Genomic DNA, 56402 nt, shown 5'->3' on the forward strand with positions numbered 1-56402 from the left:
GGGGATGAGTTCGGTGAACGGGTCGAACTCGCCGGTGTTCACTTCGCCCGCTTGGAGGATGAGGATCGTGCGGTCGTCGAGGGGCGGGAGCCGGCCGGGTTCGATGCGGCCGTGTTCGTCGACGGGCGCGGTGATGAGGTTGTCGAGTCCGAAGCCGAGGACGCGCAGGGCCTTCTTGACGGTGATGTGCGCCAGTTCCCCGAGCACGACTTTGATTTCGGGGGCTCCGGCGGGTCCGCGGCGGTCGATGTCCCAGCCGGCGCGGGCGAGGAGGGTACGGCGGGCGGTCGCGATGGCGACGACCGTGCCGACGCCGGCGCTGATGGTGAAGCCGACGGCGGATTCGCGCGGCAGGTCGAGGATGTCGGTCAGCCAGCGTCCTGCGACGTGTTCCAGGGCGGCGGCGGTCGGCGAGGTGTCGAAGGAGGCGGCCGACTGGTCCCAGGCGAGGGCGAGCCGGTCGGCGGCGGCCGCGACCGGCAGGGTCGATCCGGTGACGAAGCCGAAGTAGCGGGGGTCGTTGGACGCGGTCGTGGCAGGGGTCCCGACCGCGTCGAGCAGTTCGATGGTCTCGGCCTCGCCTCGTCCGTGTTCGGGCAGCGGTTCGTCGTACCGGGTGAGGGCTTCGATGGCCGCGGGGCCGGGGAAGACCGGCCGGGTGCCGATGCCGGCGATGAAGTCCTGGGCGCGCCGGTCGGCGTCGCGGATGAGGTCGAGTTCGTCGTTCACGGGTGCTCTCTGCTGGGTCGGGGGCGGGTCGGGCGGTCATGGGCCTCATCGGGCGCGCGTGGCCGCTATCCGACGACGGCTCCGGCTCCCAGGAGTGCTTTGAGGTCGGCTGAGAGTTCGACCGATGGGCGGACGCGCCATTGGTCGTCGAGGGCGAGCATGGTCATGCCGGAGCCGCCCGCGAGTTGGACCCGGACTTGGGCTTCGCCGCGGTGGGTCTTGAACGTGTCCGAGAGTTTCTCGATCAGGTCCGGGTTGACCGCGGCGGCCTTGAGCGCGACGGTGATCGGTGAGTTGTTCGCTTCGGGGCCGGTCGAGGTGTCGAGTACGGCCAGGTCCTGGGCGATGAGTTGGGCGGTGCCGTCGCGGCGGTCGAGTTTGCCCTTGACGCAGCAGACGAGGTCGTCGGCGAGCGAGTCGGAGACGAGTTCGTAGGTGTTGGGGAAGAACCGCACCTCGATGGAGCCGGCCAGGTCTTCCAGGGTGGCCGAGGCCCAGAGTTTGCCCTGCTTGGTGACGCGTTTGGCTACGTTCTGGAGGATCCCGGCGACTCTGACGTTCGAGCCGTCGGCGATCTCTTCGCCGTGGAGCGCGGCGACCGGGCGGTCGGCGTTGGACGACAGGAGCCGTTCGAAGCCGTTGAGGGGGTGGTCGGAGACGTACAGTCCCAGCATTTCGCGTTCGAAGGCGAGCTTGTCGCGCCGTTCCCATTCGTCGTCGGCGATGGTGAGGTCGACGCCGAGCGTGTCGGTGGCTTCGACCATGCCGCCGAACAGGTCGAACTGGCCGCGTGCCTCTTCCTTCTTGATCGACACCATCGCGTCGATGGCTTTCTCGTGCACTTCGGCGAGGCCGCGGCGGGCGTGTCCGAGCGAGTCGAACGCGCCGGCCTTGATTAGTGATTCGACGGTGCGCTTGTTGCACACCTGCGCCGGGACCTTCTTGAGGAAGTCCTTGAAGTCGTCGAAGTTGCCTTGGCCTTCGCGGGCCTCGATGATGCCGGAGACGACGTTCGCGCCGACGTTGCGGATCGCGCCCATGCCGTAGCGGATGTCCTCGCCGACGGGGTGGAAGACGTGCCGCGACTCGTTGACGTCGGGCGGCATGACGGTGATGCCCATCTTGCGGCATTCGGACAGGTAGACCGCGGCCTTGTCCTTGGAGTCGCCGACGCTGGTGAGCAGCCCGGCCATGTACTCGGCCGGGAAGTTGGCCTTGAGGTAGGCGGTCCAGTAGGAGACGAGGCCGTATCCGGCGGCGTGCGACTTGTTGAACGCGTACCCGGCGAACGGGAGCATGATGTCCCACAGGGTCTTGATCGACTCCTTGGAGAAGCCGTTGCCGACCATGCCCGCCTCGAACTCGGCGAACATCTTCTCCAGGACGTCGAGCTTCTTCTTGCCCATGGCTTTGCGGAGGACGTCGGCCTGGCCCATGGTGAAGCCCGCGAGCTTCTGGGCGATCTTCATGATCTGCTCTTGGTAGACGATGAGGCCGTAGGTCTCGGCGAGGATCTCTTCGAGCGCGTCGGCGAGTTCGGGGTGGATCGGGGTGAGTTCCTGGCGCCCGTTCTTGCGGTCGGCGTAGTTGTTGTGGGAGTTGGCCTCCATCGGGCCGGGCCGGTACAGGGCCAGGACGGCGACGATGTCGTTGAACTCGGTGGGCTTCATGCGCTTGAGCAGTTCGCGCATGGCGGTGCCGTCGAGCTGGAACACGCCGAGGGTGTCGCCGCGCGCGAGCAGTTCGTACGCTTTCGGGTCGTCGACCGGGAGCGTGTCGAGGTCGATGTCGATGCCCCGGTTGGCCTTGACCGCTTCGACGGCATCGCCGATGACGGTGAGGTTGCGCAGGCCCAGGAAGTCCATCTTCAGCAGGCCGATGTCTTCGCAGGACGGGTAGTCCCAGCCGGTGATGATCGACCCGTCCGGCCTGGCCCACATGGGGATGCAGTCGACCAGCGGCTGCGAGGAGAGGATGACCGCGCAGGCGTGGACGCCGGCGTTGCGGATCAGGCCCTCCAGGCCGAGCGCGGTGTCGAAGATCTGGCGGACCTCGCCGTCGTTCTCGATCAGGCCTCGGACCTCCCCGGCTTCTTTGTAGCGCGGGTGGTTCGGGTCGGTGATCCCTTCGAGCGGGATGTCCTTGGCGGCGACCGGCGGCGGCAGCGCCTTGGTGATGCGCTCGGCGATGGAGAAGCCGGGCTGGCCGTGGTGGACGCGCGCGGCGTCCTTGAGCGCGGCCTTGGTCTTAATGGTGCCGAAGGTGATGACCTGGGCGACGAATTCCTTGCCGTACTTCTCGGTGGCGTAGGTGATCATCTCGCCGCGGCGGCGGTCGTCGAAGTCGATGTCGATGTCGGGCATGGAGACGCGCTCGGGGTTGAGGAAGCGCTCGAACAGCAGCCCGTAGTGGATCGGGTCGATATTGGTGATCTTCATGGCGTAGGCGACCAGTGAGCCGGCCGCCGAGCCACGGCCGGGGCCGACGTAGATGCCGATGGAGCGGGCGTGGCTGATGAGGTCGGCCACGACCAGGAAGTAGGAGGGGTAGCCGGCCTTGATGATGACGTCGAGTTCGAGCTCGGCGCGCGCGGTGTACTCGGCCGGCACGTCGCCGCCGAAGCGTTCCTTCAGGCCCAATTCGACCAGTTCGCGCAGGTAGGTGCCCTGGTCGTGGCCTTCGGGGACGTCGATGGTCGGCATCCGGTCCTGGGGCGCGAAGATCTCGTCGTAGTCCTCGACCATCTCGGCGACCAGGAGCGTGTTCTGGCAGCCCTCCTGCCAGATCTGGTCGGAGCGGACCGCGTACATCTGGTCGGCCGAGCGCAGGAAGTAGCCCTCGCCGGAGAATTTGAACCGCTTCGGGTCGTCGAGGGTCGAACCGGACTGGACGCACAGCAGCGCCGCGTGGGTGTCCTTCTGCTCCTCGGTCACGAAGTGGGAGTCGTTGGTGACCAGCGGCGGCAGGCCCATCTTCCGGCCCAGCTCGTACAGCTCGGCCTTGACGCGCTGCTCGATGTCGTTGCCGTGGTCCATGATCTCGAGGAAGTAGTTGTCCGCGCCGAAGATGTCGCGGTAGTCGCTCGCCGCCTGGTAGGCCGCCTCGGTCTGGCCCAGGCGCAGGCGGGTCTGGACCTCGCCGGAGGGGCAGCCGGTGGTGGCGACGATGCCCTCGGAGTTCTGGGAGATCAGCTCCCGGTCCATGCGCGGCTTGTAGTAGTAGCCCTCGAAGGAGGCCTGGCTGGAGAGCCGGAACAGGTTGCGGGCGCCCTGGTTGTTCTTGGCGACCATCGTCATGTGCGTGTAGGAGCCGGCGCCGGAGAGGTCGTCGGAGCGCTGGCTGGGCTCGCCCCACCAGGTCGGCTTCTTGTGGAAGCGGTCGTGCGGCGCCAGGTAGGCCTCGATCCCGAGGATCGGCTTGACGCCTGAACCCTTGGCCTGCTGGTAGAACGCGTAACCGCCGTACATGTTGCCGTGGTCGGTCATCGCGATCGCGGGCTGGCCGAGCCGTTCGGCCTCGGCGAACAGGGGCTTGAGTTTCGCCGCCCCGTCGAGCATCGAGTATTCGGTGTGCACGTGAAGGTGGACGAACTGCTTCGACACGGTTGGCTCCCTGGCTGCGCGCCCTATTCAAACGGTGTCCTCGGCGCCTTCGGCGGCATCCGCCCGGCCCGATTCTGAATCCTCAAGCCTAGTCGCCGCCGATGGCCGGGCGCACCGAGTCGGGGCCTCGAATGCCGTCCGCCTCAGCACCGCGATGCCGCCTGGGGCCACCGCAATCCGCAGATACCACACCGCACCATTCGGCGACAAATATTCCACAAGTTATCCACAGGGTCGATTCGGTTATCCACAGGCCAAAAAATAATTTTGCCGCTGACTTGGCGGACACCGGACAGTTGACCCATGGACATGACACAGGCGAAAATCAGCCTCACCGGACCCGACGACCTCCTGACCACCATCCCGCTGCTCCTCGGATTCCATCCCGAACAGAGCCTCGTCGTCGTCGGCCTCGTCGACGGCGACCTCGAATGCACCTTCCGCGTCGACCTGCCCGGCTCGGCCGAGCACATCGAGCACCTGGTCGACCTCACCGGCCAGCTGAGCCTCAACAATTGCAACCAGTGCGTCCTGATCGCTTACGGCGACAAGGACGTCGCCGAGGCCGCCCTGGAACGGACGAAGTCCAGGTGCGACGCCGCCGGAATCAAACCGATCGAGCGCCTCCGGGTCTCCTCCGGCCGCTGGCACGGCCTCGACTGTCCGCCCGACCACTCCTGCCCGGTCGCCGGAAGCCTCATTCCCGAAACCTCGGCCGCCGCCTGCGAGGTCGCCGTGGCCGGCTGGTACGCCGCCCCCGACCGCGAAACGGTCGCCGCGCAACTGCAAGCGGCCGCCCCGGGACGCAGGGCCGCCGTGGCCAGCTCGGTCGAGGCGATCCTCGGCGGCGAGGTCGAACTCGACTGGGCCGAGCAGCGCGGCCGCGACCTCCACGCCGTCGACCACTGGCTGGAAGCCAAAGAACTGCCCGACACCGACGACATCGCCACGCTCGGCCTCGCCCTGGGCGACCTGGACATCCGCGACTACGCGCTGCGGCGGATCAACTCGGGCAGATTCGAGCGGGGACGGGTCGACCTGTGGATCTGGGTGGCCCGCCACCTGGAGGAGGACCTGGTCGCCCCGGCGGCCACGGTCGCCGGCTTCGCGGCCTACCGCTCCGGCAATGGAGTGCTGGCGCTGGAGGCGTTCGAACTGGCACTGCGGTCGAGCCCGCACTACCGGCTGGCGCAAATGCTGATGGCGGCCCTCCAGTCCGGTTTGCCGCCGAATGCGCTGGCCCGAATCGGCGGGGGCGACGCGGAGGAAATGCGAGGTGACTAATCTGGTTGCATGGGCGACACCCCGAGTGACTTCGCGGCAATCCTGCTTGTGGGCGGGAGGGCGAGGCGGTTCGCCGGCATCGCCAAGAGCGAACTGGAAGTGGCCGGACAGACGATCCTCGAGCGGATGCTCTCCGCCTGCGCGGCGGCGACAGAGCGCGTGGTGGTGGGCGCGCGGCCCGCCGACGCCGCGCCACTGCCGGCTGGTGTGCTGGCGGTCCAGGAGGACCCGCCGGGTTCGGGCCCGGCCCTGGCGGCGGCCGCCGGGCTGGTGCAGGTGGGGGCCGGACCCGAGCGCGTGGCGATCCTGCCGGGCGATCTACCGTTCCTGTGCCCCGCGGCAGTGGAGCTGCTGCGGATCCGCGCCGAGGCGGCCGGGCCCGATTCGGGGGCGGTCTTCTGCGACGACGCCGGGAGGCGCCAGTGGCTGTGCGGGGTATGGCCGACTGCGGCCATCCGCGCCAACGCCACGGACATTCGCCCAGGTGACCGGGCCAAGAACCTGTTCAGGGACATCGAGGTCGAAACCGTCCACTGGGACTACTCGGGTCCGCCCCCGTGGTTCGACTGCGACACTCCGGCCGACCTGGAACAGGCACGAGGCTGGGCCGCCGACCAGAAGTAACGGCACACCTGAGATCTGAACTCCCGACCTGAAGCACGGCAGGGCGGTGGGCGGGGCGAGGCTGGGTGGGGGCGGGGGGGGGGGGAGGGCCCCCCGGGGTAGACGGCCAACGGTTCGGAGTTCGAACGCATCGAACCCGCCAGGCCGAGCCCCCGGGTAGACGGCCTGCGGATTCGTTCCGGAGGACGCCGGAGCCACCCGCGCTCGCCCCGCCCGCCGCCGATTCCCGTGAAAACCGAAGCCGCCCATCGGCCACCGCGGCCGTGGGGCCGCGAGTGGTGCCGATGGGCGGCGGTAAAGCCGTCGGGCGGGCCGAGCTAGCCGACCTAAGCGACTCCGAATTGCGTCAAGAGAGTGTCCGTGCGCCACATGGTCAGGACGACCATCATCGCCAGGATCACCGCGAAGCCGACCCAGTGGAGCACCTTGCGCTGACTCGCCGGCGTGAAGGCGAGGACCGCGCCGCACAGCAGGCCGCCGACCAGGCCGCCCACGTGTCCGGCGAGGCTGAAGCCCATCACGACGGTCAACACCAGGTTGATCCCGAGCAGTACATAGATGCCGGAGCTTTCGCGGCCCAGGCGCCGGTTCACCAGGATCAGCACGCCGAAGAGGCCGTACACGGCGCCGGAGGCCCCGGCCGTCAGCGTGATCGGGTTCGTGAACACGTACACCGCCACGCTCCCGACCAGCCCCGAGACGAGGTACACCGCCAGGAACCGCAGCGAGCCCAGGTCCTTCTCCAGCACCCGGCCCAGAATCCACAGCACCACCATGTTGAACAGGAGGTGCACCGCGCCGAAGTGCAGGAACATCGCGGTCACCATCCGGTATTCGCCGCCGGTGGAAACCCCGGGAAGCGAGTACATGGTGCCGAACAGCTCCACGTTCGCGAACGTGTGGAACACGCCCTGGCCGTACTGGAACACGCTCGCCTCGGCCAGCGCGTAATGGAGCTGGGTGGAACTGGTGATCGCCGCCGTGCCGCCGACCGCGAGGGTCAGGATGAACATGGCGACGTTGAGTCCGATCAGGACTTTGGTGACCGTGCCCGCGGCGCCGGCGGAGGATCCGCCGAACGCCGTTGAGGCACGGCCGCCGAAGGCCGAGCGCGTCTTGCGCATCGACTTGCGCCCCTCGGCGACGCAGCCGGGGCATTGGAACCCGACGGGCGCGTCGATCCTGCAGTCGGCGCAGATCGGTTTGTCGCAGCGGACGCACCGCAGATAGGTCTCGCGGTTCCGGTGGCGATAGCAGACCGGGGCCGACTGCTCGTCGCTCATTCGCTCCCGCTACTTCTCGATGACGACGGAGTTGATGACGACGTCGTTGACGGGCTTGTCCATCGGGCCGGTCGGGGTCTTGGCGATCTGGTCGACGATGGCCTGGGAGTCCTTGTCCGCGACGATGCCGAAGATGGTGTGGCGGCCGTTCAGGTGGGGGGTCGGGCCCACGGTGATGAAGAACTGCGAGCCGTTGGTGCCGGGCCCGGCGTTGGCCATGGCCAGCAGGTAGGGCTGCCCGAAGTGAAGGTCGGGGTGGATCTCGTCGCCGAACTTGTAGCCGGGGCCGCCGCGGCCGGTGCCGGTCGGGTCGCCGCCCTGGAGCATGAAGCCGTCGATGACGCGGTGGAAGATGACACCGTCGTAGTACGGTCCCGAGCCGGGCTGGCCGGTTTCGGGGTCGGTGTATTCCTTGGTTCCTTCGGCCAGTTCGACGAAGTTCTTCACCGTCTTGGGTGCGTGGTTGTCGTACAGGTCGATTTTGATGTCACCGAAATTGGTCTTCAGAGTCGCCTTGGTCATGGCGTCAATGGTGCCAGATGCCCGAGGTTGGACCAACTTTCTCCCCCGTTTCCCTCGACGGGTGTCACAGGTCAGTGCAACATGAGACAGAAGAGCACCTAGAGGAGGCATTCACATGGGCTTCAGCCGCAATACCACGACTTCTGCCCAGGAGGTCAAGGACAATCTCAGTCAAGGGGCGACCTATCTGCGGAACGCGGGGGCCGCCGCAGCGCGCGGAACGCGCGACGCCGCGGCGCCGAGGGTCAACGTCGTGTTGGCGAAGGTCGGCCTGAGGAAGGCGCCGGCTCCTAAGTGGCCTTGGGTGGTCGGGGCGATCGGCGCCGGCATCGCGGTGGGCGGTGCGGTCGCGTACCTGTGGTACCGGCAGCGGACCGAGACCATCGGCGAGGCGCTCCTGGCTGACGAGATGCTCGACGACACCGATGGTCCGCACGTCACGGACGCGCAGATCACCGACGAGTTGGTCGACAGCGTCACGCGCTGACGGGTAGCAGGAGATCCGGGGCGAGAACGGCACTCCAATCGGTGTACGTGCCGGTTGGAGGTTTTCGCTTGCCCAACGCCGCAGGAGGGTCCGGTCCGGGGACGATCCCGGGTGCCTCCTGGGGTGAATGCCACGGTGGCGCCGGATTCCGGCGCTGCCGAGAAGTTGAACGCCGGACCGGTGTCTCGTCCCGGGGGGGAGTGGGCGAGCCACCGATCCGGCGCCAATGGGGGCGGGAAAAAGGCCTACGCCGCGGTTCGCACCGCGGCCACGAGACCGATTCTCGCCCCCCTTTCACGTTCTGTGAAGGGCTTGCCGATGGCGGTTATACGCCATGTCGCATAACCGCCATCCAATGTCGACAACGAGTGCCGACATCATCACTGCCGGTAGTGTTCTCAGGCGCGGGTGGCCTCGACGGCCTTGGCGAGGCGGCGCACGCCCTCGTCGATCCGGTCGGCGTGGACGGCCGAGTAGGCCAGCCTGAGGCAGGACTCTCCGCCTTCGATGACGAAGTCGGTGCCCTTGACGACCTGCACGCCCTCGTCGGCGGCGGCCGCCGCGACCTTGGCGCAGTCGACGCCCTCACCGAGGTCGACCCACAGGAAGTAGCCGCCGTCGGGCACGACGAACTCGGCGCCCGGCAGGTGCGCGCGGAGGCTGGCCGAGAGCTGGTCGACCCGCTCCTCGAGGGCGCCCTTGACGGTCGCGATCGACTTGTCCAGCGCCCCCGAGGCCGCGAACTGGTAGATCGTGGCCTGCGCGAACATGTTCGGCGCGATGTAGGTGTTGGTCGCGGCCGTCGCGATCTTCTTGATCAGGTCGGCCGGGCCCACCAGGTAGCCGGTGCGCAGGCCCGGGCAGACGGTCTTGGAGAACGAGCAGGCGTAGGCGACCCGGCCGCTCGCGCCTTTGGAAAGGTCAGTCTGGGAGAGCATCGTCGGGAGCTGCTCGCCGCGGAAGCGGATGTCGTAGTACGGGTCGTCCTCGAAGATCATGAAGTCGTACTCGTCGGCCAGCGCGAGCAGGCGGCGGCGCTTGTCACCGGAGAGGGTGACGCCGGCGGGGTTCTGGAAGTTCGGGATGATGTGCGCCAGCGTCGGGCGCACCCCGCCTTTGAGGATGCCTTCGAGCTCGTCGACGTTGAGGCCGTCGGCCTGGATGGTCACGGGGTGGAGTTCGCCGCGGCGGTTGCGCAGGCCCAGCAGGGTCCGGTCGTAGGTGGGGCGTTCGACGATGACGGGCGAGCCGGGTGCTACGAGCTCGTCGAACAGGAACGCGTCGGCCTGCATCGAGCCGTTGGTGACCAGCACGTTCTCGATCGCCACGTTGTGCTTGGCGGCGATCCATTCGCGCAGCAGCGGGTAGCCCACGGACGTGCCGTAGCCGGTGACGCGGGCCGGGTCTGCGTCGAGCGCTGCCACGGCGGCGGCCTTGAGGCCTTCGGTGTCGACGATGTCGAGGGACGGGGCGCCTCGGGAGAATGAGATGACGTCGGTGTTCGGCATGGCACCAGGGTATGCGGCCGGGCGGCGGGGCGTCGAGCGGCATTCCGGCGGGTCGGGCGCGGCACGGCGGCGCGCGCCACACCTTGGCTTATTCGCGATACGGTGCTGTATGGGGTCGTTTGCGGCCCTGAGGGTTCGATGTTGTACGCACGCGGCCCCGCCCGGTGGCGCTTCGGCGACCGTTGGGTGCGCTCGGGCCGCGCAGATGAGGAGGACAGCGATGTCGCTCGACCGTCCGCGGGCCCCGTGGCCCTATGACTTTCTTCCGCAGGTTCCGTCGTTCGAGGTGACCTCGACCGATGTCGCCGAGGGCGTGACGCTGGCGTCGGCCCAGGTGGCGGGCTCGGATGTGTCGCCGCAGTTGTCGTGGTCGGGGTTTCCGGCCCAGGCGGCCCAGTTCGCGGTGACGTGCTTCGACCCTGACGCGCCGACCGGTTCTGGCTGGTGGCATTGGATGATGCTGAGCCTGGACGCCTCGGTGACCGAGCTGGCGACCGGTGCCGACGCCGATCCGCCCGAGGGCGCGGTGCAGCTGCGCAATGACTCGGGCAAGGCCGGGTATTCGGGTGCGGCGCCGCCTCCGGGCGACCCCGAGCACCGCTACATCTTCGCGGTGCACGCGCTGGGGTCGCCGATCGAGGTGCCGGCGTCGGCGTCGATGGCGGTGGGCGCCTTCCACATCACGTTCAATGTCGTGGCCCGGGGTCTGGTGACCGGGGTGTACCGCAATGAGTGAGGCGGTGGTCCTGGCGTGCGCGCGCACGCCGGTGGGGCGGCGCGGCGGCGGTCTTTCGGGGGTGCACGCGGTCGATTTGGCGGCGCATGCGCTGAACGCGGCGCTGGAGCGGTCGGGTCTGGGCCCGGACGCGGTCGATGACGTCATGCTGGGCTGCGTCTCGCAGGTCGGGGAGCAGTCGTGGAATGTGGCGCGCAATGCGGTGCTGGCGGCCGGGTGGCCCGATCGGATCCCGGGGACGGTGATCGACCGGCAGTGCGGGTCGGGCCAGCAGGCGATCAGTCTGGCGGCGGCCTCGGTTCTGGCCGGGCATGCCGACGTGGTGGTGGCCGGTGGCGTGGAGTCGATGAGCCGGGTCCCGATGGGTTCGAGTGTCGGGTCCGGGGCGGGGGAGCCGTACGGGCCGGCGGTGCGCGAACGCTACGGCGACCGCGTCGACGCTTCGGTGCCGGTCATGTTCCAGCAGGGTCTGGCGTCGGAGCTGGTGGCCGAGCGGTACGGGATCAGCCGGGAGGCGATGGACGCGTTCTCGCTGGCCAGCCACGAGAAGGCGGCGGAGGCGACGGACAAGGGCGCTTTCGCGGCCGAGATCGCGCCGCTGGCGGGAATCTCAGCGGACGAGGGGATTCGGCGCGATACGAGCGCGGCGAAGCTGGCGGGTCTGAAACCGGTGTTCAAGGTCGACGGCTTGGTGACGGCGGGGTCGTCGTCGCAGATCTCGGATGGGGCGGCGGCGCTGGTGATCTGCACTGCGGAGCATGCGCGGCGGTTGGGGGTGCGGCCGCTGGCGCGGATCGCGGCCTCGACTGTGGTGGGTTCGGATCCGGTGATGATGCTGGACGGGCCGATGTCCGCGACGGCGCGGCTGCTCAAGCGGACGGGCCTGGACCTGGATGAGATCGACGTGTTCGAGGTCAATGAGGCGTTCGCGGCGGTCCCGCTGGCGTGGTTGGCGGAGACGGGCGCCGATGAGGAGCGCATGAATCCGCGCGGCGGCGCGATCGCGCTGGGGCATCCGCTGGGTGCTTCGGGTGCGCGGCTGGCGGTCACGATGCTGCATTACATGCGGGAGACGGGGGCGCGGCGCGGCATGCAGACGATGTGCGAGGGCGGGGGGATGGCCAACGCGACGGTCTTCGAGCTGCTGTGAGGGGCCGGGAGTGAAACCGGGAGCGAAACCCGGTTTATGGCCATATATCCGGCACAAAGGGACCCCTGGACGTAAGTGTATGCCGGGGGTCCGACGATTCGAGGGGGTCAGGGCCTCACCCGTTCGGGTAGATCCGGGCCCGTGTCATCGCCACTTGGAGAGGACCAGCAGGGCGGCGACCATGCAGGAGAAGCCCACGGCCAGGTTCCAGTAGCCCCACGCCGCGACCGGGTAGTTCATGCCCGACAGATAGAACAGCGTCAGCCAGCCGATCCCGATCACGATCAGGGAGACGGCGGTGACCGGCACCCACATCGGGCTGGGCTCGTAGCTCTCGCCCGATTCGGAGCTCTTGCCCGCCGGGTTCGAGTAGACCTTCTTCTTGCGCACGCGTGACTTCGGCATCGACGACTCTCCAACTGAGGGACATATCCGACGTCCAGGGTACCGCCCTCCCCGGGCTCCACTGCGGTGCGTTCCCAGAGGTGGATCGGCCCTGCTCGGCGGGCCCGCGGTGCGCTGGATCGGGCGCCGGGTCGCGGCCGGGCCGATGTCGATCCGGGCCGGCCGGGTCCCGCGCCGTGACGCCTCGTCCGCGCCGCTGGAAAGCGGGCCGGCCGCCTCGCGACGCGGCCGTGTCAGGACCGGGCCAGAACCAGGACGCGGCCGATCCGGGGCCGATCCGAGCCGCGGAGGTCGCCGGACAGCGAGCCCGGCGCCGCCTGCCCGTTCGGGCGATACCCTCATCGGCGGTGCCACTTTAGGATGGCCTGACGCGTTATTGTTGCGAAACCATCCCCCAACGACACGACTGCATCGACAACGGAGGCGGAGTTCCCAGGTGAGCGATCAGGACTGGTCACCGTTCGCGGATCAGCCCCCCTCCCCGCCGCGTCCCCCTCGGACCCCCGGCCGGGCGAGTGTGCCCCCGCCCGCGTCCTCCCCTGCCCCGCCGCCGGGCGGGCCCGGCCCCAACACACCGGGCCGAGCCGGCCCCACTCCCGGCCCGCCCCCCGGGCCCATGACGCCGCCCGGGTCGGGCGGACGGGCCCGTCCCGCTGCCGCGCCTGAGGGCGCCCCGCACAGCCCCACACCCAGTCCCACCCCGCCGAGTCCCACGCCTCCCAACGCCACCCCGCCCGGCCGGGCCAAGCCGCCTTCCCCCGGCACCTACGGCCAGCGCCCGCCCGCTCCCCGTCCCGGCCCCGGCCCCTCAGACCACGACCGGACCACGGCCCTCCGCCCGCCCTCCGCGGCCAAGCCCGAGCGCGCGCCCCTCGTCCCCGAACCGGACGGGACCGCGATCCTCCCCCAGATCATGGACGGCGCCGCCGCGCCTCCCGGCTCTGCCAACCCGGGCCGCAAGAAGCGCACCGTCAAACGCCACCGCGCGGAGGCCGCCGCCCGCGGCACGATCCGCGGCATCGGTGAGATCCTCATCAGCTTCGGCGCGATCGTCCTGCTCTACGCCGCCTATGAGGTCTTCGGCGTCACCACCCAGATCAATAACGAGCAGCAGACCCTCTCGACCGATCTCGACTCCAACTGGGACTCGGAGGCCGAGGGCGAGACGATCGACGGCGCGCCGGTCCCCGAGCTCGGCGACGTCTTCGCGCGCATGTGGGCGCCGGACATCCGGCCCGAGTCCTGGACGCTCGTCGAGGGCACCGAGCCGACCGACATCGAGTACGCGCCCGGCCGCTTCGAGGAGGGCGCCTACCCCGGCGAGCAGGGCAACTTCACCCTCGCCGGCCACAATGTGCCCGCGATCTTCACGAATATCCGCGACCTGAGGGCCGGCGACAAGGTCGTCATCGAGACGAAGGAGTACTTCTACGTCTACGAGGTCCGCGAGGACGAGGTCGTCAACGAGACCGAAGTGGACATCACCGCCCCGGTGCCCGGCGAGCCCGAAACGGAGCCGGGCGACGACGACTACTGGCTGACCCTGTTCACCTGCCACCCGCGGTGGGACAACTACGAGCGCTACGTCGTCTACTCGCAGCTCATCGAAACCTACGAACGCGATCCCGAAGGCGACCTGCCCGACGAAGCGGTCGACCCGGAGGCCTGACATGTACGGATGGATCTGGAGGAAGCTCCCGGGCGGCCTGCCCGGCAAGCTCATCGGCTCCTTCGCCCTGGCCGGCGCCGTCGTGGCGCTGCTGTGGTTCGCGCTGTTCCCGTCCGTGCGACCGCTCATGCCGTGGAGCAACCTGGAGCCGACCGGCGGGAACGTCGAGCAGCCGCAGGACGGCGGCGGCGAGGAGCAGGACGACGGTCCCACCTGCACGCCCGGAGTCGACTGCCAGCAAAGCGGTTTCGACCCCGAGGACTACCAGACCGAATCGTCCCCCGAGCCCGGGGAGGGCGAAGGCGACGATGGGTAGCGTCCTGGTCGTCGACTTCCGCGACTCGTTCGTCCACACCATCGTCAGCTACCTGCGGGCCCTGGGCGCCCGCGTCGAGGTCCGCCGCTCCGACGAGACCACCGTGGACGAGGCCGCCCGGCTCGACCCGGTCGGGATCCTTCTCTCGCCCGGTCCCGGCCGTCCAGACGAGGCCCGCCTCGGCCACGACCTGCTCGACCGCTTCGCCGAGTCCGTCCCGGTCCTCGGGGTGTGCCTGGGTCACCAGGTCATCGCCGAGCACTGGGGGGCGACCGTGGCGCGCGCCCCGCAGCTGCGCCACGGCGAGGCCTCCCCGATCCACCACGACGGCACCGGCGTCTTCGCGGGGCTGGCCAATCCGCTGACGGCCACCCGCTACCACTCCCTGGCGGTCGAACCGGACACCGTCGCCGATCCGCTCGCCATCACCGCGACCACCGCCGACGGCGTCGTCATGGGGATCCGCCACTCGGGTCTCGACATCGAAGGGGTGCAATTCCACCCCGAATCGATCCTCACCGAGGACGGCTGCGCCCTCCTCGGCAACTGGCTGGGTCGGCTGGGCGCCGAGGCGCGCACCGACACCCCGTTAAGCGGGACGCGCGCCGACACCCGGTTACCCGGGCCGCCTGGCGACACAGGACGGAGCCCAGTGTCGCTTAAGCTGTGACCGCACGGCAGAGTCGGACGGCACGGGGGTGCGCGTGACGCGAGAAGGTTGGGATCCGCCGGTTCCCGAACGCACAGCGGGCCCTGTCGCGTTCGCCGGAATCCTCCTGATCCTCGTGGGCGCCTGGCAGGTGTTCATCGGCTACGCCGTGGCCGGGGGCGAGACGTTCGTGTTCTCCGGTTCGGGCTACTGGTACCGCGCCGACAATGCCGGGTGGGGCTGGGTCAACCTCTTCATCGGACTCATCGCGGTCGCCTGCGGGATGGCCCTCGCCGGCTGGCCCCGCCGGTTCGGTCCGCTGCGCGCCAAGACCATGCTCGCGCTCGGGGTCGCCGTCGTCTCGGCGATGAACCAGTTCTTCCTCGCGCCGCAGTACCCGCTGTGGGCCACCCTGGTGATCGCCGTGGACGTGTTCATCATCTGGGCGGTCACCACCCAGACCGGCGCTGACGACGCCGGCACCGAAACGGACCGGATCTCCCGTTGAGGCCCGTCCCGGTCCCCGACCTGGGACCGTGGAGGCATGGGGGGCCGATCATTCATCCGGGCCGCGAAGCGCTATTCGTCCGCTAACCGTTCCGACGCCGCAGCGGCGCTGACCTACTTCTCCGTGCTCTCGATCTTCCCGGCCGTCCTGGTCGGCACCTCGATCATCGGCATGCTCGATGCGACCGCGACCGCGCGGCTCCTCGACGGGGTGCGGGGCGTCGTCCCCGCGGACAGCATGGACATCATCGAGACCGCCGTCGACGGACTCCAGCAGAACCCGTCCACGGCCGGGGTGCTGGCCCTGGTCGGCCTCGCCGGTGCACTGTGGGCGGCCTCGAACTGGGTCGCGGCGTTCTCCAGGGCGCTCAACGCCGTCGACGGGCGCACCGAGGCCCGCAAATGGTGGATGGTCATGATCGTGCGCGTGGTGCTGACCGTCATCGTCGGCGCCCTCGTCGCCGCATGCGCGCTCGTCGCCGCGACCGGCCAGAGCGTCGCGCGGGCGATCGGGGACGCGGTCGGGGGCAGCGGTACCGCCGTCACCGTGTGGGGCTGGGTGAAATGGCCGATCGTGCTGGTCCTGGTGATCGTCATCGTGGCGCTGCTGTACTGGCTGGCCCCGACCCTGCGGCGCGGCTTCAGGTTCCGGGCGCCGGGGGCGGCACTCGCGGTCGCGGCGTGGCTGGTCGCGTCGGTGCTGTTCGGGCTGTACGTGTCGAACTTCGGCAGCTACGACAAGACGTACGGGACGCTCGGCGGCGTCATCGTGTTCCTGGTGTGGCTGTGGATCACCAACTCGGTCCTGCTGTTCGGATCCGAGTACAACGCCAGCGCCGACGCGACGTCGGAGACCGGGTCGAAGGTCCAGCCGGAGGCCCAGTCGAAGGCGGCAGCGGAGACCGGGGCCGATGCCGGTCCAGTCCGGGACGAGACCGCCCGGGAGCGGTGAGTCTCCCGGCGCCGCCTCACGACCTGTCGGTTTCTAGCCGTTCTCCTTGGGTTGCACCAGGCCCGACTCGTACGCGAACACCACGAGCCCGGCCCGGTCCCGCACCTGGAGTTTCATCATGGCGCGGTGGACGTGGGTCTTGGCCGTCGCCGGGCTGATGAACAGCCGCTCGGCGATCTCGCCGTTCGACAGCCCGCGGGCGACCAACGCGACGATCTCGGTCTCGCGGCCGGTCAGCGCCTCGATCTTCCCGGCCAGGCGGGCCGGCGGGTGGGCCACGTACTCGGCTACGAGCTTCGAGGCGATCGCCGGGGACAGCAGCATCTCTCCGGCGGCCGCGGCGCGGACGCAGCGCAGCAGTTCCTCGGGTTCGGTGTCCTTGACCAGGTATCCGGCGGCTCCGGCGCGGAGGGCGTCGAAGACGTAGGAGTCGAAGGAGTAGTTGGTGAGCATGACGACCCGCAGCTCGGCCAGGTCCGGGTCGGCCGCGATCTGGCGGACCGCGGTGATGCCGTCGCCGCCGGGCATTTCTACGTCGAGCAGCGCGACATCCGGCCGGGTCTCGGCGGCGAGCGCGACCGCGGCGGGGCCGTCGGCGGCCTCGCCGACGACGGTCATGTCGTCCTCGGCCTCGATGAGGGCGCGGAATCCGCCCCGCATGAGCGGCTGGTCGTCGGCGAGCAGCACCCGGATCACAAGGCGTCTCCCTTCGGTTCGGCGGCCGCGGCGGTAAGTTCCGATGCGGCCGGGTCCGGGAACTGTGCGTGGACGGTGAAACCGTACGCGCCGCGTCCGACAGTGAGGGTGCCGCCGAGCGAGTCGACCCGCTCCCGCATGCCGGTGATGCCGCGGCCGGGCGTGAACTCGCCGGGGCCGCCATTGTCGGCGACGGTGATGTCGAGGACGCCTTCTGCTTGGGAGAGGCGCACTTCGACGCGGTCGCCGTCGCAGTGGCGGACGGCGTTGGTCAGCGCCTCCTGCACGATCCGGTAGGCGGCGTGGTCGACCTCGGGGTCGACGTCGATCGGTTCGTCTTCCCCGCAGTCGATGTCGATCTCCATCGCCGAACCCCGGTAGCGCTCGACGAGGGATTTGAGGCCCGCCAATCGGGGTCCCTCGTCATCGCGGAGCATCGTGAGGGTTTCGCGCAGTTCGCGGGTGGCGTCCTTCGCGGCCTCCTCGACGGCCACCAGAGCCGAGGCGGGCGCCTCGCCCCGCTTGCGCGCCAAGTGGAGTGCGACGCCGGCCTGGACGCGGATGACGGAGATCGAGTGGGTGAGGGAGTCGTGCAGCTCGCGGGCGATCCGCACCCGCTCGTCGGCGGCCTTGCGCTTGACCGCCTCCTCCTTGGTGTGCTCGGCCTCGGCGATGTAGGCGTCCCGCTGGCGCCTCGACTCACCGGAGATCATCGCGACGTGCAGCCAGCCCACCACCAGCAGGGAGTTCCTGACGACGTCGCCGGTGAGTTGGAAACCGGCGGACTGCCAGAAACCGAAGGCCGCCACAAAGGAGACGCCGAAGACCATGCTGATGGTCCAGGCGCGGTAGCCGGTGTACATGGCGGTGGCGATGGCGACCAGCGCGGGCAGTACCGGTAGCGCCCCCAGCTGGAGGTGCGCCAGCATGAGCATGCAGACGATGGCGATACCGACCACGGTCCGCGGGTAGGCGCGCCGGAACACCAGCGCCACCGGACCGATGCCCAACGCGACCCACGCCCACGGCGGCAGGGAATTCACCTCTTGGGTGAGGACCGCCACCGCCTCGGACAGCACCAGCAGTGCGATCCCGAGGACCAGGTCGATCCGCCTGATCGGCACTCGCTTCGACATCCCGCCATCCTATTGCGAGACGGTCTCTGGCGCGTCGGCCGCGGGGGTGAGCGGCGGCGTACGACGCCGGGTGTAGGCGCATGGCGGCCGTGCCGCGCTCGCAGGAGGCTCGAATGCCCGCTCAGGGACGACGACATTGCTTCGTCCGCACGGGAGTCTGGATACCAGCGGGGGCCAGTAGCGCCTCCGCTGCACACCCCCGAGGAGGAAGCTCATGGCTTCGAACAGCACCGCCGCCGTCAAGACCACCGCTGTCAAGACCACTGCGGCGACCGCCGCCATCCGCCACGTCGCCGCCGTCGAACCGGCCGCCGCCGAGGGCCTGACGGCCGAGCTCTACCAGCAGGCGAAATTCGAACTGGGCGTCATCGGCTCGCCGATCACGATGCTCTCGCCCGCACCGGAACTGCACGCGCCCCTGTGGTCGCTGCTGCGGGAGTCGCTGCTGGTCGGCGGCCCGGCGGAGCGCACCGCGAAGGAAGTCGTCGCGACCACCATCGCCGTGAAGAACCGGTGCACCTTCTGCACCGACGCGCACTCGATGATGCTCCACGCCGCCGGCGAACACGACCTGGCCGAGGGGCTGCGCATCGGCGAGCCCCCGCCCGAATGGGCCGAGCTGGCGGCCTGGGCGGTCGACCCGCGAGCGGACGGCCCGTTCCCGGCCGAGGCCGCGCCCCGATTCATCGGGACGGCGCTGGTCTTCGAGATCGTCACCCGACTGGTGAAGGTGTTGGCCGCCAATGCCTCTCCGCACCCGGTGACGGCCACGAAGCTGGGGCGGACGGTCGCGTCGCGGCGGGTCCGCGACGCCGTCGCCGCCGAACTGGACCCCGGCCTGAGCCTGCCTCTGCTCGCGGGCCGCCCCGAATGGCTCGAAGAGCTCTGGCCGACGCTCGACCCGACGATCCCGGCCTGGGCCGGCGATTCACCGGTCGGCCTGGCGTGGGCGCAGCTGCGGGCGGTCGCGGCCTGCGGACGCGGCGCCCTGTCCGACCAGGCCGCGAACGCGGTCGAGGACGCGATCGAAGCGTCCCTGCGGCGGTCGGGAACCAGGCCGGGCCCGGTCTCTTTGGCCGGAATCGACGCCCTGCCCGAGCGGGAAGCACTCGGTGCCCGCCTGGCCGCGGCCGCGGCACTCGACCCCGCCTCGGTGACCGACGCGGACGTGTCCGCTTGGCGCAGCGGCGAAGTCGACGACCACGACACCGTCTTCATGTTCACCTATGCCGTCGCCCACCTGGCCGACGGCATCCAAAACCAACTGCACAGTCAACTGCACAAGGAAGGCACCACCCATGCTTAAGTTCCTGCGGATCTGGATGGGCGTGCTGCTCGCCCTGATCGTCGTCCAGTTCTTCCTCGCCGGATACGGGGCGGTCGGAACCGGCGCGCTCGCGGACAATTACGCCATGCACCGCATGACCGGGACCCTCATCAGCGTGTTCGCGTTGCTGGGCCTCGTGTTCGCGGCGCTGGCGCGCTCGGGCGGGAAGCTGGTGGGCATGGCGGCGATCATCCTCGGACTGGTGCTGCTGCAACCGGTGATCGCGATGATCTCGATCGAGGGGACCATGGCCGGCCAGATCATCTTCGGCTTCCACGTCGTCAACGCCGTCGCCATTCCGCACGTGGTCGTGGGCGTCATGACCGCGGCCGGGAAGGCCAAGGCCGCCAAGGACTCAGGCGACTCCAAGGGTGGGGTCACCGACACTCCCGAGCCGGTCCCGGCCGGGTAAAGACCCCTGTGCCACCGGCGCTCGGTCCCAATCGGACCCGAACGCCGGACCCGGCCGGGAGAAAACTCCCGCACCGCCGACGCAGCCCGGTATTCCCAGTACCACCGAAACCGCCAGGACCGGGCCGTGTTGACCAGGCACGACCTGGGTGCGGGAGCGTGCGGGCGGGCAGGCCGCGAGTCCCGCCCGCCCGCGCCCCTTGCGGGGGCGGCCCCACGGCACCGGGGCCGTCTCCGCAATGCATTGCGAGACAACCGTTGCGACTCAACCATTGTGAACCGGCCGCTTCGCGCTGGTTGTGTTGGTCGCGCCGGTTCCCTGGTACCGCTAGCCCTACCGAAAATCCGCCGGTGAGCGTCATTTCGACTGCGCCGCTTGCTTCATAGGTTTGGAGTGTCACTGCCTCCCAAGGAAACGGACAGTCCCGATCTCCATGAAATCGAGCTTTCGAACGCGCCTGGCCACCGCGATCGCCGCGACGGCGGCGCTGGCCGCCGCGGCAACCGCCGCCGCCGTCATGATCGCGCCGCCCGCCTTCGCCCAGGATCCCGCCGACATCGAGGACTTCGACGGCATCGACGATGTCCTCGCGGATCTCTTGGCCGAGAACGACATACCCGGCGCGGCGGTCACGGTCGCGACCTCGGACACCGTCGAAACGTACGTCGCCGGAGTCGCCGATGTCGCCTCCCAGACCCCGGTCGACGCCGAGGACACGGTCTTCCCGATCGACTCGGTCGCCAAAACGGTCACCGCGTCCATCGTCATGGACCTTGTGGACGAAGGCGTGCTCGACCTGGACGCGGACGTCAATGACTACCTGAACGAAGTCGAGATCGAGGACACCTACCCCGGCGAGCCGGTCACGTTGCGCCACTTGCTCACCCACACTGCCGGCTTCGAGGAGCAGGTCATCGGCATCCTCGCCGACGACTCCGGCACCATCGCCGAACTCGAAGCCCTGCTGGCCGAGGACATGCCCCGCCGGGTCCGGCCCCCGGGCGAGGTGGCGGCCTATTCCAACCACGGACTCGCCCTCGCCGGGCTCGTGGCCGCCGACGCCGCCGGCGTCGGCGTCGGCGTCGGCGTCGAGTTGGACGAGCTGATCACCGAGCGGCTGTTCGAACCGCTCGGCATGGATTCCTCGCACGCCGCTGCACTCACACCGAAAGCACTCCAGGAGCGGTCCGCGACCACGTACGGCCCCAACGGAATCGAGCCGGTCGAGCGCTTCGGCGACCCGCTCTACCCCGCGGGCGGGGCGGTCGCCACCGCCGCCGACATGGGTCGCTACCTGCAATTCCAGCTCGGCGATGGTGCACCAGTCTTCTCCGAGGCGACCATGGACGAGTTCCACTCCACCCAGTTCCGGCACGATCCCCGCCTGCCCGGCATGGCTCTGGCGTTCGCCGAGCGGTACCGGGGCGAGACCAGAATGCTCTCCCACGGTGGCGACGGCCCCGGCTCCCACAGTCTCCTGACGCTCGTGCCCGAGTCCGATCTCGGCGTGTACATCGTGGTCAACGGCGACGGCTGGAGAGGCGAGGGCGGCAGTGCGATCGCCGCCATCGAATCGGCGACCGACCAGATCCTGGACGGGATCCTCGGAGGCGAAGCCGGAGCCGCGGCCGACGGCCCCGCCGGGGCGGAAGCAGTGGAAGCACCCGCCGAGGCTGCCGAGGCCGCCGCGGGGACGTACCGCACCACCCGCATGAACGACACGGACTACACCCGCCTGTTCCTCGCCATGGGATCGGACGTCACCGTCGAGGTCGACGGCGAAGGAACGGTGACGACGACAGGACTCTCCTACGATCCCGATGTCGCCGAACAGGAATGGGAGCCCGTCGGCGACGGGCTGTACCGCGAACGGGACGGTTCGGCCCTGATCGCCTTCGGGACTCTGGACGGTCGGACGGTGCTCTACAACGGCTCCGATGCCTTCCAAGTGGTGCGGTGGTACGAGAACGTCATGCTCCACCTGGGACTGGCGGCGGCCGGATTGGTTTTGCTGCTGAGCCAGTTGGTGTGGCCGGTGGTGGCGCTGGTCAAGCGCCTGCGTCGGCGAAGCTCCATCGAAGCCGAGCGCGGGCTGACCGGCCCGAAAGCTGCGACGGCGCTGGCGAGCATCACGGCGGTTCTCGCCGCGGGATTCCTCGCGGCCTTCGTCGCGGTGGCCGCCGACATGGATCAGTTGACGGTCGCCGTTCTGGAGGGATCGCCGCTGGTCAACCTGGTCTCGATCCCGATGCTGTTGGCGGCCTTGGGAACCGTGGCGATGATGTGTTGTGTGGTCATGGCCTGGACCCGCCGCTGGTGGGGGAAGAGAAGAAGGGTTCACTACACGGTGGTGGTGCTCGGCGCGGTCGCCTTCACGGTTGTTGGCCACCTGTATCACTTCACGATCGCTCCGCTGGCCCTGTTCGGGTAGCGGCTGCAGAAAGGCGCGCTTCCGCTTGCAATGGGAAGCGCGCCAGATTTTTGAGTTTGGGCCGACTACGCGATGTCTCCGGATTTGATGGCGGTCATGAGGCCGGTCCAGGAGGGGGCGTCAATGAGGAGGTGCGGGAACACGCCTGCGGCCTCACCATCGCCACCATCTGGAAAGGCACCGCCAGCGCCAACACCCCAGGCCGCACCGACCCCTGGCGCGAAACCCAACGCACCCACGCTGCCACCCGCATCGCCGCCACCCACGCCGTAGGAACCATGCCCCTATCGGCTTCTTGGGTTCTGGCGCCCTAGTGGATGGAGTCGATGAGATATATGGAGTTACTGCTCCATTCGCAGACGGCCAGGCGGCCGTCAGGTGCCAGCGTGATTCCGGTGGGGCTGGAGAAGCCGTCGGCGATGGTGGTGCGGGTGCCGTCCGGTTCGATCATGTCCACGGTCGAGCCGCCGTAGTCCACGACGTAGACCGCGTCCCCTCCGGCGGGGGCGATTCCCGGACCGGGACTGCCCAGTTCGGTATTGACATGCACGGCTTCGAGATCGCCGCCGGAAACAAGCGACACACCGCCGGCGATATTACTGACCATGAGGTCGCCATTTTCCAGTTCCACCGCACCGACCGGGGTCTGCAATCCGGTGGCGACCACGCGGGTCTGCCCGTCGGCGTCGGCGGCGAGGATCTCGTTGGTCTGCCGGTTGGCGATCAAGAGCTCGCCGGCGGCGTTGAACGACAACCCGGCGGGAGTGGCCAGCCCCTCTACGAAGACCTCGGGCTCGCCGTCCTCGGTGAACCGCCACACCACGTCGCCGCTGTACGAGGCGGCATAGACCACTCCGTCGGCGTCGATCGCCAGTCCCGAAGGGCCGTTGAGATCGCTTGCGAAGGTGGTGCGTTCTCCTTCTGCGGTTACCCGTTCGATGGTTCCGCCCGACCAGTTCGCGATGTAGATCGAACCGTCCGCGTCATAGGCCATGCCCACCGGCGACTCGAGGCCGTCCCATACCGCCTCGCCGGGCTCTTGCGGCAGGTCCGCCACGGTTCCATCGTCCGGCGGCGCGGGTTGGGATTCGGACGTCGTATTCGAGCTCTCGGCGGTGCAGGCGGCCGCGGCCAGGAGCATCGCCGTCGCGGGCCCGATGAGGAGGCGCCGTGCCCGGCCGGGTGTCGTCGCGCTGTTGGGGGTCGTCGCTCGGGATACCGTCTCCCGGCTGGGCGTCGTCGCCCACCTGGCCGGATTGATGAGTTGCTGGATGGCGGTCGGACGCATCGTGTGCTCACTCCGTCATGGCTCGGGGTCTGAATCCCTTCCGATGCTAAGGATTAGAGCGCGCTCGAAGTCAACCGCGAACGGTGGCTCAGTTCAGCTTGAGGTTTTAGAGTCACTGGTATGACTATCGAACAACGCGAGACAGCGGTCGAGGGGCTCTCCGTGGCACAGATGGCCGAGGCCACCGGGGTGAGCGCATACGCTTCGCTACTACGAACGTGCCGGATTGATCCACGCCGTCGAGCGGACCTCCGGCAATCAGCGCCGCTACCGGGCCGCGGACATCGAGTGGGTGCGGTTCCTATTGCGGCTCAGAGAGATCGGGATGGGCATCGCCGGGATGCGCGACTACGCGCGGCTGCGCGCGCGGGGCGAGTCGACGTTGGAGGAACGCATGGAGCTCCTGGAGGGCCTCGACGCCGACATCGACGCGCAGATGGCCCGGTTGCAGGCCAACCAGCAGGCATTGCACGAGAAGATCGCGATCTATAAGGGCCAGATCGAACACCGAGACAGCCAGCGGACGGCCACCGCCTGAACCTGGACGACGCTCGACCATGACGGACCTGGCCGGTGTCGGCCCCTTGCTACCGCTGGGGACTTCGGTTCGCCGGATTCCTGGTAGAACCATGAGATGTCCTCTCCTCCGGATAGTGTTGACAGCCCCCAAGATCAGAAGACAATCCGCCACCTCCGAACGTGGGTAGCTGCTTGGCTGCGATGGGGGCTCAGCGGCAATGTGGAGCGCTGGTTGCCGCTTCGACTGTCGCTGCATGTGTTGCTGATGGTGGGTCTGGCCGGGCTGGCGGCGGTCGTGCTGTGGGACTTCTTCGCCGCACGGTTCCCCTCGCCGCTGCCCGCCGATCTGAAGGTGGATGTCGTCCGCCTGGTCATGTATGTCATTGCGGGCCTTGGTGGAGTCGTCGCATTGGTCATCGCCTATCGCCGCCAGCGCTTGGGGGAGGCTGCGGCCACGCTCGAGCTGGCCGCGGACTCGCGTGAGCAGACCAAGGCGTTCAACGAGCGATTCGCCGCAGCAGCTGAGCAGATGTCCTCTGACAAGGCTGCGAACCGGCTTGCCGGTGTCTACGCGATGGCGAGTCTGGCTGACGGCTGGGACCAGGGCCGTCAGACGTGCATTAACGTCTTGTGCGCCTACATGCGGTTGCCGTACGACCCGCCCGAGGAGGCTCCAGACCTTGACACCAGCGACGCTCGAGAGGATCACCAGGAGCGTCGTGCGGAACGCCAAGTGCGCCGCACGGTCATGGACGTCATCGGGGAACGGCTTCGTGGATACCCGGTCCCGGGCAAGACCTGGCACGGCCACGACTTCGACTTCTCTGGCGCCGTAATCGACATGGGCAACCTACGACAGATCAAGATCACCGGAGGCCTTGTCGACTTCCGCGGAGCTGAGTTCTCCAGTGGCCGAGTCAATTTCAACAAGGCTGTGTTCTCCGGCGGCCTGGTCGACTTCGACGGGGCTAAGTTCTCGGGCGGCCTGGTCGACTTCCGTGCAGCTGAGGTCTCTCGTGGTGAGGTTTCTTTCGTCAGGGCTGAGTTTTCCAGTGGTGAAGTTTCTTTCTTCGCAGCTGAATTCTCCGGCGGACTGGTCTATTTCTACAGAGCTGCGTTCTCCGGCAGCCAGGTCGACTTCGGCAGCACTAAGTTCCTCGGCGGCACGGTCGATCTTCGGGGGCCTGGGGAATGGTCGACTCCGCCCATGTTCGATGCATTTCCGGAGGGAAGGCCAGCGGGGCTGCTACTGCCCGACCTGGCGACCGACCAGACGCCAGATGCATGAGCAAGATTCGCTCCGGGGACTCAACTGGATCGGTGGCGGGCCAGCGCTAGAGTCTGGCCATGACTGAGCCTCAGGTGGATGATGCGACCATGCAATTGGGCACCGTCCCTGAGCCGCAAGCGAAACGGAAGCCCTGGTATCGCTCTCGCGTCTTCCGGGTCTTCTCCTGGGCTGCCTCTGCCGGGGTCGTTATCTACACGGTGGTCCGCCTGTTCGGGCTGGAGACCGGGTGGATTCTCGGGACCACCATCGCGTTCGTCCCATATGCCGCCGCACTCGCTCTCGTCGGGGCCGGAGTCCAAGCCGCGTTCCGCCACTGGGCCGCCGCCATCGTCTCGGCCGCCGCCGCGCTCGCCATGGTCGCCGTCGTCTCGCCCCGCCTGTTCGCCGATGACCAACCCGCCGCCTCGGGTCCGGAGTTGACCGTCATGTCCGTGAACCTCTATGTGGGCGTCGCGAACCTGGAGTACGTGATGGAACTGGTCGAGGAGCACGAGCCCGATGTGCTGTCCGTCCAGGAGTTCACGCCCGGCGCCATGGACACCCTCGCCGAGCTCGGGCTGGAAGACCTCCTTCCGCACGTCATCGCCGAGCCCGGTGATCAGGCGATCGGGACCGCGCTGTACTCCGCGCATCCGCTGGAGCGACTCGAAGAGATCGAGCCGGGCGGGATCTTCTACCAGCCCGCCGCCGAGATAACCCTGGAAGACGGCTCGAAGGCCCGCTTCATGGCCATCCACACCGCCGCGCCCGCCAGCGCCGAGCGGGTCCCGCAGTGGGAGGCCGACTTCGCGGTACTGCCGCGCCCCGAGGAGGACGTGCCGTGGATCCTCGCCGGGGACTTCAATGCCACGCTGGATCACGACCTGCTGCGCGACCTGATCAGCACGGGTTACACCGATGCCGCCGACGCCACCGGTTCTGGGCTCGACATGACTTGGCGCCCAATCGAGGGCGGTTATCTCAATGGGATCGTGCGCCCGCCCGCGGTCGCGCTCGACCACGTCCTGGTGGATGAGCGAGCCGCCGTGCACAGTTTCGAGGTCCTGGACAAGGACGGCAGCGACCACGCTCCCGTGGTCGCCCACATCCAATTGCCGGGTTAATCCCCCACTCCCAAACACACAGCCTCCGGCCCGACCGGTCGAACCGGACCGCAGGGTGACGGGGGGAAACGGCCGAGGGGCAATGCTGTTCAGTGAGTGCGTCGGAGCGGGCGCGGGTGGCGGGTTTGGTGGCGGGTTTGGTGGTGTTGTGGCGCTTGGGGAGGCCTGCATTGGGGGTGGGGGCGTTGGCGGGGGTGGTGCCTGCGGAGGGCCCGGCTGCGCTAAAGGCATCGGCGACGAAGGCGTGGACGTGGCGGGTGTCCGTCTGCGGGGCAGGGTCTCTGGGGTTCGGGCGGGCGGCACGCCCGGTCTGGATGTCGGACCTGTCGGGCACGGTTGCAAACGGGGGCCCTCAGTGGGCGACACGCCCGGCCGCAGGGTGCGAGGGTGCGGGATGCGGTGGCGGTCGTGGCGAGAGGTGTTGGGCCGCAGCCACTCCACGAGACTGATGTGACCGGCGTCTCTTTGTCGTTAGTGGATCGGGTTTTGTCGTAAAAGTAGTATAGAGGTACGCACAGGGATATGGAATCCGTACAGGTGTCGAGTAGGTGCAAGCAGACTACGCCAAGCCTCTGGCCGAGACGCCGCCTGACAGGTTCCGAGAACGACTGGCCTCTTGCATGGGCGGGGTGTTCTCAGTCCCGAGTGCTATCGGGTCCCGCGGTCCTCCGCGCCCTTCATGGGCCGGTGTAGGTGGGAGACGGCCTTGTCGGGATCACCTCGACTTGGCGGCACGTGTCCTGAACGAGGCACACCAGCACACGCGATGCAACGCCGACCATAGCGGGAGTCACGTGAGCACCGGGCATACACGCGAAGCAGCGCCCTGTTCGCCAGGGGCAGTGGAGCGTGCCGGGCCTAGAGGCGAAGCATGCCCTCCAAGGAATGACCCGCGGAGCGTGCCGGACCTCCACGCGAAACACGCCCCTCTAGGGAGGGGGATGTGACGCGTGACAGGCGAAGGACGAGGCGCCTCCTCGACCGAACCCGCCCGCACACCGGACGGGACATGGGAAGGAAGCGACCAGGAACATGACCGGACCGACCGGTCAGGGCGATGCCCGCTGAAGGGGGCTTCGCACGGACGGACCGGTCAGCGGGATCCTCGTTGATCGGCATCGTTCCACCGGAACGGACCGGTGAAAGGGATGGTCTCCGGTGGCGTTTGCTCGGTCGGGACCGACCGGTGCAAGTGATGCCCCCCGATGGGCTGCACCTGGCCGGAACCGACCGGCCCGGGCCGCGAAGCCCCTCAGAGGAAGGGCACGACCGACAGTCGCGAAGGCCGAGCACCGAGGGCCGAGAGGCCGATGTGTGATGCCCGAAGCGGGACACGGGAAGGGAGGCAAGACGACCATGACAGCCATGCAGACCATGACGACCATGACGACCATGACGGACCCGAGCTCGAGCTCGACGGCCCCTCGGGACCGCCCCCGCCGACAGTCCCGCACGGACGGCCCGGCGTTGGAGGCCACCGGCCCCGGCCAGGCCCCCACCACATCGCAGACCGGCCCCGGCCAGCACCCCCACCGCACCGCCGACCGGCCCCGCTCGGGCCCAATCCGGCCCGGCCCCGGCAGGCTACCTCGACCGGCCTTCCCCGTCCTTCCGTCGCTGCGAGCCTGAACGGCAACGGAAAAGCCACCCGGCTCCGGCGACGCACCCCGGACCGGCCGCCACCGCTCCATCGATGAGAGCCCGAACCGTCACCGACCGCTGGCCCCGCCCCGGCAGACCACCCCGACCGGCCTCCCCCGCCCCGCCGTCGTTGCAAGCCCGAACGCCAAGGGAAAAGCCAGCAAACCCCGGCAACGCGCCCGGGATCGGTTTCTTCACCACTCCGTCGCTGACCGCCCGAACCGCAAAGGAAGCGCTGCCCGGCACGGACTGCCGTTCTGTCTGAACGGCATTGGGCCTAGAGCAGCTCGTCCACCAGGCGGTCCTTGGGCAGGGTGTAGCGAACCGTCGGATATGCCGTTCCACTGAACTCGAAGGTCGAGCGTTCGCCGTCGGCCACGAAGCCGTACCGCTCGTAGAAGCGGCTCCCGGACTCGTTGCCCTCCAGCATCCACAGCCGGATCGGGGCCAGCCCGGTCTCGGTCAGGTGCCGGTGCGCCTCGCGCATGAGCGCATAGCCGATACCGCGTCCCTGGAAGTCGGGGTGCACGTAGATCGCCCAGACCTCGCCGGGGCTGCCCGGGCCGACCTCGTCTTCGCCGACTTCCTCTCGGTACCAACCGGTCGCGGCCCATCCGACCACGTCCTGGCCGCGTTCGGCCACGAGGTTAAGTGTGAACGGCTTCGGGGAGGAGAGGCTTCGGACGAAACGCTCCCCGGGCACGTCGGGGAGCGAGGCGAGGTCTTCGTCCGGGATGATGCCCGCATAGGCCTCGCGCCACGAGGCGTTCTTGACTTGCACGATCTCATCTGCGTCGGCTGGGCCCGCCGTTCGGATCTTCATGTCTACCAACCGTGCCCGAAGGTCCACAAGAAAGCAACCACTAACGCGAGCACATTCGCGCCCGCCAGGCGACCGTGCACGAACCGTCTAGGCGACGGGCGACTCCAGGAGCCTGACCTGGTGCGCGGTGGCGTCGACGGACGCGAGCGAGCCGATCGGCATGGGCAGATTGGGGCCGGTGTGTCCGAAGTCGACACCGCCGAGGATGGGGAAGTCGAATTCGCCGACGACATCGAGCACGACGTCCTTGACCGTCACGGGGCCGTACTTCTCGGCAGGCCCTTGGATGTGGATTGGGATGCCGACGACCATCGCGCCGATCCGGTCGAAGATCCCTTGCATGCGCAGGGCGTGGAGGTCGTTCCAGATGTGGCCGATATTGCGGCCCACGTCCTCCCAGAAGAAGATCGCGCCGTCGAACCGCTTGGGCGCGAGCGCGAGGGGGGTCAACTGGAGTCGGATGAGCCGGTCGAGCAGGCCGCCGATGAGCGGTCCGGTGGCCTGGCCCGGCCTCCAGGTCTCCCACTGTTCCTGGGCCGGGAGGGTGGCCGATGCGATCTCGCCGATCAACAGGCCCCGGACGAGTTCCCCGATCTCCTTGCGGCGCTCGGGGGTCGAGCCGTCCCAGAAGCTGCCGAATCCGGGGGCGAAGTCGGCGTGCATGCCGACCAGGCCGGTCTGGGAGTGCAGCGCGAGGTGGAGGCCGGTGATGTCGGAGAAGCCGAGCAGCGGCTTGGGGTCGGCCCGGACGGCGTCGAAGTCGAGCCGGTCGACGTAGCCGGTGGTCGAGTTGCCGCCCGCGAACGGGACAATCGCCCGCACCTCGGGGTCGGCCAGCAGCGCATTGACCTCGGCGGCCTGTTCGGTGACGGTGCCGGAGCGCCAGTAGTGGCGGGAGGCGGACTTGATGAGCGGCGAGTGCTCGACGGTGAAGCCCATCGCCTCCAGCGCTTCGGTTCCCGAGTCGAGTTCGTCCTGGCGGTCGGGGATGAACGGGCCCGAGGGGGCCGCGATGACGACCTTGTCGCCGGGTTGGAGTCGCTTGGGCCGCAGGGGTTGCATCGAGACGTACCTCCATGGAGACGGGCCGGGACGGAAGCCAGCCTACGGCGGCTCCGGTCCCGGCGCAATAACCCTGTGCAATACCTGTGTGCAGGCGTTATCTGGGGGTGTTTGCGAACCCGGTGAGGACGGGCTCGGCGTCCCCGCTCTCCAATCCGCTTTCCGTGCCGCTTTCCTTACGGGCCTCCGCCTTCGCCACTGCCGCCGCCCAGGCGATGCCGGCGATGGTGATCGCGGCCGAGGCCGAGAATCCGGCCAGGGTGACCGCGTCCGGGTGGACGAAGGACTGGCCGCGCAGGGCCTGCATGGAAGTGGTGGCGAACAGGCCCAGGGTGCCGAGGGCCAGCGAGTGGACGATGCGAGCCCGGGTCCGGTCGTCGCACAGCCAGGCATGGCGGACGGCCAGGGCGCTCATGGCGAACGCGGCGATGATGAGGACCTGGATGCCGTGCAGGCCGATGAAGTGCGGGACGCGCATGTCGCCGCCGGTGGTGGACCAGCCGGTGAGGAACATGCCGCCGCCGTCGAGGTCGCCGACGCCGTGGCCCGCGTTGAGGAGGACCTCGTCGCCGTTCGCGTCGGTCTGGACGCGCTCGCCCTGGCCGCCGGCGGTGACGATGCCGAACGCGGCGACCATGCCCAGCGTGGACAGGAACAGACCCCAGCGGACCACGGCGGTCACCGCGCGGTCGCCGAACTTCTGGAACAGCACCATCACGGCGATGACCAGGTTGACGGTCATCATCAGCGGGATGAGCTGGAACGCGGCCTGGACCAGGTCGTTGAGGCCGCCCTCGGTGGTATTGAAGTGGCTGAACGTGCCGGCCGCCGCGGCGGCGGCGATGGCGCCGACCTCCAGGACGCTGATCGCGGCGAAGACCGTGCCGGTCCACCACCCGAAGCGGCGCAGCCGGGTCAGGTGGCCGAGCAGCCAGGCGAGGCTGAAGCAGTAGGCGGCGAAGGCGAACCCGAACTTCAGCGGCTTGATCCAGACGTTCTCGCCCAGGATGGCGCGGTCGTCCACGAAGAGTCCGACGACCGAGACGAGGGCCAGCGCGGTGAAGGCGTACCCGGCGCCCATAAGTGGGCGGTGCCAGCGGGACGGGGTGGTGTCGCGGTGGGTTCCCCCGGCGCCGGCCGGGGACCGGGAGTCGTTGACCGGGGTTTGGAGGGTGTTGCTCATGAGGACAAAGCTATGGCGGTTTCCCTTGTCGCACAGTGACGTCAGCGGGCCGATCGGGGTGGGGTCAGCCTTACCGTCGTCCCTACTGTTGTCCCGAGATCCGGTGTCCGTGGTGGGGATTCCGGTGCCGCTGATCGCCCCTACCGCCGCCTCGGGGTTCCGTGTCGTGGGCGGGAGTCTCGGTGCCGCTCATGGGATTCGGGTGCCCGGGGCCACATTCTCTGAAGAGGGGCTTGACAGTTCTTGAAGTTCAGTGTTTACTGAACTCAACGCACTTACAGAACAAACTGTAAATGGCAATCCCTCCAAAGGAGCCCGTCATGGAACTCATCGCCGAACTCTTCACCGACTTCTTCGCCTGGGCCTGGCCGCGCCACCTCAACCCGATCAGCTGGTACATCCGCCCGCTGTTCTTCCTCCCCATCGCCTACTTCGCCTGGAAGCGCCAAGGGTGGCTCATGAGCCTCTCCGTCGTCGCGATGCTGACGAGCTTCTTCTGGTTCCCCGAGCCGGCGGAAGTCGACCCTGCCGCCCAGGCCATTCTCGACATGGAGGCCGAGATGTTCACGCAGCCCGGCTGGCAGACCGCCGTCAGCCTCGGGACCATCCCGATCTTCCTCGGTGCCCTCCTGTGGGCGTTCTGGCAGCACTCGATCCGCATCGGCCTGTGGACGATCAACATCGGCGTCGCCTACAAGGCCGGCTGGGTCTGGGTGAACACCGACTTCGACGGGTTCATGGCCGTCGTCCCGATCTACGTGATCGCCCTGATCATCATCAACGCCCTCGTTCTCGGCATCGCCAAGTGGCGCGGGATCCCGGTCTTCGGCGCCAAAGAGGCTCGGGCCGAGCGCGAGGCCCGGGAGCAAGTCGAGGCTTGAAGGCGTCCGAATCGGGGCAGACCAGGTGGTCCGCCCCGTTCCGCTACCCCGCACGATTCACGAGATCGCTTGTGCGACAAGAAAACTAGACGATTCATGCTGATTGACTTGCGCGTTCATTGACGCGTAACCAGACTGTGACGCATGAACCTTAATATCAGGCCCATCTTGGACCAAGTCGACCCGTTCATCGGCACCGCAGCGACCGATCTGCCCGCGGCACAGGGGCTGGCCGCTTCCTGGTGGTGGCCGAAAGCCCAGGTCGGCAACACCCATCCCGGCGCGTGCGCCCCCTTCGGGATGGTCTCGGCCTGCGCCTGCTCCGGCGCCTACCCCACCGGCTACGGGCGCTACGGCATCTCCACCGAGGGCGCCCCCGAGCCGATGTACGACGAGTCCCTGGCGTCGGGTTTCACCCATTTCCAGCAGTCCGGGACCGGCGCGATCCGCAAGTACTACAACTACTTCCGCGTCACCCCCATGATCGAGCCGCTCGACGCCCTGGGCACGCAGTGGAAGCTCGAGGACGAGACTGCCGAGCCCGGCTACTACGCGGCCACGCTGGACAACGGGATCCGCTGCGAACTCACCGTCGGCGCCAAGACCGCCGTCCACCGCTACACCTTCCCGGCCGCGCCCTCCTCCCGAGTCGTCGTCGACTTCTCCTATGGGGGCCTGGCCATCGAGCACGGCTCCACCGTCCCGCTGCGGGCCGAGCTCCAGAGCCTGGGCCAGGGCGAGGCGCAGGGCACCGTCGTCATGGAGGGCGTCCCTCTGTCGGTGTTCATCGAGGCCGACGCCCCCGGCTGGCGCCAGCTCGTGTGGTACGACCGGCGGCGGCTCGACGGCGGCACCCGCCTCGACTTCGACCACATCCGCCGCACCACCTTGCGGCCCTTCGGCGTCATGTTCATGGGCCCCACCGAGGCCGGGCAGACCGTCGAGATCCGCATGGGCTTCTCGCTGCGCGGCACCGAGCAGTCCAAGGCCAACCTCCGCTCGGCGCTGCCCGTCTCCATTGCCTCCACCGGCTCCATCGGAGCTGCCGGTTTCGACGCCTGCCGCGAGGACACGCGACAGGCCTGGGCCGGCTACTTCGACCAGGTCAAAGTGGACGGCGGAAGCCCGGAGCGGCGCCGCGTGTTCGCCACCGCGCTCTACCACTCCCTCATCAAACCGTGCTTCGCCGAGGACGAGAGCCCCTTCTGGCCCGCCGGCGGCCCCTTCGTCTTCGACATCTCGACCATGTGGGACATGTACAAGACCCAGTTCCCGCTGCTCACCGCCCTCGACCCCGCCAAGGGCACGGCGATGCTCGAATCGCTGGTGCGCATCTGCGAGGAGGAGGGCAACCTCCCCATCGGCTACCGGATGGCCCGCGGCACCGACCGGTTCTTCCGCCAGGCCTCCGCGCTCGCCCACACCGCCCTGGCCGACGGCTACCAGCTGGGACTGCCCGGCCTGGACTGGGACTGGGCGCTCGTCCACATGCAGGACGACCTGCGGCGCGGCTACGGCGAGGAGTTCGCCGCCCGCGGCATCGTCCACCCCATCAGCCACACCCTCGACCTCGCCTACGGCTACTGGTGCACCGCACTCATCGCCCGCGGCCTGGGCGACGCGCCCCTCGCCGACGAGCTGGAGGCCAAGAGCCAGGGTTGGGCCAACGCGTTCGGGCCCGACGGCCTGCTGCGCGACTCCTCCTTCTACGAGGGCGGCAGGTGGAACTACTCGTTCCGGCTCCTGCACGACATGGCCGCCCGCATCGACCTCGCGGGCGGCGACCAGGAGTTCGTCGCCATCCTCGACCGGTTCTTCGGCTACGGCGCCGAACCCGTCACCCAGCTCGGGTCCCGCCCCTTCGGCCCCGAGTTCGCCATCGGCGTCGACCTCAACCGCTTCGAGGGCCTCAATAACGAGCCCGACATGGAGGCCCCCTGGGCCTACCACTACGCTGGCCGGCCCGACCGGACCGCCGAAGTCGTGCACGCCGCCCTCGCCCACCAGTTCGGGACCGGCCCCGGGGGCCTGCCCGGCAATGACGACTCGGGCGGCCTGAGCTCCTGGTACGTGTGGGCGTCGCTGGGGCTGTTCCCCGTCGCCGGCCAGAACCTGTTCCTGGTCAATGCCCCCGCGTTCCCCGCGGCGCAGCTCCGCTTGGGCGGCAATGACTTCCAGATCACGACCACTGGCCACGTCGAGACGGGGATCGGCGCCGATGCGAAGGGCGGGCCCCGCTACGTGCAGCGGGCCCGATTCAACGGGCAAGCCCTGGACCACAGCTACATCACCGGCGACCAGCTGCACGGCGGCGGGACGCTGGAGATCGAACTGGGTCCGGTTCCGTCAGATTGGGCGACGAAGACGCGCCCGCCGTCAGCTTCCGACCGGCCAGGCCACGCGCGGGGCCCGGGAGCCCGATTCCAGGAGTACCTCCTATGACCAAGCCGTCCCGCCGTCTGGTGATCGTCGTCCGCGCGGACCCGGTCATCTGCGGCCATGCCACGGAGGCCCGCGGCCTCGCCGAAGTCGCCCTCGGGCGCGGATTCGACGACGTGCGCATCCTGTCCTGGCCGGTCGCGGCCCTCCAGGCGGCGGGGCTGCCGCTCAAACCGCTCGAGGCGATCCTGCCGTATTCGGAAGGGATCACCGTCGAACGGCCCGACCCCGTCGGCGACTACCGCGTCATCGACGGGCGGTTCCTGCACGGGCTCACCGGGCGGCTGTTCGAGCTGTTCACCGACGGGGTGCCGACGGTGTGCATGTCGATGTACCTGTCCCCGCATACGAACGCGGTCGTCGACGCCTTGCGGGCGGTGCGCAGCGCCGGACTCGACGCCCAGGTCACGACGATCGCCGAGGCGGTCGGCTCGGACATCACCAACGTCGTGCGCACCTGCATCGCCGAGGGCCGCTTCGGTGCCGCCGCAACGCTGTTCACCACCTATCTGTCGAACGACAAGTGCGTGGCGGTCTCGGAGTACACCCGGGAGGTGATCCTCGAGGAGGCCCAGAAGGTCGACCTGGCGTGCGGGACGCGATTCGCCGACGAGATCGCCTCGCGCGTCCAGATCAGTTACCCCGCCATCGACGCCTCGCAGTACACGGACCTGGACGACGCCGACGTGGACGCCGCACTCGCCGCGCGCGGCCTGGAACGCGACGGATACGTGCTGTTCCTGTCGCGGGTCGCCGCCGCGAAGGGCGCCGACGACCTCATCGAGGCCTACCGGGCGTCGCAGTCGGCTTCGACGCATCGGCTGGTCATCGCCGGTACCGGCCCGGCGCTGGCGGAGGTGCGCGCGCTCGCGGCGGGCGACGAGCGGATCCTGTTCCTGTCGGACGTGGGCGACGAGGAGAAGCCGCTGCTCATGCGCGGCTGCGCGGCGTACGCGCTGCCGAGCAAGCCGCGCCCGGAGTTCGTGGAGACGTTCGGGATCGCGCTGGTCGAGAAGATGCTCGCCGGCGGCGGCCCGGTCATCACCACGCGGACCGGCGGGATTCCCGAAGCGGTGGGGGACAACGCGATCGAGATCGAACCTGAGGACCGGGCGGGGCTGGCCCGCGCGATCGACGCGGCACTGGACATGAGCGAGGCCGAACGCGAGGCCGCGGCGGACCGGGCGCGGGCCTACGCGATGCGCTTCGACCGCGCCAATATCTTCGACAAGCTCTTCGCCGACCTCATGCGCAGCGAGCAGCCCGCCGCGATCGGCTAGATCAACCGGGGCCGGGCAGGGCCCTGAACTGGGTACTCACCCGTTTCGAAAAAAGATTCAGAACTTCGGCAACCTTCGGGTGCCCCGCGGCGACTACATGTCGGTGCGGCAACCCGGCTCCGTCGCACCACAAACTTCATCTACATATATAGACCCCACATAGGAAGGCATGCATGTCTGTCACACGCATGAAGCCCCGCAAACGCGGCCGCTACCTTTTCGGTGCGGCAGCGATCGCCATAGCGGGGGCGGCAGGCCTCGGCGTCCAATACGGGTTGAACCCGAACGAGGCGGCGGCCTCCCAAGAGGTCGTCGTCGGCTCCACCGCCGAACTCGAGGCCGCGATCGAAGACGCCGCGGCAGGCACGACCATCAGCGTCAAGGGCGGCACCTATAAGCCGACCTCCTCCCTCCATTCCGAAGCGTCCGGCACCGCTTCGGCACCGATCACCTTGCAGCCCTATGGGAACGGCGAAGTGATCGTGGACGGGTCGGGCCTGCCCGAAGAATCGTGGCTGCTGGCCATCCACGGCTCCTACTGGCACGTGTCCGACATGACCTTCGAGAACTCGACGGCGCACGGCGTCGTGGTCACGTCCTCGACCGGCGGCGTCTTCAAAAACCTGACCACCGCCAACAACGGCGACACCGGGTTCAACCTCCGCGGCGACGACACCGTGAACAACCTGGTCGAGAACCTGGACTCGTACGGCAACTACGACGCCGCCGCGAACGGCGAGAATGCCGACGGCATCGCCGTCAAGTTCGGCACCGGCTCCGGCAACGTCATCCGCGGCGCCCGCCTGTTCGAGAACTCGGACGACGGACTGGACTTCTGGTCCTTCGCAGGCGCCGTCCGCGTCGAGGACTCCTGGGCGTGGAGCAATGGCGAGAACGTCTGGGACGACTCGAACTTCCAGGGCGACGGCAACGGCTTCAAGCTGGGCGGCGACGACGAAGCCGTCCCGCACAAGATCATCAACAACGCCGCCTGGGACAACGTCGCCAACGGCTTCACCGAGAACTCGAACACCGGTCAGATGCAGATCTACCGCAATACGGCTTACGACAACGGCGGCTCCGGTTTCTGGTTCCAGACCGGCACCGCCAGGCTGGCGCGCAACCTCAGCGCCGAGGGCGGCTCGGCCGACGTGCTCGGCTCGCGCACCGTCTCCGCCGCCAACACTTGGGACGGGGTCTCCTCCCCGGCGCTCGCGTCGACCGACGGCTCCGAGGCCTACACGGAACGGGGGAGCGACGGCTCACTGCCTGCGGTCGATCTCCTGGTCACGGGCTCTTCGGCAATCGGCGCGACGATGGGCTATCTGTAACGGCACCTCGGGGGCTTGCTGCTTGACCCCGAAAAGCCTGTAGATAGCGCGGGCGCGGATACCCGGGGGTATCCGCGCCCGTTCCCTTTTCCGACAGCGTGCAACAGATGACGTTTGCGAGGACACATGGTCCGGCTGCTAGAATCGCCGCCTCCCCGACAACAACCTGCACCCGGAGGACCCCCGTTGGATGTCCCCGCCCGAACCGAAGAGGACGCCTTCCGCGCCTTCTTCGAGCGGCATCACGCCGAGTTGGCCCGTTTCGCGTGGCTGCTCATCGGCGAGAAGGCCGCGGCGGAGGATCTGGCGGCCGACGCGATGCTGGCCGTGTGGAAGCAGTGGCGCGAAGTCAGGCACGCGAAATCGCAGCTCGCGTACGCGAGAGGCATCGTCGCGAACCTGGCTAAGAGCCGGATTCGATCGGCTGTGAGAGAGCGGCGTCGCAACACCATGTTCTGGTCGCGGCCCACCGAGGCAGCGCCCGAGGCGAACGTGGCGGCCGTCGTGGACGTGCGCCGGGCCCTGGCCCGGCTCCCGTTCCGCAAGCGCGCCTGCGTCGTCCTGCGTCACTCGCTCGATCTATCCGAGCGCGAAACCGCTGAGGCCCTTGGGGTCACGGTGGGCACGGTCAAGAGCCAGACCTCCAAGGGCCTGGCCGAGCTGCGGAAACTCCTCGACGCCGACGGCGGGCAGGATGGCTCCGCATGGGAATCCATACGGAACGGGGTACGGCTATGAGGGACGACCTGCCCGACAGACTGCGGGTGACCGCCGAGGAATACCGGCCGGACACCGAGCGCATGTGGTCACGAGTCACCGACGGCATGCGAGAGGGCGAGCGGGTCGCGGCCCGCCCGGTGCGATCCGGATGGCGGGTGCCGCACCTGGCGCTGGCCACCGGCGCCGCGGTGGTGCTCGTGGGCGGCATCGTATTGGTCGGCTACGGACCGGATATGCGGCCGTCGGGCCCGCCAGCCGGTGGCGACACCTCCTCCAGCGCAGCGGCTTCGCCGTCGGGCTCGGACTCGCCGTCGGAGTCGGACGAACCGACGCAGGGGGTCGACCACCCCAAGCCCGACCCGGTCGACGACGTCGACTGGATCTGGACCGACGGGTTGGTCGATCCCGACAGCAATGACTACTGGTCGCAGAGCAACCTGACGCTCAAGAACGACGAGCCGCTGACGTCGCTGACGATCCAGCTGTGGGTGGTGCTCGGAGACGACGTCGAGCACCACGACGATTGGACGACCAACGACGAGGCCTTCGGCGAGGCCGAAGTGTCCGAACAGGACGGCTACCTCCTGGTGGAATGGACCCTCCCCGAGGGCCAGACCTTGGAGGCGGGCGAATACACGCTCGCCGGCCAGTACTACCACTCCGGGGGCGCGAGGGACGCCGACGGCGACTACTACGTGTTCGATGCCGAAGGAACGTCCGGCCCGGCCGAGGTCATCGGTGACTTTGCCGAGCAAGAGGACTAGCCGGGCGGTCAAATCCGGCGCGGGCCTTCAAAACGGACACCCGCGGACCCCCGGTCAGCTCAGAACGAGATGAGCTCGAACGCCGTGGCGTACTCGGTGCCGAAGCGCTCGCCGGTCATCGCGGCGAAGTCCGTCAGGAAGCCCCGGGCGTAGTCCTCCGGGTCCTGATCGGTCAGGACCTCGATGTACGTGCGGTGCTTCAACAGCGAGGCGATGCCGGTCTCCAGGGTCTCGCCCACGTCGACCGCGTGCGTCGACTGCGGCGAGCCGTTGAGGGCCACCCACTTCACGCCCGGCCACGGCTCCAGGCCCTGCTCGATCTGTTCGGGGAAGATCCACCGGTTCCCCGCATCGGCGGCCGCGTCCAGCACCGACTCCCCCACGGCGCGGTGATCGGCCGAGTTCCAGTGGCCCGGTTGGAAGTACTCGCGCCGGTTCAGCGTGATGATCAGCTCGGGCCGGTGGCGGCGGATCGCAGCCGCCAGGTCGCGACGCAGCCGGGTCCCGGCCTCGATCACGCCGTCGCGGTGGTCCAGGAACTCGACCTGGTCGACCCCGACCACTGCGGCACTGGCGATCTGCTCGGCCTCGCGCAGCGGGGCGCACTCCTCGGGTGGGATCGTGTCGATCCCCGCCTCCCCGCGCGTGACCATGAGATACGCGACCTCGCGGCCGGCGGCCGTCCAGCCCGCGACGGCCGCGGCCGCCCCGTACTCCATGTCGTCGGGGTGGGCCACAATGGCCAGTGCCTTGGTCCAGTCGGTCGGCATCGCAAGGAGATCGGTCATCTGTTCCTCCGGGTGGAGACCCCGGCGTCAACGCCGGGGAGCAGCTCAAGAGCTCAATTATGCCCGCGTCAGCAGGCGCAGGAGACGCCGCCGACCGGAACGGTGAGCGGGTCGGCGTCACGGCGCTCGGTACCGGCGTCGGTGGCGACCGGCAGGCCCTCGCGGATCCAGTACTCCATGCCGCCGATCATCTCCTTGACCTGGTAGCCGAGCTTCGCGAACTCGACGGCGGCGCGATAGGCGCCATTGCATCCCGGGCCCCAGCAGTACACGACGACCGGCTCGGCGGCATCGACGAGGTCGGCCGCCCGGGCGGCGATCTCGTCGGTGGGCAGGTGCACGGCGCCCGGGACGCGGCCCTGGTCCCAGGCGGCCCGGCCGCGGGAGTCGATCAGGGTGAATCCGGGGTCGCCGGCCTCAAGGGCCGCATGGACATCGGAGACGTCGGTGCGGAATGCGAGCTGGGCGGAGAAGTACGCGAGCGCATCGGCGGGAGATGCCGGATTCACGCGCAGCACGGGGTTCGAAGTCGGTTCCATGCCGATAAACCTAGCGAGTGGCACAGGTGGCCGCAACGTAGATACAAACGCGTCCCAGCGGCCCCAGGGCGCGGCTCAACCGGGTCGGCACCAGTCCTTGAGCTCCTTCGAGTTCGCGATCGCCGCGAGCCCCAGTAGCACCCCGATCGGGACCAGCGCACGGACGACCTGAACGATGATCACCCCGACGTCACCCGAGGTGAACGCGTCGACGATCGAGTAGAGCATGAGGGCGGTGCCCGCCAGTCCGAGCGCGATGGCCCCGACCCGCGCGAGGTTCACCTTTCGAACCAGCCCGCGCGCCAGCATCGCCTGGAAGATCGCCAGCGCCGCGAAGATCGCGGCCAAGCCGCAACCTCTGGCGAGGCGCACCTGGTCGTCGCCCGTCTGGGGCCAGCCAGATCCGATGAGTTGCCCCGCGACGAGCCACACGGCGAAGGCGGAGCAGAGCGCGAAGGCACCGCCGAAGAACCACAGGGCCGAGACCAGAAGCCGCCCGTTCGAGGGCATGGCCTTGAATCCGGTCTTCGGCGCCGCGGACTCGGCGTCGGGCGCGTCGTCTGCGGGGCGCGGGAATTGGATGCGGTCGGTCATGGCTGTTCCTCTGCGGGGAGTCGGATCAGGTGCGGCGGTGCCGTCTTCATTGTTCGGGGGTAGTGGCGGCGAAGTCGATGCCGGAGCCGTCGGGGAAGACGATGCGGTGGTACCGGCCCTGGACCCGGTAGCGCCCGGTGAGTCTGCCGCGCTTGGTGCGGTCGACGAGCCCTGAGTAGCGCCATGCGGTCGCAGGGGCGGCCGCGACGGTCTCGACCTGGATGCCCTGGGACTTGGCATCGACCTTGAGGAACGCGAAGCGCCGGTCGCTGAGCACCCAGATCCCCCGGGAGCGCATCGCCGAGCTGACGATCCGGCCGGCCTGGGACTCGGATCCTTTGCCCCAGATCACGATCGAGCGCTGGCGGTGCCGCGATCCGCCGTAGTTGACATCGTTGGCCTCCAGGATCGCGAGGATCCAGAAGAACAGCATCCACAAGAGAGTCCAGCCGAGCACCCGGAGGGTTCCCCGCGCCACCTGGCCCGGGGTCGGCGGGGGTTTGGGGATGCCGTCGAACTCGATTGGCTTTCGTACGGGCGCGCACACGCGAAGGCGTTCACCGGCTCCCAGCCACTGCCGCCTGATTAGGGATTGGGCGTCGCGTTCGAAATCGAACTCCGAGGAATCGCTCACTGTGCCGCCTCCACATGCAGTCTCGGCCCGAAGGATTCAATGCGTCCGGTGCGGGGGCGCCAGATCGCGTACACGTGCGCCTCGGCCCTGAGCCGCGTCGCCGTCCCGGGCCCGGCATACGTATCGACCTCGGTGCGGGCGGCCGTCTCTCCGGTGTGGTGCGTCGGGATGGTCAGGTTCAGCGGCGTGCCGTCCACGGTCACCGCGACCCGGTGCGGGCCCGGCGGCACCGCGTATCGCCAGCGTCCCCAGCTCGCGGGCTGGACGACGCCGTCGATCTCGACCCGGGGCGGCCGGGTCCAGGTGCGCGCCAGGAAGGTTCCGAGTTTGTTCTTCCGGCGTCCGGTCCATAGGTGTCGGCGGCAGTGAAGTTCGAGGTCGATCGCGGCCGCTCCGGCCGGGACCGGGACGTCTGCCGCTGCGCCGAGCAGCAGTGCGGTGCTGCCTCCCCTTGCGTCCCACGGGTAGGGCTCGGTGGGGCGCGGTGGCGGGCGCAGTTTCTCGAGGCGCTTGCGAAAGTGCGTGCGCTTGGCGCGGCGCGAGGCCGGGAGGCAGATCAACGCCACCAGGGCGATCGACGCGAACACCACGACTCCCGTGACGGTGTCCTTGTTGACGAAGATCTCGACCAGTCCCCATAGGACGGCTACGAGTGCCCACGCCTGGATCAGCCAGACCAGGCACCCGGAGTTGTCGCCGACCTTCTCCAGCTGCTCGGGGAAGTCGCCCAGCGCGCGGTCGCCGGAGGCGGGGTCCTCGAAGTACCCGACGCGCGCCACGGCGCCCTCGGCGATGCGGACCACGACAGGGTCGGCCGTGCGGGTCCCCTGCACTTCCACCGAGTGCGTCCCGGCCGGCAGCGCCAGGTCGAACTGGCCCGCCCCGCACGCCACCGGGCGTCCGTCCACGACGATGACCGGCGCGGTCGCGTCGGCTTGGGACAGAAGCGAAAGGATGCCCTCGCCCGGCCGGGGGGCGATTCCCGGTTCGGCGAACGTCGACTGCGGCTTCTGGCTCAGGGCGGTCTGGAGGATGCCGATGGGCTTCCGCGTGCCGGCGAGGAGGTCGTCATCGAGCGCGAACACGGCATTGTCCGCTGCCCACAGCGGCCGAGGCTGCGAAGAGGCGTCGTCGCGAGAGCGATAACGGCGCATGGGGTCTCCAGGTTCGAGGGTGGGGAAGGGGGGCTTCGGGGCCGACCCCGACTTTACGACCCTGCGTCTCGCCCGCGGGACCGGTCCAGCAGTCTCGAAAGTCGGTCTCCGGTTCGCTCATCGTCCGCGATGAGCAGCCAGGCGACGACCGAGAGCGCTGTGACGGCGAATCCGGCCAGGCCCCACAGCCACCAGGGCCCGAGGCTCGGATCCGGTTCGCCGGCGGCAACGGGATCCACTCGGCCCCAGGGGTCGTGGATCACCGGCAGGTCGGCACCGACGGCGAGCCGGTCCTCCCTCGCGGTCACCGTGGAGGTCCCAGGCCATTCTCCGCAGTCGAGGTCGTGGACGGTCTCCGCCTTGTCGTCGACGTCGCGGTCCCGGGTCGATTCGACATGGCAGATCACCTCGACGCCGCGCTCGCCCAAGACCGAGCCCGCGAACGGAACGGAGGGAAGGAAGGCGCCCGCCATGATGAGGACCGGGATCACGAGCAGGGCATTGCCCATGAAGCGGAGCCTGCTGAAGAAGACGGCAACGGCAAGCACCGCAATGCAGACGACCAGCATCCACCCGCTGAACCACGACCACTGGTCGCGCACATCGTCGTGGGCGAAGTACCGCAACAAGCTCGACACCAGCACCGTCGGAACGGCGAGGACCGACCCGAGCAGGGCGAGCGGCAGTTCGCGGCGAAGCCGGAAGGGGAACGTCGGAGTCCGACGCTTAATGGATTGCCAGTTCGACATGGACTCAGTTTCCACGCGACGTGCAGCGGCCTCCGGGCGGGCTGTGTTTCGTGCTGGTCGATCATCGACAGCCCCGTCAGGCCCGGTCGACCGCCTTCAGGATCGCCTGCGCCAGTTCCGTCGGCTTGGTGAACTGGGGCCAGTGGCCGGTGGGGACGTCGAGGTAGTCGACGTGCTTGATCTTGGCGAGCTCGGCTGTGAACGGGGCGTCCTGGGCGATCCAGTCCACCAGCATCTTGCTCGGGAACTCGCAGGCGATGATCGTGGCCGGAACGTCGTACCGGCGATCGTCGTGGAGGACCTGGCGGTCGTAGGCCGCGCCGACCGGGGTCGGGATGGCCCGGGCGAGGAACTGTTCGCGGAGTTCGTCGGTCAGGTCGACCAGGTCCTCGTCCTCGAACAGGCCCCAGTCGGGGAGCGGAATCTCGTCGTTCACGATCGGGAGTTCGTCGTTGACCAGGCCGCCCTCGCCCAGCGGGCCGGAGTCGACGTAGACGACCCTCGCGACGGACTCGGGCCGGCGGTCGGCCGCGGCGTGGGCCACCGCGCCCCCGCCGGAGTGGCCGACGAGCACGACCGGTCCGCCGATCTCATCGATAACTCGGACCACCGCGTCGATGTGGTCGTTCAGGCCGATGCCGCTGCGGACCGCGTCCTTGGATTCCATGCCGGGCAAGGTGAGTGGGCGAACGCGGTGTCCGGCCTTTTCGAGGGCGGGGGTGACGTCGTCCCAGGAGGAGGCGTCGAGCCAGAAACCGGGTATGAGAATGATGTCCATGCCGCGACCATAACGGCCGCCACCGACATTCTCGCCCCGATGGTTCGCCTGATTTGGACCGGTGCGCTCAGCACGGCATGCTTTGCGGGGAGGCGGCCAGGCGCCGGCGCGCCTGGCCTTGCCTCACCACTCCGCCTCACCGCTCCGCCTCACCACTCTGCGAACGAGCCGTCCTCGTGGCGCCACACCTCGTTGCGCCAACGGTGCGGGTTCCGGGCCGCCTTGCGCACGGCCGCCTCGTCCACCTCGATGCCGAGCCCGGGGCCGAGCGGCCGGTCCACATGGCCGTCCGTGAACGCGAACACCGCCGTGTCGACCAGGTAGTCCAGCAGGTCATTGCCCTCGTTGTAGTGGATCCCGAGGCTCTGCTCCTGGATCAGGAAGTTCGGGGTGGCGAAGTCGACCTGGAGGCTCGCGGCCAGCGCGATCGGCCCCAGTGGACAGTGCGGCGCGAGGCCGACGTCGTAGGTCTCGGCCAGGGCCGCGATGCGCCGCACCTCCGAGATGCCGCCCGCGTGCGAGAGGTCGGGCTGGGCGACGGCGATGCCGGTGGGCAGCACGTCGCGGAAGTCCCAGCGCGAGTACAGGCGCTCGCCGGTGGCGATCGGGATGGACGTCGACGCGGTGACGGCGCCGAGATCGCGGGAGAACTCGGGCAGCACCACCTCCTCCACGAACAGCGGCAGCAGCGGTTCGAGCAGCGGCAGCACCCGGCGCGACATGGCCGTGGAGAAGCGGCCGTGGAAGTCGATCGCGATGTCGAAGGAGCCACCGACGGCCTCGCGCAGCTGCGTGAGGTTGTCGACGATGTCGCGGACCGCGGCGGGGGTGTCGATGCGCCCCAGCTGCGTGGTGGCGTTGCACTTGACGGCGTCGAAGCCGTTCGCCTTGGCGCGCAAGGCGTCCTCTGCGAGCGCGGAGCCGGAGTTCCCGCCGATCCAGGTGTAAACGCGGGCCTTGTCGCGGACGGGGCCGCCGAGCAGTTCGTAGACGGGGACGCCCAGGGCCTTGCCCTTGAGGTCCCACAGGGCCTGGTCGATGCCGGCGACGGCCGAGGACAGGACGGGCCCGCCGCGGTAGAAGCCGCCCTTGGTCATGACCTGCCAGTGGTCCTCGATCCGGCCGGGGTCGGCGCCGATGAGCGCTCCCGCGAGGACGTCGACGGCGGCGGCGACGGCCTCGGCGCGGCCTTCGACGATCGGTTCGCCCCAGCCGACGAGTCCGTCGTCGGTCTCGATGCGCAGGAACAGCCATCGGGGTGCGACGAGGAAGGTCTCGATCTTCGCGATGTTCAAGGTTGGGACTTCCTTTCAAGGACCCCGTCAATCTGGGGCTTTGCGGTTCTGGACGGGGTACCCGCCTCGGGTCAGCGGATGCGGACGAGGAACCCGCCGTCCACGGGGAGTTCGGCGCCGGTGATGTAGCTGGCGTCGTCGGAGGCGAGGAAGGCGACGGCGGCGGCGACTTCCTCTGGGTCGCCGAGCCGTCCGAGGAGGGTGCGGTCGGCTTCGAGGTTCCGTCCCTCCTCTGTCGATCCGTCCCATTGGCTGGTCAGGATCGGCCCGGGGGCGACGGAGTTGCAGCGCACGTGCGGCGCGCCTTCGGCGGCGAGCTGCCGAGTGAGGGCGGACAGGCCGCCCTTGGCGGCGGCGTAGGCGGTGAAGCCGGGGTAGGAGCGGTGGGCGTGGATCGAGCTAACGGCCACGACCGATCCGCCCGATTCGGCCAGGGCGGCGGCGAGCGTCTTGACGCCGAGGAAGGTGGCCTTGAGGGTGACGTCAAGCGTGCGGTCCCAGTCGTCCTCGCTGATCTCGCTCGGGCCGCCGTGGACCTTGGCGAAGGCGTTGGAGACGAGGGTGTCGACGCGGCCGTGCGCGTCGAGTGCGGTCTGCGCCAAGGCTTCCCAGTGGTCGAGCCGGGAGGCGTCGGTGTGGACGAAGTGGACTCGCTCGCCCGCTGCGGCGGCGACGCGCTTGGCCCCTTCGTCGTCGATGTCGGCGAGGTAGACGTGGGCCCCCTCGTCCGCGAAGCGGGCCACGCAGGCCGCTCCGATGCCCCTGGCGCCTCCGGTGACGATGGCGACTTTGCCTTCGAATCGTTTCATCGCTGCATCCTGCCGTCCAAGCGGTTGAGGGTGCGAGCCAGGTCGTCCTTCTCACCGAGGATGAGTTCGGCGCCGCCCACGGCTCCGGCGCGTGCGCCCAGGTCAAGGGCGGCGGGAACGACCTCGACGTCGCGCACGAGCGAGAGCGCGTAGCGGCGGATCGCGCCGCGCATCGGGTCGAGGAGGGCGTCGCCGGCCTGGGCGAGTTCGCCGCCGACGACGATGCGCTGGGGGTTGAGCAGGTTGCACAGGCTGGCCAGGACCTGCCCGGTGAGTTGGCCGACGTCGGCGAGGACGCCCTCGCAGGCGCGGTCGCCGGCCCCGGCGGCGGCCAGGACGTCGTCGATGGTCGCTTTGGGGCCCAAGTGGTCCCGCAGCGAGGCGAGGATGGCGGGGATCCCGGCGCGCAGGACCAGGCAGCCGCGGTTGCCGCACGGACACGCCGGACCGTCCACATTGATCGAGGTGTGGCCGAGCTCCCCGGCGGCGCCCACGGCGCCGCGAACGACCCGTCCGTCCAGGATGAGGCTGGCCGCGATCCCCGAGGAGAGGCCCACGTAGAGCACGTCGCCGACGCCCGCCCCCGCCCCGCCGTAGGCCTCGGCGACGGCCTCCAGGCGGGTGTTGTTCTCGATCTCGACGGGCATGGCCAGGCGCTTCGAGAACTCATCGGCGGCATGGACTTGGGACCAGGGCTGGTCGGGCAGTGAGGTCGAGACGATCCCGGTGGACTTCTCGATCGGCCCGGGCAGGCCGATGCCGGCCCCGACGATGCGGCCCCGGTCCAGGCCGTGCTCGGCGATGAGGGAGCCGAGGACGTCCTCGGCGACGTCGATGCGTTCGGCCCAGCCGAGTTCGACGTCCACGACCCTGCCGCCCCCGGCGATCTCGCCGCGGGCCAGGTCGGCCAGGTGCACCCAGACGTGGTCGAAGGTGAAGTCCAGGCCCAGGGCCATGCCGGCGGCGGGATTGACGGCCAGGGCCTCCTTCGCACGGCCGTCCGCGCCGGCCTCGGCGTCGGCCTCCACGACCAGGCCGCGGCCGATGAGGTCCGTGACGATCGTCGAGACGGTGGTGCGCGAGACCCCGGCCCGCCGCGCCAGCTCGGCGCGATGCGTTGGGCCGCTTTCCAACAGCAGCGACAGCACGCGCTCCTGGTTCGACTTGCGAAGAGTTTGGAGTGATCCGCTGGTTGTCCGGGGCATGGACCGATCATAGCGGTTCCATACAAAAGTCTGTCAAGACTATTGACGTACTTAAGTTTGCCCCGTTAATCTTCGTCCACAGACTTTCGTAACCCCTTACCTGAAAGGCAACGACCATGAGCAAATCCCTCGGATCAGCGCTGACCCGCCGGACCCTGATGCGCGGTGGTGCCGCCGCCGGAGCCACCGCCCTCGGCGCCGGAGCCCTGTCCGCCTGCGCCCCTTCGGCAGGCGGGGGCGGAGGCGGAGGCAAGACGACGCTGACGATCATGGCGCCGGAGAACGAGTTCGCCCCCGAGTTCCTCAAGTCCATCGAGGAGGAACTCGACGTCAAGATCAAGCGCGTCGAGGTCGACACCACCAAACTGACCGCGATGCTCGCCAGCGGCACCGCCCCCGACCTGGTCCGCGGGCTCGGCGCGGTCGAGACGTCCTTCTACGTCGCCCGCGACCTGGCGCTCCCGCTGGACGACTACTTCGCGAAGAGCGACCTGCTCAAGGAGGACGACCTCGACCCGGTCAACGACGTGTGGCGCTACGACGGCACCGTCCAGGGCCAGGGCCCTCGCTACGGCATGGCCAAGGACTACTCGCAGGACGCCATGTTCTGGTACAACGCCGCCCTGTTCGAGTCCGCCGGGGTGGACCTCCCCTCCGAGACCGAGCCGGTCACCTTCGACCAGTGGCTGGACATGGGCAAGGAGCTCACGAAGAAGGACGGCGACACCACCTCCGTCTACGGCCTCTCGGCCGGCGGCCTGGGCCTGTTCATCAGCCTGGTCAACATGACCGCCTCCGCCGGCGGCAGCCTGTTCTCCGAGGACCTCGCCAGCGTCGACTTCTCCTCGCCCGAGGCACAGCAGGCCCTGACCTGGTACCTCGACTACGCCCGGTCCCGGGTCGGATTCAGCCCCGTCGAGCCCAACCCCGACGGCTGGGACTGGCCCCCGTACCAGACCGGCCGCCTGGCGATGTCCTGGTCCGGCTACTGGTTCGGCGGCGCGATCGCCGCCGAGGCCGAGCTCGCCGAGACCTCGCGCCTCGCCCCGGCCCCGACCATGGGCGGCGAGCGCCTGAGCGCCTGCTTCGGCGCCACCGGGTACTGGATCCCCAAGGCCAGCAAGAATCCCGACGAGGCGTGGGCGCTGTTCGAGCACTTCATGGGCGGCGACCCGGCCAAGGAGCGCGCCGCCGGCGGCTGGGGCATGCCGAGCCTGCTCTCACTGCGCGAGGACCTGCCGACCGGGACCGTCGCGCAGGAGCAGGCCCTCGCCGTGCAGGAGGCCGAGGCCGACTACTTCAAGGTCCTGACGTTCTCCCCGTACGTCAAGGTCGAGGCCGTCGACGCGGTCCTCAACGAGTTCCTGCCCGACGCGATCAACGGCGACGCCACCGCCGGCTCGCTGGCCGACGCCCTGAACCCCGAGATCAACGCGCTGCTCGAAGAGGGCAAGGAGCTGGTGAAGTGACCGCGACACTCGCGGCGTCCACCGAAGACGCCCCGCCCGCGCCGGAGGTCAAGCGGCGCGGGCGGGGCCGGTCGGGCCAGCGGACCCGGACGTTCTACCTGTTCGTGGGGCCGTGGATCGCCGGATTCGTCCTGCTGACACTGTTCCCGCTCGGCTACGCGTTCTGGATGAGCCTGACCAACACGGACGGACTCTCCCCCAATTGGTCCTATGTGGGCTTCGAAAACTACGTCCGGGTCTTCCAGGACACCCAGACCATCGAGTCCCTCGGTCGCACCGGCATCTTCATGCTCGCGACGGTGCCCACCGGCGTCGCCGCCGGGCTCGCGATGGCGGTGCTGCTCAACCGGGATTTCAGGGGTCGGACGCTCTTCCGCGCCCTGTTCTACCTGCCCGCCGTGGTGCCCGGGGTGGCCGCCGCCCTGACGTTCAAGATCATCTTCGACAAGAACGCCGGGGCCGCCAACGCGGCCGTGGGCGCCGTCGGCGGCGAGCCGATCTCGTGGCTGGCCGACCCGTACACCCGCTTCGTGCTCATCCTGATGATCCTGTGGGGCGTAGGCGGATCGATGATCATCTCCCTGGCGGCGTTGCAGGACGTGCCCCGGGAGCTGCTCGAAGCGGCCAAAGTGGACGGCGCGAGTCCGGCCTACTCCTTCTTCAAGATCACGCTGCCGATCCTCAGCCCGATCATCTTCTTCCAGGTGGTCACCGGCGTCATCGGCTCACTTCAGGTGTTCGTGCCCTCGCTGCTGCTGGCGCCGGTCAACGGTCCGGCGGCGGTCACGGCCGTGCCCGAGGGCAACTACTTCTTCATGGTCCACGTCTACGCCGAGTACTTCGCGAAGAGCCACTTCGGCTACGCGTCGGCCCTGCTGTGGGTGCTGTTCGCGTTCGTGCTGCTCATCACCGGCATCGTCTTCAAACTCGGCAATCGCTCGGTCTTCTACGGCGGCGTCGACCCGACTGAAAAGGAAGGAAGCTGATGGTGGACGCCGTCGCGCGCCGGGCCCGCTGGATGGCCTTCTACATTCTGCTCGCCGCCCTGGCGATCACGTTCTCCGGACCGCTGGGCTGGCTGATCCTCACCGCGCTGAAGGCCCCGAACGAGCTGTCGGTGTTCCCGATCCAGTTGTTCCCGGAGTCGCCGCAGTGGCACAACTTCGCCGATGCGCTGACATTCGTCGACTTCCTCGGCTACGCGCGAAACTCGATGATCCTCTCCACCCTGACCGCGGTGCTCACGACCATCTCGTCGGCGTGGATGGCGTACGGGTTCGCGCGGCTCTCGGCCCCGGGCAAGAAGTTCTGGTTCGGACTCTTGATCTCCACGATGATGATGCCCAGCATCGTCACCCTAATCCCGACGTACCTGATGTTCGCCAAGATGGGCCTGGTCGACACCTACGTGCCGTGGATCCTGTGGGGCCTGTCGGGTGCGGCCTTCATGATCTTCCTGTTCCGCCAGTTCTTCTCGGGCATTCCGAAGGAACTGGAGGAGGCCGCGGTCCTGGACGGCTGCGGACACGTCAGGATCTTCTGGCAGATCTTCCTGCCCCAGTCCTGGCCGATGCTGGCCGCGTGCATGGTGCTGACCTTCACCGGCGCCTGGGGCGACTTCATCGCCCCGAGCCTGCTGCTCAGCGACGACACCACGACGCTGGCCGTGGCATTGACCAGAGGGTACGTTAACGAGCAGGGTTTCCCGGTCCAGAACCTGCTGGCGGCCGGTTCGACCATGTTCATCCTGCCGGTGCTGCTCATCTTCCTGTTCTTCCAGCGCTTCTTCGTGCAGGGCTTCTCCACCTCCGGCCTGAAGTAAGCGAGTCAGCGAGTTCTCGGCGCCCCGAATCGTCTCGGTGGGGCGCCGGTTGCAGCCGGGGGCGGCGGATCGGTCTTGGGGTCAAGACATCGGTCCGCCGCCCCTCGGGGTTTTCCAGAACCGGTCGACGGCGATCACGCACCGTCTCTCACCGGTCCGCTGTTCTTTGGGGTTTTCCGCTTCGGCCTGCCGCGCCGTTCGGGGTGAGGTTCAGGCGGCAGCGACGAAGAGGTGGTCGATCGCCCAGGCCTCACAGTGGCCGGCGGGCCGCCGATTACCGAGGTTCGGGGCACCGAGGATGAGCCGACTTCGCTTGTCGCCCAAGCCATTTGAGATGCTATATTGATAGTCCTCTATGGAATGTTCACCCGATCGGGTGATGCCGATCCAGTCGCATCGTGTCACCATTGAAATACCGAACAGGCAGGCGAAATTAGCAGAACGTTCGATGGATGTGGATGGGAGGCGACCCCGATGAACCCCGACACCACCACCCCGGCACCAGTCTTGTCCGGCCGCCTCGACCGCAGTTCCGAGGCTCAGTCCATGCGAGCCGAACTCGATGCCATCGCCGCTCAGAACCGCCGGCGCGATGCGGCCGCCCTTCGGACCGTCCTCGCCTACACCTCCGCGGGCATGCACAGGGAACTCGACGGGTTCTCCGGCGTCCTCGAATGGCTGCGCGAAGGCTTCGACTTCACCTACACCACCGCGTCCCAGATCGCCCGCATCGCCCGCCTGGCACCGAAGTTCCGGGATTTGGCCGAGGCGGCCCGCACCGGTGCGGCGAGGATCGACGCGGTCGCCTTCGCGATGCTCGCCCTGGACCGCAAGGGCCTGCGGGTACACGCCCGGGTTCCCTATCCCGAGGGGCCGAAGCCATCCCCCTATGACCCCGCCGTCTTCTGCGCGACTCCCGAGGAACTGATCCGGGAGTACTGCGTCCACGCCTCCCACGCCGAACTCCGGGAAGCCATCGACCTGATCGCCACGGCCCTGTTCGATGCGGCCGCGATGCTGGACGAGGCCTCCCAGGCCGCCTTGGCGCACTTGGAAGTCACCGAGCGCGGCGACGGCATGTGGAGTCTCGACGGCGTACTCACCGCCGACACCGGGCGACTGCTCGACAACTACCTCAAGACCGCAGTGAAGCCGCCTCGCAAGGAGGACGCCGACGCCGATGGTGTCCTGCCCTCCCAGGCGAACCGGGCCGCCGAGGCCTTTCACCAGCTGGTCTCGGCCGCCGGTGCCCGCAAGGACGCACCGACCCGCCACGGGCACACCGCCACGCTCTCCCTGATCGCAGATGTCCAGGTCCTCAAGGGCGAGATCGACCTGACCGAACGCCCCGAGCGGACTCCCCGCCTGGAAGGTCGACCGGTCGGCATCACCCGCGCCCGCCACCTGGCCTGTGAAGCCGGGGTCGTGCCGATGGTCTTCGACTACGAGACGGGCGAAGTGGTCGAGCTGGGCCGCGAAGAACGGCTGCCGAAGCCGGGGCTCAGGCGCAAGCTGGAGGCCGAGCAGCCTGGAGGTTGCGCCTGGCTCCGTTGCGGCCGGCCGGTCTCCTGGACCGAGGCGCACCACATTCGACACTGGTTGGATGGCGGGCCGACGGATTCGGAGAACCTGATCCTGTTGTGCCGCTTCCATCATGGGCGCATCCATACAGATAGGTGGCAAATCGCCAAGACCGGTCCCGGTCGGGCCCTGATCACCCGCATCGGCTGCACCGAGGCCACACCCTGCCTTCGCTGCCCTGCCTGTGATGCCGCGGGCCGCACTCGCAAGCCGCTCGTGGACATCGACGACATGAGCGCCGCGTTCGACATCGACCTGGAACGCGAAGAGTGGTCCCCGACCTTCAAAGCCGAACTGGACCCCCTGGCCCAGTACGCCACCGACAAGGCCATTGACGCCGCCATGACCGAAGCCGCCATGGCCGCTGTCCGACGGACCCGAGAGAGCTACCGGGCAGAAGCCAAGACTTCCAAGAAAGCAGAGGAAGCAGTTGCCCAAAAGGACTCGGCAGCCGAACCGGCAAGGACCGCAGGCGCACCCGACTCCTCTGCCGCCCCTGCGGCCGTCACCGGCGAATCCCCCACCATCCTTGCGGCCATCACCGGTGAGCGCTGGTCGGAGCTGGATCCGATCCCGTTCTTAACCCGCCCTCAGCGGGCGACTGCTGAGGGAGCGCTGGCAATGACCCGCGCAGCCCGTGCCCCGAGTGGGGAACGGGCCCCTCTCCATGTCCGGAGTAGGAAATACCCCGGACCGACCGGCCACCGGGATTCCGAAGCCAGCGCCAGGTCTATCCCACACCGGTTGTCGCTGCCGTCTGTACCGGCAAGGGAAGCGGACCGGGCTGCCGCAGTCGACCCCATGAGTGTGCAGACCTTCTTGTCGCTGCCGCCTGAGCCGCAACCGAACCCGGCCCGCCAGCCGCACTGCGGCCCCACGATCCGCCTACCTCGTTGTCGCCGCGAAAGAACCGCGACCAGCATCGGCCTGAAGGTTGGTGGTCAGCCATGAGCCGCCGTGGATGCCTTACTTCTCGGTGGTCTTGCCGCTGACGGTACTGCCCGGCTTGCGGCTCAGGAGGGCGAACGCGCTGCTGTCGAACTCGCGGCCGAGGTTGCCCCACAGAGCTGAGCCCTCATGGCGGTTCGCGATCTCGGCGACGATCCAGTGAGCGAGGATGTCGGCCTCGCGGAAGCTAAGGCCCGCAGGCAGGTTGATGCGGAGCATGTAGCTCTCTTGCTCCCACAGTTCCCCGAGCCGCTGCTCGCTGTAGGCGAGGTCGGTCTCGTAGAAGTCCCCGGTCGGTTCGGTCGTGTCAATCGGTTTCCCCTTTGCTTGCCGGGCGTAGACTCACTGTCTATGTGGTAAATCGTAAGTCATAACACGCAACTTGTAAACTAGAAATGCCGTATTTACTGCGAAGGGAGTCCTTCCGTGACTACGCCGAACGGCCCGACCGCTCTGCGCCGCATCATTGCTGCCGAGCTGAGGCGGCTGCGGATGGCCTCCGACCTGACGCAGCGGCAGGCTGCGGAGCAAACCGGCATCGACCCAAGCGCTATGGCCCGCTATGAGGGCGGTGTGTCCTCAATGTCGAACCCGGTGGCGGAGAAGGTGTTCGCCGTCTACGGTGTCGATGCGGAGCGCAACGCCGAGCTGCTCGACCTGGTTAAACGTTCACGCAAGCGGCGGCCAAAAGGGGAGGAGCGGGCGGTCGTCTGGGAGCCGGTGGAAGACCTGATTGCCTTGGAACGCGACGCCTCAATAATCCGAGAGGTCGCGATCCAGCCGATGCCTGGGATGATCCAGACCGAAAGGTATGCGCGAGCGATACTCGGCCGGGGCAAGCTTGGAGCAGACGTGGTCGAGGACCATGTGCAAGCCCGCTTGTCTCGCGCGACGATTGTCACCGGAGACGGGCACGTCGAATACTGGGTGGTGCTTCATGAAGCCGCGCTCCGCTGCGCGGTCGGAGGGGCGGAGACCATGAGGGACCAGTTGGCGCACCTTGCGGAGCTTTCCAAGCGGCCCAACATCACCATCCAAGTGCTGCCCGACAGTGCCGGAGCGCATCCGGCTCTCTCGGGACCGTTCAAGCTCCTGCGGTTTCCGATCGCCCCCGAGTACGGCATCGTGTACCTCGACTACCTGACCGGCGCGGATTACCTCGATGAACCTGAGGAGGTCGCGCAGTATGATGACGCTTATCTGCACCTGATCAAGATGGCCCTGTCCGAGCAGGCCAGCTTGGCGTTCATCAAGAAGTTGTCCAAGGAGCTGTATTCATGACCGTCGTGGAGTTCGGAGACCGGTTCACCTGGCACAAGGCCGCCCGTTCGGCTGACCAGGGCGGCAACTGCGTCTGCGTAGCCACTGACAACGACCGGACCGGCATCCGTGACTCCAAGGAAGGCCCGACCGGCCCCGCCCTCTGGGTCGACTCGGTGAGCTGGAAGGCACTTCACGCCCACGTGGCCCGCTGACTCCGACTGGACCAGCAAGCGCACGCGTCCGAATCGGCGGCGGTTCCCGCCCCTTAAACGAGTTGCCCATTGCGGGCGACGACACGGCCCGACTTGACGACGAGCCTGCGCGCCGGGTGCATCAGCAGCGCCTCGGCGGGGACCCGCGCGTCGACCGCCACGAGGTCGGCGCGGTCGCCGACCGAGAGCCCGTAGCCCTCGATGCCGATGACCTCGGCGCCGCCGAACGTCGCGGCCCGCAGGGCGATCTCGATGTCCGGGTCGGCCGAGAAACCGGAGCCGCGCGCGACGTCGGCGGTGTGGGCGAGCAGGTCACCGGTGCCGTACGGGCTCCACAGGTCCCGCACGCCGTCATTGCCGAGCCCGGCCGGAATGCCGGCCGCGGCGGCGGCCCGCAGCGGCAGCGGCTGCTTCTCCGAGGACCCGGCGAGCGAGATCCGCTGCTCGGCGAGCTCGCCGATCAGGTGGGCGCGGGTCGCAGCGGGGACGTCCGGGTCGCTCAGCGCGAACGCGTGGCTCACGGTCACCTTGCCCTGCATGCCGAGCGCCTTGGTGCGCTCGATGATGAGCTCGAACTCGAACACGCCGAGGTTGCCCGCGTCGTGGAGGTGGATGTCGACGCCCGCGCCGTGGCGCACGGCCAGGTCGAAGACGGTGTCGAGGTGGCGCACCGGGTCGCGGTCGTAGCCGCCGGGGTCGATACCGCCGATGAGCTTCACGCCGTCGGCGAGGGCGGCGTCGAGCAGTTCGGCCGTCCCGGGCCGGGTCAGCAGCCCGGCCTGCGGGAACGCCACGATCTCGACCTCGATTCGCCCACCCAATCGGGCGACGGCCTCGCGGACGGCGATGACGCCGTCGAGCCCGACACCCGGATCGACGTCCACATGGGACCGAGCATGAGTGGTGCCGGAGGCGACCATGTGTTCCAGCAGCGCGGTGATGTAGTCGGTGGAGGGAATCCCGAGCTCCTCGCGGCGCTCCATGCCGTAGGCGATCGCGCCGTCCAGGCCGGGCCCGGCGGTGCGCGGCACCCAGGGGCCGCCCCACAGGGTCTTGTCGAGGTGGGCGTGGGCGTCGACCAGGCCGGGAATGACGACGGCGCCGCCGAGGTCCTCCGTATCGGCGCCGTCCGCGCCGATCCCCCCGGCATTCGCGCCGCTTTCCGGGCCGTTCCCACCACCGTCCGCGCCGCCTTCTGCACTGGCGGCCGGGCCGATCTCGGCGATGCGGCCGCCCGAGAGGCGGAGGTCGGCGGGGCCGTGGCCCCACAGGTTCGCGTTGCGCAGCACCAGATCGGTCACGGCGGCGGTCCTTTCGGAGACAATTGATCGGGGCGGAGACAATGATCAGGATTAATGGTATACCACTACTGGCGATCCTATATCATATAGCGTCTGCAGCCCAACCTTGGAGTCGAACGCCATGACCAGCCGCCGCGAGCACGCCTATCGGACCATGCGCGAAGCCGTCATCACCGGCGCTTGGCCCCCCGGACACCGGCTCATCGAGCGGGACCTCGCCGCCGAGCTCGACGTCTCGCGCATCCCGCTGCGGGAGGCCATGCGGCAGCTCGCGGGCGAGGGCCTGGTCACGGCCGTGGCGGGGCAGGGCACGATCGTCAGCGCACTGACCGAGACCGACGTGGCGGACCTGTTCGACCTGCGGGAGTCGTTGGAGCCCTTGGCCGCGCGCCTCGCCGCCGAGCGCCGCGACCCGGCGGGCCTGGCGCGCCTGCGGTCCACACTGGAGCAGGCGGCCGCGCTGTCCGAGGAGGAGCGCGCGGACCTCCTCGACGCCAACGCCGCCTTCCAC

53 protein-coding genes (1 of these 53 only partly in view) are annotated in these 56402 nt (G+C 68.7%); 29 read left to right on the forward strand and 24 right to left on the reverse strand.

All coding sequences use genetic code 11. The annotated features are described in order from the left end of the window. Both FAB82_RS27500 and dnaE read right to left on the reverse strand, forming a co-directional pair. A partial coding sequence (locus FAB82_RS27500) for a pyridoxal phosphate-dependent decarboxylase family protein (RefSeq protein WP_211116518.1) occupies positions 1-729 on the reverse strand: 729 nt, incomplete at its 3' end. Between the two features lie 65 nt (positions 730-794). After that, positions 795-4331, reverse strand: coding sequence for a DNA polymerase III subunit alpha (gene dnaE / locus FAB82_RS10865; RefSeq protein WP_136534558.1), 3537 nt, complete (start codon positions 4329-4331; stop codon positions 795-797). Between the two features lie 303 nt (positions 4332-4634). Here dnaE and FAB82_RS10870 point away from each other — a divergent pair, with 303 nt between their 5' ends. Together FAB82_RS10870 and mobA are read left to right on the forward strand one after the other, a co-directional pair. Beyond that, a complete protein-coding gene (locus FAB82_RS10870; protein ID WP_136534559.1) occupies positions 4635-5615 on the forward strand; it encodes a DUF4192 domain-containing protein in 981 nt (326 codons plus the stop codon). Positions 5616-5624: 9 nt separating this feature from the next. Then, positions 5625-6239 carry a molybdenum cofactor guanylyltransferase gene (gene mobA / locus FAB82_RS10875; protein ID WP_211116519.1) on the forward strand — a complete coding sequence of 205 codons (615 nt, stop codon included), beginning with the start codon at positions 5625-5627 and terminating at the stop codon, positions 6237-6239. 326 nt (positions 6240-6565) lie between these two features. Here mobA and FAB82_RS10880 read toward each other — a convergent pair whose 3' ends face one another. Beyond that, complete coding sequence (locus FAB82_RS10880) at positions 6566-7522, reverse strand: rhomboid family intramembrane serine protease (protein ID WP_136534560.1); 957 nt, start codon at positions 7520-7522, stop codon at positions 6566-6568. 9 nt (positions 7523-7531) lie between these two features. Next, positions 7532-8044, reverse strand: coding sequence for a peptidylprolyl isomerase (locus tag FAB82_RS10885; protein WP_136534561.1), 513 nt, complete (start codon positions 8042-8044; stop codon positions 7532-7534). 115 nt (positions 8045-8159) lie between these two features. Between FAB82_RS10885 and FAB82_RS10890 the strand changes: the two genes are divergently transcribed. Further along, positions 8160-8531, forward strand: coding sequence for a hypothetical protein (locus tag FAB82_RS10890; RefSeq protein WP_136534562.1), 372 nt, complete (start codon positions 8160-8162; stop codon positions 8529-8531). Positions 8532-8929: 398 nt separating this feature from the next. On the opposite strand, the gene FAB82_RS10895 is transcribed toward FAB82_RS10890, so the two are convergent. Then, positions 8930-10039 carry an aminotransferase-like domain-containing protein gene (locus FAB82_RS10895; RefSeq protein WP_136534563.1) on the reverse strand — a complete coding sequence of 370 codons (1110 nt, stop codon included), beginning with the start codon at positions 10037-10039 and terminating at the stop codon, positions 8930-8932. Between the two features lie 220 nt (positions 10040-10259). Here FAB82_RS10895 and FAB82_RS10900 point away from each other — a divergent pair, with 220 nt between their 5' ends. Together FAB82_RS10900 and FAB82_RS10905 are read left to right on the forward strand one after the other, a co-directional pair. Beyond that, positions 10260-10775, forward strand: coding sequence for a YbhB/YbcL family Raf kinase inhibitor-like protein (locus tag FAB82_RS10900; protein ID WP_136534564.1), 516 nt, complete (start codon positions 10260-10262; stop codon positions 10773-10775). Further along, the gene (locus tag FAB82_RS10905; protein ID WP_136534565.1) at positions 10768-11925 is read left to right on the forward strand and encodes a thiolase family protein; all 1158 of its coding nucleotides are present in this window, start codon (positions 10768-10770) and stop codon (positions 11923-11925) included. The genes FAB82_RS10900 and FAB82_RS10905 overlap by 8 nt, the downstream gene beginning before the upstream one ends. A 144-nt stretch (positions 11926-12069) precedes the next feature. On the opposite strand, the gene FAB82_RS10910 is transcribed toward FAB82_RS10905, so the two are convergent. Further along, positions 12070-12330, reverse strand: coding sequence for a cell division protein CrgA (locus FAB82_RS10910; RefSeq protein ID WP_136534566.1), 261 nt, complete (start codon positions 12328-12330; stop codon positions 12070-12072). 616 nt (positions 12331-12946) lie between these two features. Here FAB82_RS10910 and FAB82_RS10915 point away from each other — a divergent pair. Genes FAB82_RS10915 through FAB82_RS10935 form a run of 5 tightly spaced genes read left to right on the forward strand, consistent with a single transcriptional unit; the run spans position 12947 to position 16423 of the window. Then, complete coding sequence (locus tag FAB82_RS10915; protein WP_136534567.1) at positions 12947-13999, forward strand: class E sortase; 1053 nt, start codon at positions 12947-12949, stop codon at positions 13997-13999. Between the two features lies 1 nt (position 14000). Continuing rightward, on the forward strand, positions 14001-14315 hold the full coding sequence (locus FAB82_RS10920) for a hypothetical protein (RefSeq protein WP_136534568.1): 315 nt from the start codon (positions 14001-14003) through the stop codon (positions 14313-14315). Beyond that, the gene (locus FAB82_RS10925) at positions 14308-14985 is read left to right on the forward strand and encodes an anthranilate synthase component II (protein ID WP_136534569.1); all 678 of its coding nucleotides are present in this window, start codon (positions 14308-14310) and stop codon (positions 14983-14985) included. The genes FAB82_RS10920 and FAB82_RS10925 overlap by 8 nt, the downstream gene beginning before the upstream one ends. Before the next feature lie 34 nt (positions 14986-15019). Continuing rightward, positions 15020-15472 (forward strand): DUF7144 family membrane protein, encoded by a 453-nt coding sequence (locus tag FAB82_RS10930; RefSeq protein WP_136534570.1) that lies wholly within the window; start codon positions 15020-15022, stop codon positions 15470-15472. A 36-nt stretch (positions 15473-15508) separates the two neighbouring features. Continuing rightward, complete coding sequence (locus tag FAB82_RS10935) at positions 15509-16423, forward strand: YihY/virulence factor BrkB family protein (protein ID WP_136534571.1); 915 nt, start codon at positions 15509-15511, stop codon at positions 16421-16423. A 33-nt stretch (positions 16424-16456) separates the two neighbouring features. On the opposite strand, the gene FAB82_RS10940 is transcribed toward FAB82_RS10935, so the two are convergent. After that, positions 16457-17119 carry a response regulator gene (locus FAB82_RS10940; RefSeq protein WP_136534572.1) on the reverse strand — a complete coding sequence of 221 codons (663 nt, stop codon included), beginning with the start codon at positions 17117-17119 and terminating at the stop codon, positions 16457-16459. Next, complete coding sequence (locus tag FAB82_RS10945) at positions 17116-18255, reverse strand: sensor histidine kinase (RefSeq protein WP_136534573.1); 1140 nt, start codon at positions 18253-18255, stop codon at positions 17116-17118. The genes FAB82_RS10940 and FAB82_RS10945 overlap by 4 nt, the downstream gene beginning before the upstream one ends. A gap of 214 nt (positions 18256-18469) precedes the next feature. Between FAB82_RS10945 and FAB82_RS10950 the strand changes: the two genes are divergently transcribed. The 3 genes from FAB82_RS10950 (at position 18470) to FAB82_RS10960 (ending at position 22425) form a co-directional block, all read left to right on the forward strand. Beyond that, the gene (locus FAB82_RS10950; protein WP_136534574.1) at positions 18470-19561 is read left to right on the forward strand and encodes a carboxymuconolactone decarboxylase family protein; all 1092 of its coding nucleotides are present in this window, start codon (positions 18470-18472) and stop codon (positions 19559-19561) included. After that, complete coding sequence (locus tag FAB82_RS10955; RefSeq protein ID WP_136534575.1) at positions 19554-19994, forward strand: DUF6220 domain-containing protein; 441 nt, start codon at positions 19554-19556, stop codon at positions 19992-19994. Before FAB82_RS10950 ends, FAB82_RS10955 begins: the two co-directional genes overlap by 8 nt. Positions 19995-20427: 433 nt before the next feature. Then, entirely contained in the window at positions 20428-22425 is a 1998-nt protein-coding gene (locus FAB82_RS10960; RefSeq protein ID WP_136534576.1) for a serine hydrolase domain-containing protein, read from the forward strand. A gap of 310 nt (positions 22426-22735) precedes the next feature. Here FAB82_RS10960 and FAB82_RS10965 read toward each other — a convergent pair whose 3' ends face one another. Further along, entirely contained in the window at positions 22736-23713 is a 978-nt protein-coding gene (locus FAB82_RS10965) for an NHL repeat-containing protein (protein ID WP_136534577.1), read from the reverse strand. Between the two features lie 226 nt (positions 23714-23939). On the opposite strand from FAB82_RS10965, the gene FAB82_RS10970 reads away from it, so the two are divergent. The 3 genes from FAB82_RS10970 (at position 23940) to FAB82_RS10980 (ending at position 26626) form a co-directional block, all read left to right on the forward strand. Beyond that, positions 23940-24251, forward strand: coding sequence for a MerR family DNA-binding protein (locus FAB82_RS10970; protein WP_211116520.1), 312 nt, complete (start codon positions 23940-23942; stop codon positions 24249-24251). A 213-nt stretch (positions 24252-24464) separates the two neighbouring features. Further along, positions 24465-25520: a pentapeptide repeat-containing protein gene (locus tag FAB82_RS10975; protein ID WP_168801538.1), complete on the forward strand. Its 1056-nt coding sequence runs from the start codon at positions 24465-24467 to the stop codon at positions 25518-25520. Positions 25521-25579: 59 nt separating this feature from the next. Further along, positions 25580-26626 carry an endonuclease/exonuclease/phosphatase family protein gene (locus FAB82_RS10980; protein ID WP_136534579.1) on the forward strand — a complete coding sequence of 349 codons (1047 nt, stop codon included), beginning with the start codon at positions 25580-25582 and terminating at the stop codon, positions 26624-26626. 1918 nt (positions 26627-28544) lie between these two features. Here FAB82_RS10980 and FAB82_RS10985 read toward each other — a convergent pair. The 3 genes from FAB82_RS10985 to FAB82_RS10995 form a co-directional block, all read right to left on the reverse strand. Then, positions 28545-29090 (reverse strand): GNAT family N-acetyltransferase, encoded by a 546-nt coding sequence (locus FAB82_RS10985; protein WP_136534580.1) that lies wholly within the window; start codon positions 29088-29090, stop codon positions 28545-28547. An 87-nt stretch (positions 29091-29177) separates the two neighbouring features. Further along, positions 29178-30152, reverse strand: coding sequence for a S66 peptidase family protein (locus FAB82_RS10990; protein WP_136534581.1), 975 nt, complete (start codon positions 30150-30152; stop codon positions 29178-29180). Between the two features lie 97 nt (positions 30153-30249). Further along, complete coding sequence (locus tag FAB82_RS10995; RefSeq protein WP_425461582.1) at positions 30250-31233, reverse strand: hypothetical protein; 984 nt, start codon at positions 31231-31233, stop codon at positions 30250-30252. Between the two features lie 422 nt (positions 31234-31655). Here FAB82_RS10995 and FAB82_RS11000 point away from each other — a divergent pair, with 422 nt between their 5' ends. The 6 genes from FAB82_RS11000 (at position 31656) to FAB82_RS11025 (ending at position 38750) form a co-directional block, all read left to right on the forward strand. Continuing rightward, positions 31656-32216: a hypothetical protein gene (locus FAB82_RS11000; RefSeq protein ID WP_136534582.1), complete on the forward strand. Its 561-nt coding sequence runs from the start codon at positions 31656-31658 to the stop codon at positions 32214-32216. A gap of 165 nt (positions 32217-32381) precedes the next feature. Continuing rightward, complete coding sequence (locus FAB82_RS11005) at positions 32382-34658, forward strand: glycoside hydrolase domain-containing protein (protein WP_342799447.1); 2277 nt, start codon at positions 32382-32384, stop codon at positions 34656-34658. Then, complete coding sequence (locus FAB82_RS11010) at positions 34655-35935, forward strand: glycosyltransferase (RefSeq protein WP_136534584.1); 1281 nt, start codon at positions 34655-34657, stop codon at positions 35933-35935. The genes FAB82_RS11005 and FAB82_RS11010 overlap by 4 nt, the downstream gene beginning before the upstream one ends. A gap of 173 nt (positions 35936-36108) precedes the next feature. After that, on the forward strand, positions 36109-37266 hold the full coding sequence (locus tag FAB82_RS11015) for a right-handed parallel beta-helix repeat-containing protein (protein WP_136534585.1): 1158 nt from the start codon (positions 36109-36111) through the stop codon (positions 37264-37266). Positions 37267-37452: 186 nt separating this feature from the next. Next, positions 37453-38004 (forward strand): SigE family RNA polymerase sigma factor, encoded by a 552-nt coding sequence (locus tag FAB82_RS11020; protein WP_211116523.1) that lies wholly within the window; start codon positions 37453-37455, stop codon positions 38002-38004. Beyond that, positions 38001-38750 (forward strand): hypothetical protein, encoded by a 750-nt coding sequence (locus FAB82_RS11025; RefSeq protein ID WP_136534587.1) that lies wholly within the window; start codon positions 38001-38003, stop codon positions 38748-38750. Before FAB82_RS11020 ends, FAB82_RS11025 begins: the two co-directional genes overlap by 4 nt. A gap of 59 nt (positions 38751-38809) precedes the next feature. Here the strand turns inward: FAB82_RS11025 and FAB82_RS11030 are convergent, their stop codons facing one another. The 10 genes from FAB82_RS11030 to FAB82_RS11075 form a co-directional block, all read right to left on the reverse strand. After that, positions 38810-39538 (reverse strand): PIG-L deacetylase family protein, encoded by a 729-nt coding sequence (locus FAB82_RS11030; protein WP_136534588.1) that lies wholly within the window; start codon positions 39536-39538, stop codon positions 38810-38812. Between the two features lie 68 nt (positions 39539-39606). Beyond that, positions 39607-40077 carry a rhodanese-like domain-containing protein gene (locus FAB82_RS11035; protein WP_136534589.1) on the reverse strand — a complete coding sequence of 157 codons (471 nt, stop codon included), beginning with the start codon at positions 40075-40077 and terminating at the stop codon, positions 39607-39609. Between the two features lie 75 nt (positions 40078-40152). Further along, positions 40153-40671 (reverse strand): hypothetical protein, encoded by a 519-nt coding sequence (locus tag FAB82_RS11040; protein WP_136534590.1) that lies wholly within the window; start codon positions 40669-40671, stop codon positions 40153-40155. A gap of 46 nt (positions 40672-40717) precedes the next feature. Then, the gene (locus tag FAB82_RS11045) at positions 40718-41305 is read right to left on the reverse strand and encodes a hypothetical protein (RefSeq protein ID WP_136534591.1); all 588 of its coding nucleotides are present in this window, start codon (positions 41303-41305) and stop codon (positions 40718-40720) included. Beyond that, positions 41302-42459, reverse strand: a complete 1158-nt coding sequence (locus FAB82_RS11050; RefSeq protein ID WP_136534592.1) for a hypothetical protein — start codon at positions 42457-42459, stop codon at positions 41302-41304. The genes FAB82_RS11045 and FAB82_RS11050 overlap by 4 nt, the downstream gene beginning before the upstream one ends. Positions 42460-42512: 53 nt before the next feature. After that, positions 42513-43208 carry a hypothetical protein gene (locus tag FAB82_RS11055; RefSeq protein WP_136534593.1) on the reverse strand — a complete coding sequence of 232 codons (696 nt, stop codon included), beginning with the start codon at positions 43206-43208 and terminating at the stop codon, positions 42513-42515. Positions 43209-43284: 76 nt separating this feature from the next. Next, entirely contained in the window at positions 43285-43986 is a 702-nt protein-coding gene (locus FAB82_RS11060) for an alpha/beta fold hydrolase (RefSeq protein WP_136534594.1), read from the reverse strand. A gap of 149 nt (positions 43987-44135) precedes the next feature. Further along, positions 44136-45281, reverse strand: a complete 1146-nt coding sequence (gene dgoD, locus FAB82_RS11065; RefSeq protein WP_136534595.1) for a galactonate dehydratase — start codon at positions 45279-45281, stop codon at positions 44136-44138. Between the two features lie 71 nt (positions 45282-45352). Then, positions 45353-46090, reverse strand: coding sequence for an SDR family NAD(P)-dependent oxidoreductase (locus tag FAB82_RS11070; protein WP_136534596.1), 738 nt, complete (start codon positions 46088-46090; stop codon positions 45353-45355). Further along, a complete protein-coding gene (locus FAB82_RS11075) occupies positions 46087-47295 on the reverse strand; it encodes an ROK family transcriptional regulator (RefSeq protein WP_136534597.1) in 1209 nt (402 codons plus the stop codon). Before FAB82_RS11075 ends, FAB82_RS11070 begins: the two co-directional genes overlap by 4 nt. 116 nt (positions 47296-47411) lie before the next feature. Here FAB82_RS11075 and FAB82_RS11080 point away from each other — a divergent pair, with 116 nt between their 5' ends. The 4 genes from FAB82_RS11080 (at position 47412) to FAB82_RS11095 (ending at position 53118) form a co-directional block, all read left to right on the forward strand. Beyond that, positions 47412-48764: an ABC transporter substrate-binding protein gene (locus tag FAB82_RS11080; protein WP_211116524.1), complete on the forward strand. Its 1353-nt coding sequence runs from the start codon at positions 47412-47414 to the stop codon at positions 48762-48764. Beyond that, positions 48761-49750, forward strand: coding sequence for a carbohydrate ABC transporter permease (locus FAB82_RS11085; protein ID WP_136534598.1), 990 nt, complete (start codon positions 48761-48763; stop codon positions 49748-49750). Before FAB82_RS11080 ends, FAB82_RS11085 begins: the two co-directional genes overlap by 4 nt. Continuing rightward, positions 49750-50586 (forward strand): carbohydrate ABC transporter permease, encoded by an 837-nt coding sequence (locus FAB82_RS11090; protein ID WP_136534599.1) that lies wholly within the window; start codon positions 49750-49752, stop codon positions 50584-50586. The genes FAB82_RS11085 and FAB82_RS11090 overlap by 1 nt, the downstream gene beginning before the upstream one ends. A 474-nt stretch (positions 50587-51060) precedes the next feature. After that, entirely contained in the window at positions 51061-53118 is a 2058-nt protein-coding gene (locus FAB82_RS11095) for an HNH endonuclease signature motif containing protein (RefSeq protein ID WP_136534600.1), read from the forward strand. A 15-nt stretch (positions 53119-53133) separates the two neighbouring features. Here the strand turns inward: FAB82_RS11095 and FAB82_RS11100 are convergent, their stop codons facing one another. Further along, positions 53134-53334 (reverse strand): hypothetical protein, encoded by a 201-nt coding sequence (locus FAB82_RS11100; RefSeq protein WP_136534601.1) that lies wholly within the window; start codon positions 53332-53334, stop codon positions 53134-53136. 207 nt (positions 53335-53541) lie between these two features. Here FAB82_RS11100 and FAB82_RS11105 point away from each other — a divergent pair, with 207 nt between their 5' ends. Together FAB82_RS11105 and FAB82_RS11110 are read left to right on the forward strand one after the other, a co-directional pair. Continuing rightward, positions 53542-54396, forward strand: coding sequence for a helix-turn-helix domain-containing protein (locus FAB82_RS11105; protein WP_136534602.1), 855 nt, complete (start codon positions 53542-53544; stop codon positions 54394-54396). Continuing rightward, on the forward strand, positions 54393-54590 hold the full coding sequence (locus tag FAB82_RS11110) for a DUF397 domain-containing protein (RefSeq protein WP_136534603.1): 198 nt from the start codon (positions 54393-54395) through the stop codon (positions 54588-54590). The genes FAB82_RS11105 and FAB82_RS11110 overlap by 4 nt, the downstream gene beginning before the upstream one ends. A 53-nt stretch (positions 54591-54643) precedes the next feature. On the opposite strand, the gene FAB82_RS11115 is transcribed toward FAB82_RS11110, so the two are convergent. After that, complete coding sequence (locus FAB82_RS11115; RefSeq protein ID WP_136534604.1) at positions 54644-55891, reverse strand: amidohydrolase; 1248 nt, start codon at positions 55889-55891, stop codon at positions 54644-54646. Positions 55892-56012: 121 nt separating this feature from the next. On the opposite strand from FAB82_RS11115, the gene FAB82_RS11120 reads away from it, so the two are divergent. After that, a protein-coding gene (locus FAB82_RS11120; protein WP_136534605.1) for a GntR family transcriptional regulator crosses the window boundary here: on the forward strand, positions 56013-56402 show its 5' portion. Its footprint extends 300 nt past the window's final position; the window shows 390 of its 690 coding nt (coding positions 1-390); the start codon lies at positions 56013-56015; the stop codon falls past the right edge of the window.

The sequence above is a fragment of the Glycomyces buryatensis genome (assembly GCF_004912275.1).
Lineage (GTDB): Bacteria > Actinomycetota > Actinomycetes > Mycobacteriales > Micromonosporaceae > Glycomyces > Glycomyces buryatensis.

Excerpts from the sequence above, each read along its gene's own strand:
- FAB82_RS10945 (WP_136534573.1), bottom strand. The coding sequence starts at position 18,255 with ATGTCGAAGCGAGTGCCGATCAGGCGGATCGACCTGGTCCTCGGGATC.
- FAB82_RS11025 (WP_136534587.1), top strand. The coding sequence starts at position 38,001 with ATGAGGGACGACCTGCCCGACAGACTGCGGGTGACCGCCGAGGAATAC.
- FAB82_RS11110 (WP_136534603.1), top strand. The coding sequence starts at position 54,393 with ATGACCGTCGTGGAGTTCGGAGACCGGTTCACCTGGCACAAGGCCGCC.
- FAB82_RS10905 (WP_136534565.1), top strand. The coding sequence starts at position 10,768 with ATGAGTGAGGCGGTGGTCCTGGCGTGCGCGCGCACGCCGGTGGGGCGG.
- FAB82_RS11040 (WP_136534590.1), bottom strand. The coding sequence starts at position 40,671 with ATGACCGACCGCATCCAATTCCCGCGCCCCGCAGACGACGCGCCCGAC.
- FAB82_RS10960 (WP_136534576.1), top strand. The coding sequence starts at position 20,428 with ATGAAATCGAGCTTTCGAACGCGCCTGGCCACCGCGATCGCCGCGACG.
- FAB82_RS11090 (WP_136534599.1), top strand. The coding sequence starts at position 49,750 with ATGGTGGACGCCGTCGCGCGCCGGGCCCGCTGGATGGCCTTCTACATT.
- FAB82_RS10965 (WP_136534577.1), bottom strand. The coding sequence starts at position 23,713 with ATGCGTCCGACCGCCATCCAGCAACTCATCAATCCGGCCAGGTGGGCG.
- FAB82_RS10870 (WP_136534559.1), top strand. The coding sequence starts at position 4,635 with ATGGACATGACACAGGCGAAAATCAGCCTCACCGGACCCGACGACCTC.
- FAB82_RS10925 (WP_136534569.1), top strand. The coding sequence starts at position 14,308 with ATGGGTAGCGTCCTGGTCGTCGACTTCCGCGACTCGTTCGTCCACACC.
- FAB82_RS10955 (WP_136534575.1), top strand. The coding sequence starts at position 19,554 with ATGCTTAAGTTCCTGCGGATCTGGATGGGCGTGCTGCTCGCCCTGATC.
- FAB82_RS11075 (WP_136534597.1), bottom strand. The coding sequence starts at position 47,295 with ATGCCCCGGACAACCAGCGGATCACTCCAAACTCTTCGCAAGTCGAAC.
- FAB82_RS10980 (WP_136534579.1), top strand. The coding sequence starts at position 25,580 with ATGACTGAGCCTCAGGTGGATGATGCGACCATGCAATTGGGCACCGTC.
- FAB82_RS11070 (WP_136534596.1), bottom strand. The coding sequence starts at position 46,090 with ATGAAACGATTCGAAGGCAAAGTCGCCATCGTCACCGGAGGCGCCAGG.
- FAB82_RS11050 (WP_136534592.1), bottom strand. The coding sequence starts at position 42,459 with ATGCGCCGTTATCGCTCTCGCGACGACGCCTCTTCGCAGCCTCGGCCG.
- FAB82_RS11100 (WP_136534601.1), bottom strand. The coding sequence starts at position 53,334 with ATGCTCCGCATCAACCTGCCTGCGGGCCTTAGCTTCCGCGAGGCCGAC.
- FAB82_RS11000 (WP_136534582.1), top strand. The coding sequence starts at position 31,656 with ATGGAACTCATCGCCGAACTCTTCACCGACTTCTTCGCCTGGGCCTGG.
- FAB82_RS11030 (WP_136534588.1), bottom strand. The coding sequence starts at position 39,538 with ATGACCGATCTCCTTGCGATGCCGACCGACTGGACCAAGGCACTGGCC.
- FAB82_RS10895 (WP_136534563.1), bottom strand. The coding sequence starts at position 10,039 with ATGCCGAACACCGACGTCATCTCATTCTCCCGAGGCGCCCCGTCCCTC.
- FAB82_RS11015 (WP_136534585.1), top strand. The coding sequence starts at position 36,109 with ATGTCTGTCACACGCATGAAGCCCCGCAAACGCGGCCGCTACCTTTTC.
- FAB82_RS10985 (WP_136534580.1), bottom strand. The coding sequence starts at position 29,090 with ATGAAGATCCGAACGGCGGGCCCAGCCGACGCAGATGAGATCGTGCAA.
- FAB82_RS10990 (WP_136534581.1), bottom strand. The coding sequence starts at position 30,152 with ATGCAACCCCTGCGGCCCAAGCGACTCCAACCCGGCGACAAGGTCGTC.
- FAB82_RS10950 (WP_136534574.1), top strand. The coding sequence starts at position 18,470 with ATGGCTTCGAACAGCACCGCCGCCGTCAAGACCACCGCTGTCAAGACC.
- FAB82_RS11095 (WP_136534600.1), top strand. The coding sequence starts at position 51,061 with ATGAACCCCGACACCACCACCCCGGCACCAGTCTTGTCCGGCCGCCTC.
- FAB82_RS10910 (WP_136534566.1), bottom strand. The coding sequence starts at position 12,330 with ATGCCGAAGTCACGCGTGCGCAAGAAGAAGGTCTACTCGAACCCGGCG.
- FAB82_RS10935 (WP_136534571.1), top strand. The coding sequence starts at position 15,509 with ATGGGGGGCCGATCATTCATCCGGGCCGCGAAGCGCTATTCGTCCGCT.
- FAB82_RS10900 (WP_136534564.1), top strand. The coding sequence starts at position 10,260 with ATGTCGCTCGACCGTCCGCGGGCCCCGTGGCCCTATGACTTTCTTCCG.
- FAB82_RS10995 (WP_425461582.1), bottom strand. The coding sequence starts at position 31,233 with ATGGGCGCCGGGTACGCCTTCACCGCGCTGGCCCTCGTCTCGGTCGTC.
- FAB82_RS10920 (WP_136534568.1), top strand. The coding sequence starts at position 14,001 with ATGTACGGATGGATCTGGAGGAAGCTCCCGGGCGGCCTGCCCGGCAAG.
- mobA (WP_211116519.1), top strand. The coding sequence starts at position 5,625 with ATGGGCGACACCCCGAGTGACTTCGCGGCAATCCTGCTTGTGGGCGGG.
- FAB82_RS10915 (WP_136534567.1), top strand. The coding sequence starts at position 12,947 with ATGACGCCGCCCGGGTCGGGCGGACGGGCCCGTCCCGCTGCCGCGCCT.
- FAB82_RS10890 (WP_136534562.1), top strand. The coding sequence starts at position 8,160 with ATGGGCTTCAGCCGCAATACCACGACTTCTGCCCAGGAGGTCAAGGAC.
- FAB82_RS11035 (WP_136534589.1), bottom strand. The coding sequence starts at position 40,077 with ATGGAACCGACTTCGAACCCCGTGCTGCGCGTGAATCCGGCATCTCCC.
- FAB82_RS11055 (WP_136534593.1), bottom strand. The coding sequence starts at position 43,208 with ATGTCGAACTGGCAATCCATTAAGCGTCGGACTCCGACGTTCCCCTTC.
- FAB82_RS10880 (WP_136534560.1), bottom strand. The coding sequence starts at position 7,522 with ATGAGCGACGAGCAGTCGGCCCCGGTCTGCTATCGCCACCGGAACCGC.
- FAB82_RS11010 (WP_136534584.1), top strand. The coding sequence starts at position 34,655 with ATGACCAAGCCGTCCCGCCGTCTGGTGATCGTCGTCCGCGCGGACCCG.
- FAB82_RS11080 (WP_211116524.1), top strand. The coding sequence starts at position 47,412 with ATGAGCAAATCCCTCGGATCAGCGCTGACCCGCCGGACCCTGATGCGC.
- FAB82_RS11060 (WP_136534594.1), bottom strand. The coding sequence starts at position 43,986 with ATGGACATCATTCTCATACCCGGTTTCTGGCTCGACGCCTCCTCCTGG.
- FAB82_RS10885 (WP_136534561.1), bottom strand. The coding sequence starts at position 8,044 with ATGACCAAGGCGACTCTGAAGACCAATTTCGGTGACATCAAAATCGAC.